Genomic DNA, 54907 nt, shown 5'->3' on the forward strand with positions numbered 1-54907 from the left:
TTGACTCGATCTGCGCGCGCCATCCTACGTGCTCCACGGTCGGGACGAAGAGCTGGCCTGCAATCGAACAAAGAGCTGAACAAACCGCCTTGACACACCAAATCCCCATGTGAGCAATCCAGAATCTCTCCGTGGCGGCAGTCTGGGTTGCTTCGCTGCGCTCGCAATGACGGAGGGCGTGGCTACGGCTTGCCCAAAGCCGCGAGCACTTCCTTCGCCGCTCGCTCCCCACTATCCCGCGCCCCATGCGCCGTCGTGAAAAAGGTCGGCGACGTTGCCTCGCCCGCGAAGAACAGGCGGCCAGCTACCGGCGCGGCCAGCACGGCACGGTCGCCGGCATGCCCGGGAAGCGCATGCGAGTAGGACCCCCGCGCAAAAGGATCGCGCGCCCAGCGCGACTCGCAGAGCGGCTTCAGCTTGTGCCTGACATCATTGCCGAGAAAACCCGCGATCTCATCGATGCTGTGCGCGGCAATGGCGCCGTCGCCGGCGGCTTCCAGCTCGCGGGCAAAGCTGCCGCCGAAGAAGCCTTCGATGCAGGGCTGGCCAAACGGGCGGATGTGATAGGTGCCCATCTCGGTGCGCATGGTGGCGCCGCGTAAGTTGCCCTCCTTCGGAAAGGCCTCGGCGTCCTCGAGCGCCAGCGTCACCTTGTCGTCGACGCCGAGCGGCAGGCCGGAGGCGGCGTCGACCTTGGCGGGGAGCGGCGGCGAGAAGCGGATCACCTCAAGGGCGATCAGATCCGTTGGCACGGTGACGATCACCTTGTCCGCCGTCAGCGTGCCCCGCGATGTCTCGATGCGGATGCGCTTGTCGGAATGGTCGATCAATGTGACGTTACAGTTCAGCTCCACTGGGCAGGAAGCGCCATAGGCTGCAACCAGCGCGCCATAGCCGCGGCGGACGCGCCAATTGACGTTCGTGTCCTCATAAGCGTCCCAGTCCAGCGTGGACATGTCCTTCAGCTCGCAGCCGTTGATATAGGTCGAGATCGCGTCGATCATCGGATTCCAGCGATTGCCTGGCTCAAGGCTCACGCTCGCAGGCTCGTCCTGGCCCTTCTGCGCCGCTTCCCACAGACGCTCATAAAACGCGTCCATCGCACGCATGAAATCGTCGCGCTCGCTTTGCGGAAAGGCATTGCCATAGGCGCGCTCGCGCCAGGGCGGCAGATCCTTGTTGACCTCGAAACCGAGTTGCCGTGCGATCGGCACGAAGGAGTTCTTGTCCGCCGAATGCAGCCAGCCGCAGCCGACGTCGAACGTCACCTCAGGCGAGGCCTGCACGGTCCAGGCCCGGCCGCCGAGCCTGTTACGCGCCTCCAGCACGATGACTGAGAGGCCGGAGCCCGCCAGCGCATGCGCCGCGCCGAGACCTGCGGCACCGGCGCCGATGATCGCGACGTCGACGGAGGAGGGGAGGGAGGTCATGGCCGGGCTCTAAAGCGCGATGAGATTTGGATGAATCGTCATCGCGCTTTAGCTTGTTGTTTACGCATGATCTTTCCGGAAAACCGCTTCGCACTTTTCCGGATCATGCTTTAGCACGTCTCTGATACGCGCTGAAGCCGCAACGCGCACAGCTGTCATCACCCGCGCAGGCGGGTGATCCAGTATTCCAGAGACGATCGTTATAGAGCCGAGATGCCGCGGCGTACTGGATTCCCCGCCTTCGCGGGGAATGACAGTGAACGAGAGTGGGAGCCTTACGCCACCGCTTCCTTGGCCTTTTCCGCGCGCTTGCGCTCGTTCGGGTCGAGGTGCTTCTTGCGCAGGCGGATCGACTTCGGGGTGACCTCGACGAGCTCGTCGTCCTCGATATAGGCGAGCGCCTTTTCCAGGGTCATGCGGATCGGCGGGGTCAGGCGCACGGCTTCGTCCTTCGAGGTCGTGCGGATGTTGGTGAGCTGCTTGCCCTTGAGCACGTTGATCTCGAGATCGTTGTCGCGGGTGTGCTCGCCGACGATCATGCCGCGATAGACCTTCCAGCCCGGCTCGATCATCATCGGGCCGCGGTCTTCCAGCTTGAACATGGCATAGGCCACGGCCTCGCCCTGGTCGTTGGAGATCAGCACGCCGTTGCGGCGACCCTGGATCTCGCCCTTGTACGGCGCATAGCCGTGGAACAGGCGGTTCATGATCGCGGTGCCACGGGTGTCGGTCAGCAACTCGCCCTGGTAGCCGATCAGGCCGCGGGTCGGGGCGTAGAACACCAGGCGCTGGCGGTTGCCGCCGGACGGCTTCATCTCGATCAGCTCGGCCTTGCGCTCGCTCATCTTCTGCACGACGACGCCGGAATGCTCCTCGTCAACGTCGATCACGACCTCCTCGATCGGCTCCATGGTGGCGCCGGTGGCCTCGTCCTTCTGGAACACGACGCGCGGGCGCGACACCGAGAGCTCGAAGCCTTCGCGGCGCATGGTCTCGATCAGGATCGCGAGCTGGAGTTCGCCGCGGCCCGACACTTCCATCGCGTCCTTGTCGGCGGATTCGACGACGCGCAGCGCGACATTGCCCTCGGCTTCACGCAACAGACGGTCGCGGATCATGCGGCTCGTCACCTTGTCGCCTTCGGTGCCGGCGAGCGGGGAGTTGTTGACGATGAACGACATCGACACGGTCGGCGGATCGATCGGCTGCGCCGGCAGCGGCACCTCGACAGTCGGATCACAGAAAGTGTCGGCAACGGTGCCCTTGGTGAGGCCCGCGATGGCGACGATGTCGCCGGCTTCTGCCTCATCGAGCGGTGTGCGTTCGAGGCCGCGGAACGCAAGGATCTTGGTGATGCGGCCGGACTCGACCAGCTTGCCCTCGGCGTTGAGCACCTTGACCTGCTGGTTCGGTTTCAGCGTGCCGGAGGAGATGCGGCCGGTGATGATGCGGCCGAGATAGGGGTTGGCTTCGAGGATGGTGCCGATCATCCGGAACGGACCCTCTTCGACCTTCGGCGGCGCGACGTGGCGCAGGATCAGGTCGAACAGCGGCTCCATGCCTTTGTCCTTCGGACCCTCGGGACTCTCGGCCATCCAGCCTTGCTTGGCCGACCCGTAGAGGATCGGGAAATCGAGCTGCTCCTCGCTGGCATCGAGCGCGGCGAACAGATCGAACACCTCGTTGATCACTTCGGTCGGCCGCGCGTCGGGGCGATCGACCTTGTTGATGACGACGATCGGCTTGAGGCCGACCTTCAGCGCCTTGGAGACCACGAATTTGGTCTGCGGCAGCGGGCCCTCGGCGGCGTCCACCAGCACCAGGGCGCCGTCCACCATGTTGAGGATGCGCTCGACCTCGCCGCCGAAATCGGCGTGGCCGGGGGTGTCGACGATGTTGACGCGGGTGTCCTTCCACTGCACCGAGGCTGCCTTGGCCAGGATGGTGATGCCGCGCTCACGCTCCAGGTCGTTGGAGTCCATGGCGCGCTCGGTCACTTTCTGGTTCTCACGGAACGTGCCGGATTGCTGCAGGAGGCGGTCGACCAGGGTGGTCTTGCCGTGGTCGACGTGGGCGATGATGGCGACGTTACGAAGGTTCATGAGTGAGCTTCTTTGCGGTCGAACAATGGGTTAAGCGCGATCTCGCCGGTCGGACCGGGACCTCTTCTCGAAACAACGCTGGAAGACTGGAAACAGGGCGCTTTGCGCCCAAAAAGGAAGCCCGGCCATATCAGACCGGGCGCCCTACGCGTTGCGGCGCAATATATGCAAAAACGGCCAAAAAACAATGTGTTCTTTGGCCGTTGGTTGACTGAATTTTGTCCGGGAATTTCCGGAGCTTAGGGCTGGGTTCCGGGATGGGCGGGGCGTGCCGCAGGTGAAGTCGTCGAGGCCCGCGATAGCAGCCGAGCCGCCTCTACACCGCCTTCCGCACCTCGGTCGGATACACCCCGCTCAGCACCTCCTCGAAATGCGCCTTCACGGCGTCATTGCACAGGCAGGCGCGCTGGCGCAGGCCGTCGCGGTTGCGAACCAGGATCGAACCGCGCCGCGTGTCGAGCACGCCTTCGGCTCTGAACGACTGGAGCACGCGGCTGGCATAGCTGCGGCCAACCCCGAGCAGGGTCGCGAGCTGTTCATGCGTGAGCGGCACGCTGGTGTCGTTGCCGGTCCGCTCCATCGCGGCCAGAATCCATTTGGCGGTGCGCTGCTCGATCGAGTGGATCGCGTTGCAGGCGGTGGACTGGAAGATCTGGGCCAGCATGCAGTCGGCGTAGCGAACAAAAATGTTGCGCAGGGACGACGAGCGCAGCTTGGCTGCTTCGAGCTTGGCCACGTGAATGCGCGCAAACGGCCCTCCGAATTTCACGCAGATCCGGGTATAGGCCGGTAGAAATCCCTCGCTGACGATGCCGCCCACCGCGCCTTCGCGGCCGACCAGAATGGTTTCGACGTCGCGGCCATCCTCGTTGGGGACAAGGAAAGTCGCGAGTGACGGTCCGCAGGGGAAGTGGACGACCTGTACGTCATCGCCGGGATTGTAAAGCAATTGGCCTGCTGCGGAGTCTTCGACGGTCACGTGCGGTGCAAGGAGTGCGTAGTCTGCCTGGTTCAAACGCCGCAGCAGATTGTTGGCCGGCCGGCTCTCGACCTCGGTAACCTTGCCGACACGCGTATCCATTTTGAACTCCCCTCCTTCCTCCCACTTACCGAGTCCCATCCACTCCTGTGTGTACAAGTGGACAGACTAAAGAACGATGATGTGGTGAGTTTCGTTCCGGGAACCCTCTGATGCGCTGGGCGCAGGCATCGTGTCGCGGCAGTCCTGATCGATAACTCCAACCAAGATGTGATCATGGCACCCGCACCGTCCAATGGCTCAGGCTGGCCGGCCGATGTTCTGATCGTCGAGGACGACCCGATCATCGCGCTCGACTTCGAGGACCGTCTGCTCGGATTCGGTGTGACCGGTGTGCGGACCGTCGGTTCGGTGACACAGGCACTGGACGCCATCGCGAAGCGTACGCCGGATTTCGCGCTGCTCGACGTCGAGCTGATCCGCGAGACGAGCTTTGTGATCGCCGAGCGGCTGATCGCGCTGAAGGTTCCGTTCGTTTTCGTCACCGGCTACGGGGCCGAGGCGCGCATTCCACCGGAATTGGCAGGCCGGCCGCGGCTGCAGAAGCCGTGTTCGAGCGACGCGCTGGAAGCGGCCCTCCAGGCGCGCGCCGCCAATTAGCGATCAGCTCTGCTTCGGATCCAGCGTGGTCGACCACAGTGCGACGTCGGCGCGGTCGCGCAAGGTCACCGTCATCTGGCCGGAGGCGCCGTCGATCTTGACGTGGCCGAAAAACTGCATGCCGGCTGACGGCGGCAGGTTCTGACTGTCCTTGCCCGGCGCCTTGACGAAGCGGACCTCGGGTCCAAAGGTGTTGTCGAGCGCGTTCGGACCGAAAGTGCCGGCATGTAGTGGGCCCGAGACGAATTCCCAGAACGGCTCGAACTCCTGGAATTGCGCCTTGTTCGGATCGTAATAATGCGCTGCAGCGTAATGCACGTCCGCCGTCAGCCACACCGTGTTGTTGACCGGCGCCATCTTGATGAAGCGCAGGATGTCGGCGATCTCGAACTCGCGGCCACGCACCGGGCCGTCGCCCTGCGCAACGGCTTCGGAGCCGCCCTTCGGCGTGTCCGAGACGACAAGGCTGATCGGCATGTCTGACGCGATCACCTTCCATGTCGCGCGCGAATTCAGAAGACCGCGCTTGAGCCAGGCGATCTGGTCGGGGCCGAGGAAATAGCTCGCCGGGCCATAGTCGGTTTCGAGATTGGCGCCGTTCGGGCCGCGATAGCTGCGCTCGTCGAGCACGAACACGTCGAGATGCGGGCCATAGGAGATCTGGCGATAGACGCGGCCGGGCTCGATGATGCTCTCGCGCATCGGGTACATCTCGTGGAAGGCGCGACCCGCGCGGGCCGCGAGCAGCGAGATGTCGCGCACCTTGTAGGCGGCCGGCAAGTCTTTCGACAGCGACCAGTTGTTGGTGACTTCGTGGTCGTCCCACTGCACGAAGATCGGCACCTCGGCATTGAAGGCACGGAGATTGTCGTCGGTGAGGTTGTATTTGTGCGCGGCGCGAAACTCGTCCAGCGTCTCGGCGACCTTGGCCTTCTCCGGAATCGTGACGTTCTTCCAGATCTTGCCATCGGCGAGCTTCACCTCGGATTGGATAGGACCATCGGCATAGATGGTGTCGCCGGAATGCAGGAAGAAATCCGGCCGGTGCTTGCGCATCGCCGAGAAGGTGAACATGCCGCCGTCCTCGGGGTTGATGCCCCAGCCCTGGCCTGCGACGTCGCCGCCCCAGACGAAGCTGACGTCGCGGCGGTCGGCCGGCGCGGTGCGGAAGCGGCCGACCACCGGCTCGCCCTCGACCGCGCTGTGCGAGAGATCGCGGAAGCGGATGCGGTAGAAAATGTCCTGGCCGGCCGGAAGACGTTCAACCAGCATCTTCGCGGTGAAGTCGCTCTCGGGCAGCGCCGCGATCGGCGGCAGCGCACGGGCATCCTTGAAGGATTCGGTCGTTGCCACCTCGACCAGCATCTGTGCGGGCCGGTCGGTACGCGCCCACACCACGCCGCTGTCGACGGTGACGTCGCCCGATTGCACGCCGTGCGTGACGGCCGGCCGGTCGGCTGCGCGCGAGAGATACGGCATCGCGATCGTGCCGAGTGCACCGGCGCTGGTGGCGAGGAAACGGCGGCGGGAGAATTTGATGTTCATGGGACGGCCCCGATATCGCGTGCGACGGCCGCCAGGCGGCAGCCGGTGAAGTCAGACGCTATATTGAGACAATGTGACGCAGCGATAACGCGCGCAAGCCTTTACGCGTTGCCGGCGGCGCGGAATTGCGCGCTCGCGCGTTGCAGGTTCTGCGGCAGGCTCATCAGCACTGCCTTGCGGTCGGCGACCGCGGCGTGGAACTGGTCGAGCGCGATGTTGAAGGCGGTGAGCGCCCCTTCCTCGATCGCGCCGTGATCGTAGCAGCGCAGCGTGTCGCGCAGGATGTCGTCAGCCTCGGTCTGCATCTGGTCGAGCTCTTCGGTCGTCTCGCACTTGCGCGCCGCCGAGATCATGTCGAGGAGTCGTTCGCGCTGATGATTGTTGCTGTTGCGCTCGTCCTTCTTCAGATAGCCGGCAAACCAGGCGCCGATCGAGCCCATGGCGGAAAGCGCCATCAGGCCCCACCAGATGTAATCGCTGTATTTGTCGAGGAAGGTCTTTTCCTCGCCGTCGACGAAGGCAGCCGCACCCGGATGCACCGGGATCACGGCATCCTTGTCGGTATCGGGCGTTTCGATCTTCGCCGCGAGCGGGAATTCCGTCACCAGTTGCTGACGCACGGCGAAGAGCTGGCGCGTGAACGCCGCAATGGTGGTTTCGGACACAGCCTTGCGCGCCACGATGTGGTGCGAAAAGCTGATGGTCTTGACCTCGTCCTCCGGGCGGGCGGGCGAGCCGCCATAGGTGCCGGCAGGAATCTCGGACGCTTCGTAGACCGGATGGTTTTGTGCGATCGCGTCCGCCGAATCGATCGCGAGGAAGGTGGGCGCACCGAAATCCTTGATGGAGGCGGAGATCGCATCCGCCGTGATCTTGCTGTTGACGGGGCCGGCCGCGAGATAGACGTCGGCCTTCTGCGCCTTGATCGCCTCGGCAACCTCGTTCGCAGGAAATTGCACGATCTCGACCTTGGCGGGATCGACACCGTATTGCTGGAGGATCACCTTGAGCAGGTTGACATTGGCCTGGGTGCGGCCGACCACGCCGACGCGATGGCCAGCGAGCTGCGCGATCTTGGTGATTTTCGGGCCTCGCTTCTTGCCTTTGCCCGGAACGGACCAAAGCACCACGACGTTCTTGCGCAGGGTCGCGACCGCCTGTGCGTTCTTCGGCACGTCGAGGTCGCCGCGCAGGATGGCGAGATCGACCTTTCCTTCCGCGAGCGCATTGGCGCTGGCCGTGGCGCCGTCGGTCTGGATCGGGCGTAGCCGCACCTGGCCCCTGCTCTGCGTGAAGGCCTGCGTCAGCGTCTGCACGACCTTGACGTCGTCGCTGTTCGCGGGCCCGACCGCGATCTTGAGCGTCACGGGGCGCATCGCGAAGTAATATCCGCCGACGAGTGCGCCGATGATCGCCAGCACGAATGCCAGAGACACGAGTGCCGTCTTCCGCGCCGCGGATCGCGGCGAAGGCGGAGGGGGCGTTTCGGCCAGGTCCAATCCCCCGGTCATCGATCTCCCAAACAGGCTCTTCAGGCTCAGTTTCATCTTGGCCGGCGGTTTACGCCCGCAAGTGTAGCAAATTTCTTGTCCGGCGGGGTTACATCTCCGTCATGGTTAGCGGATGCAGGAAATCCGCTATGAACCCGTGCGCCGGCGCGGTGTTAGAGTAAAGTTCCCCTAAAGGACGGAGACGACCATGGCAGAACGGCTCTCGGCGGAGACGCGCAAGCAGGCGCTGGGCGGATTACCGGGCTGGACTGAAGTCCAAGGCCGCGACGCCATCGGGAAAACCTTTGTCTTCAAGGATTTCAACGAGGCGTTCGGCTTCATGACCCGGGCCGCGCTGGCAGCCGAGAAGCTGGATCACCACCCCGAATGGCGCAACGTCTACAAGACGGTGGAGGTGGTGCTGTCGACCCACGACGCCGGCGGCGTCACCGCGCTCGACATCGCCCTGGCCAAGGCGATGAACGCCATCGCCGGCTGACACCAAGCTGACGCCTTGCAGGGACCGGCCGCATCCCCATCTTGTGATCGCCGGGATCGGGCGATCCGCCACCTCCGGCAGAACGGGGAGCATTTGAGCATGGCTGCCGAGCACAGCGTCGGCTTCGAGCCGGCCGATCGGCTCGCGGAAGATCGCGAGAGCGTGCGCCGCCGCTTCTGGCGCAAGCTGAAGCGCGTCGCCGCGCAGCTGCCGTTCGCGGAAGATTTGCTTGCCGCCTATTACTGCGCGTTCGACCGGCAGACGCCGCGCCACGTTCAAGCCTCGCTGCTGGGTGCGATCGCCTATTTCATCCTGCCGTTCGACTTCGTCGCGGACGTGATGCCGGTCCTCGGCTTCGCCGATGACGCCGCCGTGCTCGCCACCGCCATCCGCATGGTTGCCGGCCACATCACGACCGAGCACCGCGAGGCCGCCCGCGCCGCGCTGAAGCGCGGGGTGGAGGAGGAGGCGACGGACTAGCCGTTGTTGACGGCAAGTCGTGGCGACACCTGCTGCTGTCATTCCCCGCTAAGGCGGGGAATGCAGTACGCCGCGGCCTCTCGATTCAGTCGTTGCCGTCACGGAATACTGGATCGCCCGGTTCAAGACCGGGCGATGACAGCGAGTGTGTGGATGTCGCTCGCGACATCGTTGGTCGCAACGGCAACAGCTACTTCTTCTCCACCCGCGCCTTCTCCGCGTCCCACGCCTGGAATTGCCTGAACAGCGTCTCCTTGTCCGCGTCGGACACGTTTGCAGCGGTCGGGCTCTGCTTCAGGAACGCCTCGAAGCGCTGCCGCGTCACCGGCTCGACGCCGTGCTTGTCGAGCCAGTGCTGCGCCACCGGCAATCTGTTCCAGCCGGATAGCGGCGCCGCGAGCGAGACCTCCTTCCACTTGGGATGGAAGGGCGGGTTCTGCAGCGCGGGGAATTTCGTGAAGAACGCGTCCACGAACAGCGCGAGCTTGCGATAGCGCTCGGTGTTGGGTGCCCAATTATAAGCCGCGAGCACTGCAGGCACGGCGATCGTGTCGACGCTCTCGCCCTCCTTGATCAGGTTCGGATAGTCCTTCGCGGTCAGGGTTGCCGGCAGATAGTCGCTCTGCAGCGGGGTCGCATAGTCCACCTTCGCGAGATGGAAGCGGCCATCATTGCCGAAGGTCGAGACCGATTTGTACGGCTTGCCGCCGACCACGATGACGGCGTCGATCTCGCCGGCCTTCAGCTTCTCCATCGCGATGCGCTGCTCGACATAGACGAATTTCGCCTTGATCCCGAGCCGCTCGAAAACGGTGAGCGCGCTGACGAAGGTGCCGCCGTTCGGCAGGTCGACGCTGACGGTCTTGCCTTCGAGGTCTTTGAGCGTTGCCACGGATTTCGGCGCGATCACCTGCATCTCTTCGTTGTAGAGCTTCGTCACATAGGTGAACTGCCGCTTGATGTCCTTGGCAAAGCCCTTGCGCTCGAGATAGTCGAGGGTGTCGGCGCGCACGATTCCGAGATCGACGCCCTGCAGGAACAGGATGTCGGCAACGCTCTGCACCGAGCCGCGGCCGACGATCGGCAGCACGCGGATCTTGTTGCCGTCGTCGAGCACCGAGGCGAGGTCGGCGCCGAACTGCACATAGGTGCCGCCGATCGTGCCGGTGATCAGCGTGACCGTGTTGGCGTTCAGCGCCTGCTTGGTCGAGGTCGAGCCGAACTGGAAGATGGCCTTCAGGCCGTCGGAGACCTTGGCCGGATCGTACTCGGTCTGCTCGGCGTGCGCCGCAAAGGCACAGATGGTCGTGATGGCGGCAAGCGCCATTTTCAAAGCATTACGCATGATGTCCCCTGAAGTGATCTAGTTCGAGAGCTGGGCGAGGCGCTGGCGCGCCTCCGCCGATCCGAGGCTGGCGGCGCGCTGATACCAGTCACGGGCGGCTGCCGCGTCGGCAATGACGCTTCGTGCGTCGTTGGTGCCGAGCACTGCCGGATCGTAGGTCTGTGCCAGCAGCAGCGCGGCCGTCGCGTCTTGCGCATTGGCCGCCCGTTCGAGCAGCAGGCGCGCCGCGGCGATGTCGCCGACGCCGATCAGACGTTTGGCGCGCGTCGTCAGTGCCGCAAGCGTGTCGGCCTCGAGGGTCCTGGCGGGCTCGGGCGGCGCAGGCTGCGCCGCGACAGGTGCCGGCGCATCGGTCTGCATTTGGACTTGGTTCTGGACTTGGCTTTGGGATTGGGCCTGCAGCGCAGTCTGATAGGCGGTCGCAATCGCTTCGCGGCTCGGCACTGGCGGTGCCGGGAGGTCCTGCTTGTCGGCGCTCGCCAGCATCGTGTCGGTCACGCGGCCGGGATCCTTGCTCGAGACTTGGTTTACGACTGGCGGGCTGGCGGTAGCCATTGCCTGCCCGGGAACTGCGCCGGCATAGTCGGCGAGAAGGCCACGCAGGTCGGACTGAAACACCACCGCCGCGATCGCGGCGGCGGATATCGCAAGTCCGGCAGCGACAAGAAGAGGCGCGATCCTAGCTCTGGGGCGCAGCGGCGCATATTCCTGCGGGTCCGGTGCGCCGAGCGGGTCGGACAGAAACAGTGGGATGGGATCGTCCTGCGCAAGCTCGGCGCGCCTGGCACGTGCGCGGATATAGGATGCGATGGGCGGATGTGATGCAGATCGATCGGAGTCGAGCGCGAGCGACTCCTTCGACGGTCGATAGGCCGTCGTCTCCATGGTGTGATGCTCCCTACTGACGCAACGCAGGGGCAGTCCCGGCTTCAGTCTTCTTGTTCTTGTCCAGGAGCGCCCCGCAAACTGGAACCGGTAAATCGCCGTTTGAATCAGTCCAAAAGACGACGACGATTGGGGCGAATCGGGAAATATTTGGGTTAGATTGGGGCGAGGTTGCGGAATGCACCTCTATTTTACTAACTGTGGTTGAGGGGGACTTATGATGCAGCGGCAGGCACACTGCCAGCTCCGCGCTCGCTGTCATTCCCCGCGTAGACGGGGAATCCAGTACGCCGCGGCCATCGATTCAACCACAACTGTCTCGGAGTACTGGATCGCCCGGTCATCAAGCCGGGCGATGACAGCTGTGTATGAAGCGGCGTCGCGATGACATCGCGATCACGGATGCAGGATCACCTTGCCCATCGCTTGGCGCCCCGCCAGCACCTTCAGCGCATCCGCCGTCTGCGCGAGCGGGAAGGTGCGGTCGACATGCGATGAGATCTTTCCTTCCGCGGTCCACTTCACGAGCTTCTCGAGATTGGCCCGGTTCTTCTCCGGATTCTGCCGGGTCCAGGCGCCCCAGAACACGCCGCGGATATCGCAGCCCTTCAACAGCGCGAGGTTCAGCGGCATCTTCGGAATGTCGCCGGCGGCAAAGCCGATGACGAGGAAGCGGCCTTCCCAGGCAATCGAGCGCAGCGCCTGCTCGGCATACGCACCACCCACGGGATCGAAGATGATGTCGACGCCCTTGCCGCCGGTGAGCTTGCGCAGACCTTCCTTCAAATCTTCCTTGGCGTAGTTCAGCGTCAGCTCGGCGCCGTGCGCCTTGGCGAATTCAAGCTTCTCGTCGGACGAGGCGCAGGCGATCACCTTCAGGCCCATCAGCTTGCCGAGCTCGCAGGCGGCAAGGCCGGTGCCGCCGGCGGCCCCGAGCACCGCGAGCGTCTCGCCGGGCTTCGGACTGGCGCGATCTTCCAGCGCATGCAGTGCGGTGCCGTAGATGATGATGATGCCGGCCGCGCGGTCGTAGTCGAGATTGTCGGGGATCTTCACGATCGAGGCCGCCGGCAGCGCGATCTTCTCGCGTGCGCCGTTGTGGCCGCAGGATGCCACCACGCGGTCACCGACCTTGAGGTCGGTGACACCGGCGCCGATGCTCTCGATCACGCCCGCGACTTCCGCAGCCGGCGAGAACGGGAATGGCGGCTTGATCTGGTACTTGCCCTGGATCATCAGGATGTCGAAGAAATTCAGCGCCGCCGCCTTGATCGCGATCACGGCTTCGCCGGGGCCAGCCACCGGATCCGGCACATCGGCGAGCACGAGATCGTCGGGCTGGCAATATTGCGAGCAGAGGATGGCTTTCATCGCGGCACCTTGAGGCGTTTCGAGTGGAATTATGGTTGGCCCGGTTTTGCCGGATTTGATGCGGGTCGACAATCCGGATTCTTTGTCTCGGGTGATACGACGGCCTATCCTCCCGTCATTGCGAGCGCAGCGAAGCAATCCAGAATCCGTCCTGCGGAAATAGCCTGGATTTGCTTCGCTGCGTTCGCAATGATGAAATCCGCGGAGAAAGGATTCAAACGATGTTTGAAACAGGTCTGCTCAAGGGCAAGCGCATCCTCGTCACCGGCGGCGGGTCGGGCCTTGGCGCCGCGATGGGACGCCGCTTCCTCGCGCTCGGCGCTGAGCTCGTGATCTGCGGCCGCAAGCTCGATCGGTTGGAAGCGACGGCAGCGGCGATGCGCGAAGAGACCGGCGGCAAAGTCACGACCATCGCCTGCGATATCCGCGACGGCGCGGCCGTCGACAGCATGATGGATGCGATCTGGCGCGAGGCGCCGCTCGACATCCTCGTCAACAATGCCGCTGCCACCTTCATCGCGCAGAGCGAGCATCTCTCCTTCCGCGCCGCGGATGCGATCCTGGCGCCGACGCTGCATGGCGCGATGTATTGCACGCTCGCCGCCGGCAGGCGTTGGATCGAGGGCAAGCACGGCGGCGTCGTGCTGTCGATCCTCTCGACCTCCACCATCACCGGCCGCGCCTTCACGGTTCCGTCGGCGATGGCGAAGTCGGCGCTGCTCGCGATGACCAAGAGTCTCGCCGTGGAATGGGGCCCGAAGGCCATCCGCAACGTTGCGATCGCGCCGGGCCCGTTCCCGACCGCAGGGGCCGCCGGGCAACTCCGTCCCGAGGGCCGCGACGAAGGCTGGACCTCGCGCAACCCGCTTGGGCGCACCGGCGAGCACGACGAGCTTGCCGATCTCGCCAGCTTCCTGGTCTCGGACCGTGCCGCCTACATCAATGGCGAGATGGTGGTGATCGACGGCGGCGCGCATTTGCGCAGTTCCGGCGCCGAGGATTTGCTCGCCTGGACCGAGGCACAATGGGCCGAGCAACGCGCCGCGCGATCCAAGGCCTAACCGCCACCGATACCGCTAACTGCCTTCCCAAATTGGACTTTCCCGGCTATCCCTGCCCGGGGACAAAGCGCGCTCGGGCCATCTTCCAGTCACAATATTGAGGGAACCACTCCAGCATGTGGCGGGTGCTGATTTTAGCTTTGATGACTGGCGTGATGGCCGGGCGGATTGTCGATTCCGCGTGGGCGCAGACGGCGCAACCGGCGCCCAAGTCTGTTCCAAAAGAGTCTGCTCCAAAAGAGGCGACACCGAAGCCGGCCCCGCCGGCCAGCACGACTGCAAAGGCGGCCTCGAAGCCCGAGAGCAAATCGGCGGCCTCGCCCGCCGCAGTTGCGGGCGGCGCCGAGCCGACCCTGATCGGGCAGTTCGGCACCTGGGGAGCATACTCGGCGGCGCCGAACGGCAAGAAGGTCTGCTTCGCGCTGGCAAAGCCGTCGTCGTCGAAGACCAACCCGCCGAACCGGCCGCGTGATCCCGCCTATGCCTTCGTGTCGACCCGGCCGGCGGAGAAGGTGAGCAACGAGGTCTCGGTGATGATCGGCTACGCGCTGAAGCCGGGCTCGGAATCGACCGTCGAGGTCGGCGGCGCCTCCTTCGCCATGTACACGCAGGGCGACGGGCTCTGGATCAAGAACGCGGCCGAGGAGGAGCGGATGGTCGAAGCCATGCGCAAATCTGTCGATCTCGTGGTCAAGGGCGTCTCGGCCAAGGGGACCGAGACGACCGATACCTTCTCGCTGAAGGGTCTCGCCCAGGCGCTCGACAAGATCGCACAGGACTGCAGGCGGTAACGCCTCGTCGTTAAGGCTGAGGGCGATAAGGTCGCAATCGGCGGTTCCGATTGCTATATAGGGGTTATCCCAAAGGTGCTGCCGTCATGGCCGGGCTTGTCCCGGCCATCCACGCGCTGGCTCCGGGCGGGAAGAACGTGGATGCCCGGGACAAGCCCGGCCATGACGAGACAGCAGCAATCTCAGGCAAGCGATGACCGAGCCGCACAACGCAACATTGGTGGAGAAGACTCCGCTCGAAACCTATGTGCCGCCGGCAAGGCCGTCGCTGATCGGCCTGTCGCGCGCCGAGCTTGCAGATCGCCTCGGCGAGATCGGCGTTGCACCGGCCCAGCGCAAGATGCGCGTGCAGCAGTTGTGGCACTGGATCTATTTCCGCGGCGCCCAGAGCTTTGACGAGATGACCTCGATCTCGAAGGGCATTCGCGCCGATCTCGCCCAGCATTTCACCGTCGACCGGCCGGAAGTCGTGGCCGAGCAGATTTCCAATGACGGCACCCGCAAATGGCTGCTGCGGCTGCCGAGCGGCGACGCCGTCCAGAAGGCGCATGAAGTCGAGTGCGTCTACATCCCCGAAACCGATCGCGGCACGCTCTGCGTCTCCTCGCAGGTCGGCTGCACGCTCAACTGCGCGTTCTGCCACACCGGCACGCAGCGCCTGGTGCGCAACCTCACCGCCGGCGAGATCGTCGGACAGGTGATGGTCGCGCGCGATCGCCTGAACGACTGGGCCGATCGCGAGGACGGCACGCGCCGCGTCACCAACATCGTGATGATGGGTATGGGCGAGCCGCTCTACAATTTCGACGCGGTGCGCGATGCGCTGCTCATCGTCGGCGACAACGAAGGCATCGGCATCTCGCGCCGCCGCATCACGCTCTCGACCTCGGGCGTGGTGCCCAACATCGTGCGCGCCGGCGAGGAGATCGGCGTCATGCTCGCGATCTCGCTGCATGCTGTGCGCGATGAATTGCGCAACGAGCTGGTGCCGCTCAACCGCAAATATCCGATCAAGGAGCTCTTGCAGGCCTGCCGCGACTATCCCGGCGCCTCGAACGCGCGCCGCATCACCTTTGAATATGTGATGCTCAAGGGCGTCAACGATTCGCTCGACGATGCAAAGCTGCTGGTGAAGCTGCTCAAGGGCATTCCGGCCAAGATCAATCTGATCCCGTTCAATCCCTGGCCGGGCACGGCCTATGAGTGCTCGGACTGGGATCAGATCGAAAAATTCTCCGAATACATCTTCAACGCCGGCTATTCCTCACCGGTCCGCACCCCGCGCGGCCGCGACATCCTCGCCGCCTGCGGCCAGCTCAAGTCGGAGACCGAGAAGCTCAGCGCCAGGGAGCGCCAGGCGCTGCGCGCCATGGCGATGACGGACTAGCTTTCTATGTCCGCGCTCTCGCATCCCCGTCATTGCGAGCACAGCGAAGCATCCAGAATATCTCCGCGGCGGCAGTCTGGATTGTTCGTCGCTGCGCTCCTCGCAATGGCGACTGAGTTGACATTTTTGCCATGTCCCTGATCGGCCGCCTCATCATCATCTTCATCGGCTTCCTCGCCGCCTGCTTCGTCGGCGGCATGATCGTCGTCGTCGCGCTGCTGTTCCCGGAATTCGCAGATCTCGGCGCCGGTCCCGTCGATCAAGGTGCGATCGATATCCTGCTCGGCTTTGGCTTCATCTTCGTCTCGGGCTTCGCGCTGGTGCCAGCGGCGGTGATCGTCGCCGTCACCGAAGCGCTCTACATCCGCAGCGCGCTGGCTTACGCCGTCGGCGGCGGCCTCGTCGGGCTCGCCTGCTATCTCGGCCTTGTTCCGTTTCACGCCGACACCTTGCAGTTCGAAGGCATCGTGCGGCGTCACCTGGAGATCATGACCGGCGCCGGCATCGTCGCCGGTGTGGTCTATTGGCTGATCGCCGGCCGCAACGCCGGCGCCTGGCGCGAGCCGCCGCCTCCGCACAAGCCGCCTCCGCCGCTGCCGTCACAGTCGCGGCCGGACGGGCGGTAATTTATGTGCGTCATTCCGGGGTGATGTGAAGCATCGAACTATGGTGCGCAATTGCGCACCTGAGAATCTCGAGATTCCCCGGTGCGCAATTGTGCACCTGAGGTCTGGTCCTTCGGACCATCCCGGAATGACGGTGGCAAAGGGTTTCCATCCTCCTTCCACTCCGCTAAACCGCGCGCCATGAACCGGACTGGACTCTTCATCGCCCTGGCGCTCTGGCTCGTGATCGGCCTTGTTTTCGGCCTCTATCCCGAGCTCGATCTCAAGCTCGCTGCGCTGTTCTTCGACCCCGCGACCAGGACGTTTCCGCTCAAGCTGAACGAATGGGCCGGCTTTGCGCGCGATGCGGCGATGTGGATCGCCTGGGCCTTCGCCCTGCCCTCGATCGTCGCGCTTGTGGTCAAGATGATCCGGCCGGACCGGCCGCTGATGGTGCCGGGGCGCACGATCATTTTCCTGCTGGTGACGTTGACCATGTCGGCCGGCATTTTGACCAACCTGACGTTCAAGAATTACTGGGGCCGTCCCCGTCCGGTGGTGGTGACCGAGTTTGCCGGCGATCAGCAATTCGTGCCTTGGTGGGATCCGCGCGGCGGCTGCGGACGCAACTGCTCGTTCTTCTCCGGCGAAGGGGCAACGGCATTCTGGACGCTCGCGCCGGCCGCACTGGCGCCGCCGGCGTGGCGGCCACTTGCCTATACCGCCGCCGTGGTGTTCGGCGCGGTAACCAGCGGGCTGCGCATGGCCTTCGGTGGCCACTTCTTCACCGACGTTTCCATCGCGGGCCTCGTGACCTTCGTCGTGATCTGGTTCGCCTACGCGCTGATTTACCGCTGGCCGCGGACGCGGTTTTCGGACGATGCGGTCGATGCCGTCTTGACCCGGCTGAACATGCCCGCCTACCGGCTCCGCCAGCGCCTGTTCGGCCGCAAGACCGGTCCCGAGCCCTCGGTTTGAGCCATTAAATGCGTGCCGAGCCTCGCGAAATTTGATATTCGCCGCCCTCGAGCCACAACATCAGCTATTTGAGACCGATTGGACGCGCCATGACCACGATCCTGAAAAGCCTGCCCAAGGGTGAGAAAGTCGGCATCGCTTTTTCGGGCGGCCTCGACACCTCTGCGGCGCTGCTCTGGATGAAGCAGAAGGGGGCGCGCTGCTACGCCTACACCGCCAATCTCGGCCAGCCCGACGAGGCCGACTACAACGAGATCCCGCGCAAGGCGATGGAGTTCGGTGCCGAGAAGGCGCGCCTCGTCGATTGCCGCACGCAGCTGGTCCACGAAGGCATCGCCGCGATCCAGTCGGGCGCCTTCCACATCTCGACCGGGGGCATCATCTATTTCAACACCACGCCGCTCGGGCGCGCCGTCACCGGCACGATGCTGGTCGCGGCGATGAAAGAGGACGGCGTCAACATCTGGGGCGACGGCTCGACCTTCAAGGGCAACGACATCGAGCGCTTCTACCGCTACGGCCTGCTCACCAATCCCGGCCTGAAGATCTACAAGCCCTGGCTCGACCAGCAGTTCATCGACGAGCTCGGCGGCCGCGCCGAGATGTCGGCGTTCATGACCGCTCAGGGCTTCGCCTACAAGATGAGTGCGGAGAAGGCGTACTCGACCGACAGCAATTTGCTTGGCGCCACCCATGAGGCGAAGGATCTCGAAAGCCTCGACAGCGGCATCAAGATCGTCAATCCGATCATGGGCGTGCCGTTCTGGCGCGATGACTGCGCGGTGAAGGCCGAGACGGTCGTGGTGCGCTTTGAGGAAGGCCAGCCGACCGCGCTGAACGGCCAGACCTTCTCCGATCCCGTCGCGCTGTTCCTCGAAGCCAATGCGATCGGCGGCCGCCACGGCCTCGGCATGAGCGACCAGATCGAGAACCGCATCATCGAGGCCAAGAGCCGCGGCATCTACGAGGCCCCCGGCATGGCGCTGCTGCACATCGCCTATGAGCGCCTTGTCACCGGCATCCACAACGAGGACACCATCGAGCAGTACCGCATCAGCGGCATGCGCCTGGGACGTCTGCTCTATCAGGGCCGCTGGTTCGACTCGCAGGCCTTGATGTTGCGCGAAACCGCGCAGCGCTGGGTCGCGCGCGCCGTCACCGGCGAGGTCACACTGGAGCTGCGCCGCGGCAACGACTATTCGATCCTCAACACCGAAAGCCCCAACCTCACCTATGCGCCGGAGCGGCTCAGCATGGAGAAGGTCGAGGACGCCGCCTTCACGCCGGCCGACCGCATCGGCCAGCTCACCATGCGCAACCTCGACATCGCCGACACCCGCACCAAGCTGAAGCTCTACAGCGACACCGGCCTGCTCTCGGGCAGCGAGGGCTCGCAGATCTTCCGGCTCGAGAGCGACAAGGGGTGAAGCTGGTGTAGCTTCATTCGTCATTGCTGAGCGAAGCGAAGCAATCCAGAATCTCTCGGCGGTGACAGTCTGGATCTCCTCGCAATGACGAGAGCCCAAAACAAAAATGGCCGGGATCGCTCCCGGCCATTTGCGTTTGTGCTTCGCCTTACCGCGGCGGCGCGGCCCCGGGCGGGGGCGGCGGCAGCGAGGCCGTGCCGCCGTTGAGCAGCGGCGTGATGCGGCGGACGGTGACGCGCCGGTTGATCCGGCTCGGTCCGTCGGTCTGCTCCTTCAGGTACTGCTTGCCGTAGCCCTGCGAGGTCAGGTTCTCGGCGGGCACGCCGAACTGCTGCGTCAACAACTCGGCCGCGGCCTGCGCACGGCGATCCGACAGCGACAGATTGTCGACGTCGTTGCCGACCGCGTCGGTGTGTCCCTCGATCAGGAACACCTCGCGCGGGTTGCGCTGGATCGCCCGGTTGAGGCCGTCGGCGATCACCTGGAGCCGGGCCACCTGGTCCGGCGGGATGGTCCACGATCCCGTCTCGAAGTTGATCGTGTTGACGTCAATGCTCGGCATCTGCATGCGAACATTGGGGCTGTAGCGGATTTCGTCGAGCGTATAGCGCCGCTCGATCCGCTGTACCGGCGGTGCCTCCATGGTCGCGTAGATCACGTCCGGCGACGCCTCCTCAGCGTCGACGATGTAGCGATCATAGGGAATGTTCACGACCGGCGGCGGCACGTCGACATAGAAGCCGCCGACCGAGCGCGGATCGCGGTAGCTGTTGTCGATGATGACGATCTCACGTCCGCCGGGGTCCCTGCGGATTCGCCGCAGCAGCGAACCGTCCGGACCGACCACCGTGATGACCTCGCTGCCATCAGGGCGAATCACGACGGTGCGCGTTTCGCCGCCCTCGTTGAAGGTGCGGATGTCGCGGGCGCCGTAACGGAAGCGGTAGAGATCGTTGCCGCGGACATACTCCTGGCCGCCGGGGTCGCGGATGATGATGCGATCCGGCTCGGTGTAGATGGTGCGTCCGCCTTCGACGACCTCCTGCCGCTGATTGCGGTAGTCGGCGATCGTCGCGCCGATCACGGCGCCAGCCACCACGCCCGCACCGATCGCGAGCGGCGTCAGGTCACGCTGCGGCGGGCGGGGCGGAGGCGGCAACGGTGCAGCGACCGTCGGCGCGGCGCGGAAGGCCGGTGCGACCGTCGGCGGCGCGTATTGCGCCCGGTTCGGCGGCGGTGCTGCGGCCGGCGTGCCGGGGACGACAGTTGGTGCTGGGGCGCCGGCGGGAGCTGCGGGGCGGGGCGGGAGATTGCCGGCCTGCGGCGGCGCAGCCGGAGTTCCGGCAGCGGGCGCGCCGGCAGGAGGCGTTCCACCCTGTTGGCCAGGGGTTGGCGTCGCGGTCGGAGCCGGGGTTGGGCCTGGGGCCGGCGTCGCCGATCCCGGACGTCCGGCCGGCGGCGTCGCGGTGCCGCTCGGGGCCGGCGTTGCCGTTGGAGCAGGCATGGCTCCGGGGGCTGGCGATCCCGCCGCCGGAGGCGCGCCGGGACGTGCGCCGGGTGGAGGCGCGCCGGGGCGGCCGGCTGGCGGTGCACCAGGCGTGCTGCCCGGAGCCGGCGTTGCGGTCGGCGCAGGGGTCGGCGTCGGCGTTGGTGTCGCCGTCGGAGCGGGCGTGGCTGCCGGCGCAGCTGCGCCGGGGCGGGCCGTGGGCGCAGCTGTCGGAGCAGGCGGGGTTGCCGTGGGCGCAGGCGTCGGCCGGGCCGACGGAGCCGCGGCGGGCGGAGGCGGAGGAGGAGGGGGTGGCGTCGGGCGAGCCGCAGGCGGCGGCGTGGTGGGTGCGTGCTGCTGCGGAGCCGCGGCCGGAGGCGGTGCCGGAGGCGTGGGCGCAGGACGTGCCGCGGGCGGCGCCGGAGGAGGCGGTGTCGGGGCGTGCTGCTGCGGGGCCGCGGCCGGAGGCGGCGCAGGTTGCTTCGGGGCGGCCGGCGGCGGTGGAGGCGGCGCAGGTTGCTTCGGGGCGGCCGGCGGCGGTGGAGGCGGCGCAGGTTGCTTCGGAGTGGCCGGCGGCGGCGGGGGCGCCGGACGGGCCGCAGGCGGAGGCGAAGGCGGTGGCGGCGCTGCCGGGCGCGGCGGTGCGGCTGTCGGCGGGGGCGCTGCGGGCGGGTGGGGCGGTGCAGCCGCGGGCGGCGGTGCCGCTGGGCGCGCGGGTGCTGCAGGTGGGGCGGCCCCGGGCGGTCCCTTCGGCGGCTGCTTCGGTTTTCCGTCAGGGCCCGTCTCTTGCGGCTGGGCCTGTGCGACCACGAGCGGCGAAGCGCTTTGCGCGTGCGATGCGGTGTTTGCCAATTGCATCGCGGTCAGAGCCGTCGTCGCAAGCAGCACGATACGAAGGTTGGTCATGGTGGTGAACTTCCCCGGAAGGTTCTTTGACGAAAGTGTTGGGATGAACAGCTACGCGTTAGGCCGCATTGTGGCGGGCGATGCGACCGCAGTCCGATTTATTTCTGCACGCAAATCACCTCACTATGGTGACGTTCATTGCGCATTCAGACGCTTCTTGCAATCGCCTCACCTGTGATGCTTCGCCTCATACGTGATCCTGCGGTGGAGCTGCGTCCGTCGCAGGATTGGGCGTCAGCGGACCGTTAGGTCCGCGTCGTGGAATCTCTTCCGGCATATGGCCGGGCAATTCATCCGGCCGCGGTGTTTCGCCGGGCTCGCGCGTCGGCGGCGTGATGTCGGGCTGTGGATTGCCCGGCGGAATTCCGGGCGGCGGCTCGGTCGGAGTGCCGGGCGTCGATGGCGGAATCTCGGGCGGTTCGATCGGCATCGGCATCATCGAGATCGTTGTCCAGAGAACGACAACGACCATGTCGCGCTGATGTTCCGCACCACATCGATTCGAAGTCTGCGTTATTCGGGCGCGTGACAGACGGCCTCGATATTGTGGCCATCAGGATCGAGCACGAAGGCGCCGTAATAATTGGCATGATAATGCGGGCGGATGCCGGGCGGGCCGTTATCGCGGCCGCCGGCCGCGATCGCCGCCTTGTAGAAGGCATCCACCGTGGCGCGGTCCTTCGCTGCGATCGCAATGTGCACCGGCTTGTTCATGGCGCCTTCCGCGCCGAACCAGAAGTCCGGCTTACCGTCGGCGCCGAAACCTGCGGCCGCAGCGTGACCGGTCTGCTCGGCCGTCACTTCCATGATCAGGCCATAGCCGAGCGGCGCCAGCGCCTTCGCATAGAACGTTTTTGCGCGCTCATAGTCGGAGACCGAGAAACCCAGATGGTCGATCATCGCAACCTCTCCTGTTCGTCCTTGTCAGCGTGACAGGAACGTATTGCTCCGTGTCTTGCGTGCGATCGTAAAGCCGCGCGCGACCATGTCGGCAATACAATCCTGCTGCCATTCGTTTCGTGACAGGTGTTCGATCACGACCGCGCGCGGCCAGAGCGATTGCGGCGCGTCGCGGAAGAAGCCGATCAGCACGCGGTCCTCGAAGCCCTCGACGTCGATCTTGAGCGAATCGACCTTTGTGACGCCGGCCTCCTCGAGAATGCGCATCAAGCGTAGCGACGGCACCTTGATGGCCTCGGCACCGGCCGAGCCGGTGACGACGTGAGTGGCGCCGAGATTGCCGCCGCCGCTCTCGATCATCAGCTCGCCGTCGCTGTCCCCCGCGGCCGCCTGCACCAGGCGCACCTGCGGCGTCTTCGACGCGGCGTGATTGAAGGAGAGCCGTCCGAAGGTCAGCGGATGCGGCTCGATCGCGACCACCTTGCCTGATGGCCCGACCTGCCGCGCCATCACCAGCGCAAAGGTGCCGACATTGGCGCCGACATCGACGAACACGCCGCCCGCAGGGGTGTGCTGGCGCAGGAAGTCGAGCTCGTCGAGATTGTAGTCGGGATTGAACAGCGCGCCGCGCTCGGTCGCGCTGCCCTGGTGATAGAAGCGGAACGAGGCGCCCTGATACTGCACGTCGAGCGGGCCGCTGCGCAGCAGATTGACCAGCCGCGACAGCCAGGGTCGGAACGCGCCGCGCATCAGCCCCGAGCGCGTCGCGAGGCGGATGATCGCAGCCTGTGCCGCATTGGGGGCAAACGCGCCGAACGGCGCGGACGAAGGGGCGTTGTCGGACGTCAAGCAGCAGGTCCTCGTTGCAGGCGGCGCATGCATAGCCGGTTTTGGCGACAACTCCAACGGGCGGGTTGTAGCCTGGATGGAGCGTTACAGCGTGTTCTCGCGCGTGGACGGACCGGTCCCGGATTGCGCTTCGCTCATCCGGGCTTCGGATCACGCTGCCTTCTTCCGCTGGTGCAGCAATCGCCCGAGCAGCTTGCGCTTGCCCTTGCGCGGAATCAGCTCGACGTCGCTGACGAGTTTTGCGCCGCCCTTGCGCCGCTCCAGCACGATCTTGCGGCTGTGGAAAGCCTCCAGCTCGGCGCGATGCGCGACGCTGACGATGGTCGCCTTCGGCAGCTCGCCGGTGATCATCTTCATCATCTTGTCCTGGCTCCGCTCGTCGAGCGCCGAGGTTGCCTCATCGAGCACGACGATATCAGGATTGTGCAGCAGCAGCCGTGCGAAGGCGAGGCGCTGTTTCTCACCGCCGGACAGCGTCTGGTCCCACGGTCCTTCCTCTTCGATCTTCCCCTTGAGATGATCGAGGCCGACCTTGTGCAGGGCTTCGCCGATCTCCTCGACGGTCCAGTGGTCGGCGGCGCCGGGATAGGCGACCGCGCGCCGCAAGGAGCCGGAGGGCACGTAAGGCCGCTGCGGCAGCATGAACAGACGCCGGTCGGCATGCAAATTCACGCTTCCGCCGCCCCATGGCCACAGGCCTGCGATGGCGCGCACCAGCGTGCTCTTGCCGGTGCCGGACTCGCCGGCGACGAGCAGCCGTTCGCCCGGGTCTATCACGACTTCGGTCTCGCCGACCACGGCGGTGCCGTCATCGAGCGTGACCGAGAGATCCTTCATCTCAAGCATGGCGTCGTTGCGCGTCTCCCCGCGCTTGATGCGGCCAAGGCCGTCGCCCTGCTCGGCGCGTTCGAGGCCGTCGAGCGACATCATCAGCGAGGCGATGCGGCGCGCGCAGGCATTCCAGTCGGCCAGCCGCGGATAATTGTCGACCAGCCAGCCGAACGCACTCTGCACGATGGTGAAGGCGGAGGCCGCCTGCATCACCTGTCCCAGCGTCATGCTGCCGTCGAGGAATTTTGGCGCGCAGAGGAGAAGCGGGACAACGGGAGCAACGAGGCTGGATCCCTGCGACACCAGCGTAGTGCGCATGTGCTGGCCGGCGAGGCGCGCCCACTGCCGCAGCACGCGGTTGAAATTGCGGTCGATGCCGTCGCGCTCCTCCTCCTCGCCGCCGAGCAGCGCGATACTTTCGCCGTTCTCGCGCACGCGCGTCAGCGTGTAGCGGAAATCAGCTTCGGCCTGGTTCTTCTCCTCGGAGACCTGCACGAAGCGCCGGCCGATCGCCACGATCGAGCCGGATGCGATCGCGGCGTACAGGATCGCGGCGATCACCAGAAAGCCGGGAATCGTGATGGACGAGCCGCCGAGCACGACGGTGAGCGCACCGCCGATGGTCCAGAGCACGACGATGAAGGTCGCAGCCGACAGCAGCGCGGACGTGACGCCGGCGAGGAAATCGACCGGAGAGTCGGTGGCAATCCGCAGATCCTCCGCGATTCGGTATTCGGGATTTTGGTGGTCGCCGCCGACGAGATTGAGCTGGTAGTAGCGCCCGTTCTTGAGCCACCTGGTCAGCACGCTCGCAGTCAGCCAGGCCCGCCAGCGCCGCTGGATGCCCATGCGCGCGAACACCTGCGCGACGGCGAGCACGATGCTGCCGATCGCGAGCGGGAAGAACACCGCCGTGAGATGGAAGACGCTCGTCGCATCGCGCTTCTCGATGGCGTCGAAGATCGCGCGATTCCAGACATTGATGCCGTATTGGAAGCCGACGGTCAGGACGATCAGCGCGCCGAGACCGATCGAGAACGGCCAGGCCAAGCGGTTGCCGTTGCGGCCCCAGAAGCCGCGCGCGCTGATCCAGAACCGCGTCAGCAGATAATCCTTGCGCGCCTGCTCGGCTTCCTCGGTTGAGAGCTCGGGGTCAGGTTCGACCAGGTCGGGCGGCGGCGGTGTCACTTCATCGCCGTTCTCGCCTTTGATCTCGACAATGGGCGGCTGTTTGCCCTGTTCGCGCGTTGCGGCCGGCTTGTGCATGAGCGGACAACGCAAAGGAAATCAAACGGTTCCCTTGGGTTCCGGCTGATCACTCGGCGGCGCCGTCGCGCACGCGTCGCGGCCGTGCCGCATGGTGCAGAACGCGCGACAATTCCTCGATCGAATAGGGCTTTTGCACGAGATCGAATCCGGCAGCGCCGTCCTGTGACAGGGCCTGGCTGTAGCCGGTGGTCAGCACGACCGGCACGCCGATGCCGCGGTCGCGGATCGCCTGCGCCAGATCGAGCCCGGTCATCCCGGGCATCACCACGTCCGAGAACACGACATCGAAACGATCCGCGTCCACGGCGAGCTCGGCGAGTGCATCGGTCGCATTGTCGACCAGCGTGATGGTGTAGCCGAGTTCGGTGAGCCCATCGGCGGCGAAATTGGCGAGCTCGATATTGTCCTCGACCACCAGCACCGACATGCCGCTGCCGGCCACCGCCGGCGCAGTGTTGGGCGCCTGGCGCTGCGGCAACAGGTCCGGCGGGACGCGCGGCAGATAGAGCGAGAAGGTGCTGCCCTGCCCCACCTCGCTCGTGACAGTCACCTCGCCGCCCGATTGCCGGGTGAAGCCGAACACCTGGGACAGGCCGAGACCGGTGCCGTGGCCGACCTGCTTCGTAGTGAAGAACGGCTCGAAGATGCGCCCTATTCGCGCGGCGGGAATGCCGATGCCGGTGTCGCTGACTGTCACGCGGACGAAGCCATGCTCTGTCATGGCCGGGCTGGCCGAAAGCTGCACCGTTGCGTCCGCAACGGTCGTTGTTGCCTCGACGCTGAAAACGATCCTGCCTTTGCCCTGCATGGCATCGCGCGCGTTGGTCGCCATGTTGATCAGCGCGGTCTCGAACTGGCTGGCATCGGCATTGACAAGGCACGGCTCCGCCGGCAGCTGCATGACGATCTCGATCGCGGGACCCAGCAGCGTGGCGAGCATGTCGTGCAGCGACTGCACCCGCGCACCGACGTCGAACACCTCCGGCTTGAGGGGCTGGCGCCGTGCAAAGGCGAGCAGCTGCGAGGTCAGCTTGGCTGCGCGCGCCACTGAATCGGCGATGGCCGTGATGTAGCGCTGCCGCCGCTCCTCGGTCAGCTGCGGCCGGTTCAAAAGGTCGACCGAAGCGCGGATCACCGTCAGGAGATTGTTGAAGTCGTGGGCGACGCCTCCGGTGAGCTGTCCGAGCGCTTCCAGGCGCTGGCTGTGCTTGAGCGCCTCCTCGGCCTCGCGCCGCTTTGCAGCTTCGGCCTGAAGGTGCTGGGTGCGCCGCAAGGCGAGCGCCAGCAGCAGAAACAGCAGTGCGGTGGCGGGAATGCCGAACACCAGATGCTGGCCCATGGTGGCGAACCAGCGCGCGCGGATCGCCGAGGTCTCGAGCCCGGCGCTGACATAGATCGGATATTCGGCGACGCGCCGGTAGGCGATGCGCCGCTCGATGCCGTCCGAGGGCCATGCCACGGTGATGAGGCCGTGCTCGGGTTGAGCCACGATCTTCCGGCCTACAGGGCCGGCCGGATCGAGCCGGAGGTCGTGGTCAAGCCGGGGAAAATGCGTGAGCACCGCACCGTCGGTGCGTGCCATCGCGAAGAAGCTGCCGGGATCCGATCCAATTCTGGCGTAAAAACTCTCGAAATATTCCGGCAGGACCGAGGCCTGGATCACGCCGATGAAGCGGCCGTCGTCGGAGTCACGGCGGCGGCTCACGCCGAAGAAGCGGGCACCTTGATAGGGCGGACGCGGCGTCAGCGGCATGCCGATGAAGGTGCCGATGGTCTGGTCGACATGGGCATAGAAGTAATCGCGGTCGGCAAAGCCGAGGTCCGGCGGTGGCGAGACAAGGCTGTTGACCAGAGCTTTTCCGTGCGCATCGAAGATCCAGGCCGATTTGAGCTGCGGCAGCGAATCGGTCAGCCGCTTCAGCCGGCGATGCAGCGTCGGCTCTCGGGCGCGGATGGTATCGTCTGAAAGGCCGCGCACGACCTCGTTGAGCTCGGCAAGGCTGCGGTCGATGGTCTCGAACACCTTGAGCGCGTGCTCATGCGCGACATCGACCGTGCGCTCGATCTCCCGGTCGGCGATATCCTTGGTCGATGTGTAGGAGATCGTGGCGGCAACGGCGAACAGCGCAATCGGCAGCGCCAGGGATGCCGCCATCATCCACTGCAACAGCCTCAGCGAGTTGCGTTGCGCCCTCTGCACAGTCGCTCCGTCCCGAGTGGGAGCTTAACCGAATCTTGTGCAGGTGAGGAAGTAGCTTATGCTGGAGCGGCTGGTTGCAATCTAAAAATTTGCACGTGCAGCGGGATTGAGAAAATTCTGCTCGAATTTAAGCCAATTGCAGAACACCCCGGCCGGTCTGGGCCGGGGTGGAAGGATGACCTTCGTCTCAGATTTGCCGCTCGACCATCTTGAGCTTGAGCTCGGCGATGGCTTCGGCCGGGTTGAGGCCCTTCGGGCAGGCCTTGGCGCAGTTCATGATGGTATGGCAGCGGTAGAGCCGGAACGGATCCTCGAGATTGTCGAGCCGCTCGCCGGTGGCTTCGTCGCGCGAATCGGAGACCCAGCGGTTGGCCTGGAGCAGCGCGGCGGGCCCGAGATAGCGCTCGCTGTTCCACCAATAGCTCGGGCAGGAGGTCGAGCAGCAGGCGCAGAGGATGCACTCATAGAGGCCGTCGAGCTTTTCGCGATCCTCGTGGCTCTGGCGCCATTCCTTCTGCGGCGTCGGCGAGGTCGTCTTCAGCCAGGGCTCGACCGAGGCGTACTGCGCGTAGAAATTGGTGAGGTCGGGGACGAGGTCCTTCACCACGGGCTGGTGCGGCAGCGGGTTGATCTTGACCGCGCCGTCCTTGACGTCGTGCATCGAGCGGGTGCAGGCCAGCGTGTTCTGGCCGTCGATGTTCATGGCGCAGGAGCCGCAGACGCCTTCACGGCAGGAGCGGCGGAAGGTGAGCGACGGGTCGATGTGGTTCTTGATCCAGATCAGGCCATCGAGCACCATCGGACCGCAATCATTGGTGTCGACGTAATAGGTGTCGACGCTCGGATTTTTGCCGTCATCAGGATTCCAGCGATAGACCTTGAACTCGCGGAGCTCGGTCGCGCCCGCGGGCTTCGGCCAGGTCTTGCCGCCAGTGATCTTGGAGTTCTTCGGAAGTGCGAATTCAACCATTGCTCTAACCTTTCGTCATTCCGGGATGGTCCGAAGGACCAGACCCGGAATCTCGAGATTCCGGATTCGATGCTGCGCATCGCTCCGGAATGACGGCTACTGTTCGCTCAATACACGCGCGCCTTCGGCGGGATGTACTGTACGTCGTTGGTCATGGTGTAGTCGTGAACCGGGCGGTACTCGATCTTGACCTTGCCGGCATCGTCCAGCCAGGCCAGCGTGTGCTTCATCCAGTTCTTGTCGTCGCGTTCGGAGAAGTCCTCGCGGGCATGGGCGCCGCGGCTCTCGGTGCGGTTGGCGGCCGAGTTCATCGTCACCACGGCCTGCGAGATCAGATTATCGAACTCCAGCGTCTCGACGAGGTCCGAATTCCACACCAGCGAGCGATCGGACACGGCGATGTCGGTGATGCCGCTGTGGACCTTCGCGATGAGGTTCTGGCCTTCGTTCAGCACTTCGCCGGTGCGGAACACCGCGCAATTGTTCTGCATCACGTGCTGCATGCCCTCGCGCAGCTTCGCGGTCGGGGTGCCGCCGGAGGCGTAGCGGTAATGGTCGAGACGGCTGACCGCCATCTCGGCCGAGTTCGCCGGCAATTCGGGCTGCTTGGCATTGGGCGTGAGCTTCTCGGCCAGGCGGAGCGCTGCGGCACGGCCGAACACGACGAGGTCGATCAGCGAGTTGGAGCCGAGGCGGTTGGCGCCGTGCACGGAGACGCAGGCGGCCTCGCCGATCGCCATCAGGCCGGGGATCACCGCGTTGTCGTCGCCGTCCTTCTTGGTCAGCACTTCGCCGTGATAGTTGGTGGGGATGCCGCCCATATTGTAGTGCACGGTCGGCACGATCGGGATCGGCTCGCGCGTCACGTCGACATTGGCGAAGATTTTTGCGGATTCGGAGATGCCCGGCAGGCGCTCGGAGAGCACCGCGGGATCGAGATGGTCGAGGTGAAGGAAGATGTGGTCCTTCTTCTTGCCGACGCCGCGGCCTTCGCGGATCTCGATGGTCATCGCGCGCGAAACGACGTCGCGCGAGGCGAGGTCCTTGGCCGACGGCGCGTAACGCTCCATGAAGCGCTCGCCCTCGGAATTGACGAGATAACCGCCTTCGCCGCGGGCGCCCTCGGTGACGAGACAGCCCGAGCCGTAGATGCCGGTCGGGTGGAACTGGACGAACTCCATGTCCTGGAGCGGCAGGCCGGCGCGCAGCACCATGCCGCCGCCGTCGCCGGTGCAGGTGTGCGCCGAGGTGCAGGAGGCGTAGGCGCGGCCGTAGCCGCCGGTGGCGAGAATCACGGTCTGGGCACGGAAGCGATGCAGCGTTCCGTCATCGAGCTTGAGCGCGATGACGCCGCGGCAGGTGCCCTGGTCGTCCATGATCAGGTCGATGGCGAAGAACTCGATGAAGAACTCGGCCGCGTGACGCAGCGACTGGCCATACATCGTGTGCAGCATGGCGTGGCCGGTGCGGTCGGCGGCGGCGCAGGTGCGCTGCGCCTGACCCTTGCCGTAGTCCATGGTCATGCCGCCGAACGGACGCTGATAGATCTTGCCGTCCTCGGTGCGCGAGAACGGCACGCCCCAATGCTCGAGTTCGTAGACCGCGTCGGGCGCGTTGCGCACCATGTATTCGATCGCGTCCTGGTCGCCCAGCCAGTCCGACCCTTTCACGGTATCGTACATATGCCAGCGCCAGTCGTCCTTGTGCATGTTGCCGAGCGAAGCAGAGATGCCGCCCTGCGCCGCGACCGTGTGCGAGCGGGTCGGAAACACCTTGGTGATGCAGGCGGTGCGGAGGCCCGCCTCGCTGCAGCCGACCACCGCGCGCAGGCCCGCGCCGCCGGCGCCGACTACGACGACGTCATAGGTGTGATCTTCGATCGGGTAGGCTTTGCCGTTGGTGGCGGGAGCGCCGTTGCCCTTGCCATTCGTCTCGTTGGCCATGGGTTACACTCCGGATGACAGTTGGAGAATCGCGTAGATCGAGGCGAGCGCGACCGCGATCGAGAAGAAGTTGTTGAGTATGATCGCGGTGAGCTTCAGCTTCTCGTTGTGGACGTAGTCCTCGATCACGACCTGCATGCCGATCTTCATGTGCCAGGCGCTGGCGATGATGAAGAGCACCATGATGATGGCGACCGGCAGCGAGCCGAGGATCTGCTTGGCGCCGGCCTGGTTGCGGCCGAGCAGCATCATGATGATCACCAGCACCGGGATCATCAGCAGCGTCATCGCCACCCCCGTGAGGCGCTGCCGCCAGAAATCGGATGTGCCGGAATGCGCCGCGCCGAGATTGCGGACGCGGCCGAGCGGGGTGCGCATGCTGCGCTTGGGCGTATCGGTCGCGCTCATCGTCCGCCTCCGATTGCATAGGCGATGATCCAGATCAGCACCGTCAGGGCGATGCCGCCGATCGCTGCGCCCCAGGTCAGGGCCTCGCGCTCATTGGCCTTGAAGCCGTAGCCGAGGTCCCAGACGAAGTGCCGAATGCCGCTCAACATATGGTGCATCAGCGCCCAGGTGTAGCCGAACACGATCAGTCGGCCGATGATGCTGCCGGTGAAGGCCTGGACATGGGCATAGGCGGCGGGGCCGGAGGCCGCCGCGATCAGCCACCAGGCGAGCAGCAGGGTTCCGACGTAAAGGGCGATACCGGTGGCGCGGTGGACGATGGATAGGGCCATCGTCAGCGTCCAGCGGTAGACTTGCATGTGTGGTGAAAGCGGTCGTTCGATCCGTGCGGTCATGGGCTTTGATGTTGTATGGCGGCCCTTGAGGGCGCGCGCGGGGATCGCGAGAGGTCGGCTCTATTTACGGAGTCGATTCCGCCTGCGCAATCACCAAATCGCCATAAATCGAACGAGGGTTCAGCTCTACAGCCTTGATGAAACAAGACCAATCAGGGGCTTGGTATACCAGAGCCTCTGTCCGCCAACAAAGAACCGAACATTCATTCATGTCTTTCCAAAGCGCCGAGGCGCGTTGAAATTGCTATTGGAACACCTCCAAACGGACCATGCCGTCTAACCCAGCCGGAGCTCAGCCAAAACGCCGGCAGCGCGCCTCGGCCGGGCGCCAATCTGCTGAGCTTTGATCGCATTCGGGTCTGGTCCGGATATGCGCACCCTGCATTCCACCCCAGCCGGCCGACGTTGCGTGTCGACCGTGGGAATCAGATCGCCTAAACCACCGCAGATGGCTCTCCGAACGTGCGTGGCGGAGAAGTTGCGACCAAGTCGCCGGGGGCAAGTCAGGGGTGGTTGCAGGTCTTGATATCAAGGAGATCGTCGAGCTCGCGCTGCTGCTGATCGCAACCGGCGCGCTCTCGGGATTTCTGGCCGGCGTGTTCGGCATCGGCGGCGGCGCGATCCTCGTGCCGGTGTTCTACGAATGCTTCCGCATCGCCGGTGTGCCGCTGGAGGTGCGGATGCCGCTGTGCGTCGGCACCTCGCTCGCGGTGATCATCCCGACCTCGATCCGATCGTTCCAGGCGCACTACAAGCGCGGTGCGGTCGACATGGCGATCCTGCGCGTCTGGTGGGTGCCGATCCTGATCGGCGTCATCGCCGGCAGCGTGGTCGCGCGCGTCGCGCCGGAGCGGCTGTTCAAGATCGTGTTCGTCGGCGTCGCCTGGTCGGCGGCGGCCCGTCTCGTCTTCGCGCGCGAAGGCTGGAAGTTCGGCGACGACCTGCCGAAGGGGCCATTGATGCGCGTCTACGGCTTCTGCGTCGGCATTCTCTCGACGCTGATGGGCATCGGCGGCGGTCTGTTCTCGAACCTCCTGATGACCTTCTACAGCCGTCCCATTCATCAGGCGGTGGCGACCTCGTCGGCGCTCGCGGTGCTGATTTCGATTCCCGGCGCGCTCGGCTATGTCTACGCTGGCTGGCCCGCCGCGGCGAGCTATCCGACCGTCGCCGCGCTGCAGGTGCCGTTCGCGCTCGGCTACGTCTCGCTGATCGGCGCCGTGCTGGTGATGCCAATGAGCCTCGTCACCGCGCCGCTGGGTGTGAAGGCCGCGCACGCGATGTCGAAGCGCATGCTGGAAGTCGCGTTCGGCTGCTATCTGTTCATTGTGGGTAGCAGGTTCGTGCTGAGCTTGCTGGGCGGGCAGTAGCCGCCGCACCCACCGTCATTGCGAGCGCAGCGAAGCAATCCAGAATCTTTCCGCAGAGGCAGCCTGGATTGCTTCGTCGCAAGAGCTCCTCGCAATGACGAGACGAGAGGGCGCTCCTTATTTCTTCGCGTAAATATCCTTGTACGTCTCGCGCAAAATGTTCTTTTGCACCTTGCCCATGGTGTTGCGCGGCAGCTCGTCGACCACGAAGACGCGCTTGGGCATCTTGAACTTGGCGAGGCGGCCGTCGAGCGCCTTGAGCACCGAGGCTTCGCTGACATCGGCGCCCTTGTTGCAGACCAGCACCGCCGTGACGCCCTCGCCGAAATCGGCATGCGGCACGCCGATCACGGCCGACTCGACCACGCCGGGCATGGCGTCGATCTCGCTCTCGATCTCCTTGGGGTACACGTTGAAGCCGCCGGAGATCACGAGATCCTTGCCGCGGCCCAGGATGTGCACGTAACCCTTCGCATCGACCTTGCCGAGGTCGCCGGTGATGAAGAACCCGTCGGGCCGGAATTCGGCCTTGGTCTTCTCCGGCATCCGCCAGTAGCCCTTGAATACGTTCGGGCCCTTCACCTCGATCATGCCGATCTCTTCGCGCGGCAGCTCTTTGCCCGTCTCGGGATCGGTCACACGCAGGGAGACACCGGGCAGCGGGAACCCGACCGCGCCGGGCACGCGCTCACCGTCATAGGGGTTCGACGTGTTCATGTTGGTCTCGGTCATGCCGTAGCGCTCGAGCACGGCATGGCCCGTGCGCGCCGACCATTCGCGATGGGTCTCGGCCAGCAGCGGCGCCGAGCCCGAGATGAACAGCCGCATGTGTTTCGTGGTCTCGCGCGACAGCGCGGGATTTTGCAGCAGGCGCGTATAGAAGGTCGGCACGCCCATCAGCACCGTCGCGCGCGCCATCAGCTTGATGATCAAATCAGGGTCGAGCTTCGGCAGGAAGATCATCGAGGCGCGGGCGAACAGGGTCACATTGGTCGCCACGAACAGGCCGTGCGTATGGTAGATCGGCAGCGCGTGGATCAAGACGTCCTTGTCGGTGAAGCGCCAGTAGTCGACGAGCGAGAGCGAGTTCGACGCCAGATTATCGTGGGTCAGCATCGCGCCCTTGGATCGGCCGGTTGTGCCTGACGTGTAGAGAATCGCGGCGAGATCGTCGCTCGCGCGCGGCACCGTCGTGAATTCGCTGCCTGCCTTGTCGGCAGCCTCCGTCAGCGAGCCCTTGCCGTCAGGCCCGAGCGTCTCGACCTTGGCCTTCACCTTGGCGGCGATCGGGCCGAGCCCTTCCGCCTTGGAGGGATCGCAGACCACCAGCGACGGTTCGGCATCGCCGATGAAGTAGTCGAGCTCGTTCAGCGTGTAGGCCGTGTTGAGCGGCAGATAGACTGCACCGGCGCGCACCGTGCCGAGATACAGCACGATGTTGGCCACGGATTTCTCCACCTGCACCGCGACGCGATCGCCGGGCTTCACGCCGCGGGCGACCAGCACGTTCGCCATTTGCCCGGCGCGCGCGATCAGGTCGCCATAGCTGATATGGGCGCCGTCATGCGTCTCGATCGCAAGGCGTTTCGGATCGTCCAGGCCGTCGAACAGGCGGGAAAACAGGTTGGCGTTGGCAGCTTGGTTCATGCAACATTCCTCGCCGGCGGAGGCCGGTCAAAAATCGAGGGCTGGATTAGCAAAAACCGCCCCGATGAAGCAACGGAGACAGTTTGCATGTCAAAAAACGGGAAACGCGTGGCCTGGGTCACCGGAGGCGGCAGCGGGATCGGGGAGGCCGGCGCAGAGGCGCTCGCGGCTGACGGCTGGACGGTGGTGGTGTCCGGGCGACGCAAGGACGCCCTGGATACCGTAGTTGTCAAGATCAGTAACGCGGGCGGAGCGGCTGAGGCCATTGCACTCGACGTGTCCGACGCCGTGGAGGCCCAGAAGGCAGCCGATCAGATCGTCGCCAGGCACGGCCGCATCGACCTGCTCGTCAACAATGCCGGCATCAATGTTCCCAAGCGCAGCTGGAAGGACATGGAACTGGAGGGCTGGGACAAGCTGGTCCAGGTCAATCTCAACGGCGTGCTCTATTGCATGCGCGCGGTGCTGCCGACGATGCGCAAGCAGCAGGACGGCTCGATCATCAACGTCTCGTCCTGGGCCGGCCGCCACGTCTCCAAGATGCCGGGCCCGGCCTACACCACGACCAAGCATGCGGTGCTGGCGCTGACCCATTCCTTCAACATGGACGAATGCGTCAATGGGCTTCGCGCCTGCTGCCTGATGCCGGGCGAGGTGGCGACGCCGATCCTGAAGCTGCGCCCGGTGGTGCCAAGCGAGGAAGAGCAGGCCACGATGCTGCAACCGGAAGACCTCGGCCGCACCATCGCCTTCATCGCCTCGATGCCGCCGCGCGTCTGCATCAACGAGCTCCTGATCAGCCCCACGCATAATCGCGGCTTCATCCAGACGCCGAACAACAGGGATTAGCCAAGGTCGCGCGACCTCGTCATTGCGAGCGAAGCGAAGCAATCCAGGCATAGATCCGCGGAGACAGTCTGGATTGCTTCGCCGCTTCGCTCCTCGCAATGACGCCTGAGCCACCACACGAACATCTCCCCACATAGTTTCACGCATCACAAAGAATTTTTCCTCGAAACCGTATCGCAGACCCTCCCGTAGTTCGGTCCAACGACGGCACTGCTGCATCACTTCACACGGCCGCAGCCGCCGTTGTTGCCCAACTCAAACACCGGCCATCGCCGGCCTCTATTCAATCGGGAGACTTTCCATGTCGAAGCGCATTGCCTATCTCGCTGCCGCCGCCTTCAGCGCCATCGCCGTCACCGCGACCGTCGTCGCGCCGGTGCGCGCCGAGGAGAAGACCGTCATGGTCGGTGGCGCCGCGATGTTCCCGTCCAAGAACATCGTGCAGAACGCAGTCAATTCCAAGGACCACACCACGCTGGTGGCGGCGGTGAAGGCGGCGGGCCTGGTGCCGGCGCTGGAAAGCAAGGGACCATTCACGGTGTTCGCGCCGACCAACGCCGCCTTCGGCAAGCTGCCGGCCGGCACCGTCGACAATCTGGTCAAGCCCGAGAACAAGGCGACGCTGACCAAGATCCTCACCTACCACGTCGTGCCCGGCAAGCTCGAGGCCTCCGACCTCACCGACGGCAAGAAGCTGAAGACCGCGGAGGGCGAGGAACTGACGGTCAAGAAGATGGACGGCAAGACCTGGATCGTCGATGCCAAGGGCGGCACCTCCATGGTGACGATCTCCAACGTCAACCAGTCGAACGGCGTCATCCATGTGATCGACACCGTGCTGATGCCGGCGACGTAACACCGCGCGCCCCTGTTTCATCCCCCGAACAGGACGCTTTGAGACGGCGAGCCGGGGGTGCCCGGCTCGCTTTTTTGTGACCGCCATAGCCTCGCGGCATCGATTCCATGACGCGAGAGGCGTAACGAAAGCGGACGCAGCGGCGTATAATTATCGTTAGACGATCGCCAGGACGGAACCATCATGTCGAGCCTCACAGTCACTGACGAGCAGGTCAGCGCCACCCCGGCCAAAGTGATCCAGCCGGCCTGGGTCCGGGTCATGCACTGGATCAATGCCCTCGCCATGATCCTGATGATTCTGTCGGGCTGGCAGATCTACAATGCCTCGCCGCTGTTCGGCTTCAGCTTCCCGCGCGAGTACACGCTCGGTGGCTGGCTCGGCGGCGGCCTGCTCTGGCATTTTGCGGCGATGTGGCTGTTGATGATCAACGGCCTTGCTTATCTCATCACCGGTTTTGCCACCGGACGCTTCCGGAAAAAACTGCTGCCGATCACGCCATCCGGCGTGCTTCACGACGTCAGGGCGGCTCTGACCTTCAAGCTCGGTCATGACGATCTCACCGTCTACAATTACGTGCAGCGCCTGCTCTATGCCGGCATCATCGTGGTCGGCGTGCTGATCGTGCTCTCCGGCCTCGGCATGTGGAAGCCGGTGCAGCTGTATTACCTCGTGATGCTGTTCGGCGACTATCCGACCGCGCGCTATGTGCATTTCTTCTGCATGGCCGCGATCTGCGCGTTCCTCGTCATCCACGTCCTGCTCGCGCTGCTGGTGCCGAAGAGCCTGCGCGCGATGATCATCGGGCGCTGATTAGGAGAGTTGTGATGGCCAAACGTTCATTCCTGATCCCCGGCGTCGACAAGCGGCTCCTGATCAAGGACTCCCTCAAGACGATGCCGGATCTCACCCGCCGCCGCTTCATCGCGGGCGGCGCCAGCCTCGGCGCGCTGACGCTGCTCACCGGCTGCGACGTCGTCGACTCCTCCTCGGCCGAGGAGATGCTGAAGCAGGTGTCGAAGTTCAACGACGCCGTGCAGTCCTTCATTTTCAATCCCGATGCGTTGGCGCCGACCTTCCCGGAGAGCGCGATCACGAAGCCGTTCCCGTTCAACGCCTATTACGATCTCGACGATGCCCCGGATGTCGACGGCAAGGACTGGAAGCTCGAAGTGCGCGGTCTCGTCGACAACAAGAAGTCCTGGACGCTGGACGAGCTCTATCAATTGCCGCAGGTCACCCAGATCACCCGCCACATCTGCGTCGAGGGCTGGAGCGCGATCGGCAGCTGGACCGGCACGCCCTTGCGCGATTTCCTCAAGCTGATCGGCGCGGACACGCGCGCGAAATATGTCTGGTTCCAGTGTGCCGACAAGGACGGCTACAACTCGCCGCTCGACATGCGCAGCGCGCTGCATCCGCAGACGCAGATGACGTTCAAATACGCGAACGAGATTTTGCCCCGCGCCTACGGCTTCCCGATGAAGATCCGCGTGCCGACAAAGCTCGGCTTCAAGAACCCGAAATACGTGGTCTCGATGGAAGTCACCAACGACTACAAAGGCGGTTACTGGGAAGACCAGGGGTACAATTCGTTCAGCGGGAGCTAGCTCCGCTGCAGGGTGGGCAAAGCGCAAGCGTGCCCACCATTCCATCCATGATGAAGGAGATGGTGGGCACGGCGCTTCGCGCCTTTGCTCGCCCTACGGCACCGATTGCCTGGCCGGCCCCACCTTCCGCTGGCACAGCGCCGCCACCGCCCCGAGCGCCAGCAGTGCGGCCGAGACGTTCAGCGCGTAGCTCAAGCTCCCCAGCGCATCCGTGACCGCACCCACCACGATCGGGCCGAGCGTCTGGCCGACGCCGAACGAGATCGTCATCGCTGCGATCGCGGTCGGCCACACCTCGGGCGGATAGTTGAAGCGGACGAAGGCGGTGGTTGAGCCGACCACGGCGAAGAAGGCGACGCCGAACACGACCGCCGAGATCGCGAGCCAGGCCGGCGAATGCCCGAGCATCGGCAGGGCGGCCCCCAACGCGTTGGTGCCGAGGATGATCGCGGTGGCGAGCCCGCCGCGGTCGAGCGCCAGCACACCGCGCCAGGCCCAGGGGGTGACGAAGGCGGACAGACCGATCAGGCTCCAGAACGCCGCCTGCGCCGCAGCGCCGCCGCCGCCGTCGCGCACATAGGCGATCATGAAGGTCATGTAGGCGATATAACCCGCGCCGAACAGGAAGTAGCCGGCGAGATAGATCAGCACCGGCAGGATCGCGAACGATGCGTGACTGCCTTCCGAGAAACGCGCGCCGCTTTCGATGCGGATCAGGAACAGCGGGATCGTCATCGCGACGGACAGCAGCGTCAGCGCCCACCAGACGATCCACCACGAGCCGGGTCCGAAATATTGCAGCGTGAACGGGGCGATCAACCCGGATGATAGAATGCCGATGCCCGGCCCGGCGTAGAACAGGCTGAGCAGGAAATTGGCGCGCGCGGGCTGCGACTGCACAATGGTCGCGGCCAGCGCGCCGCCGGCGACGAAGCCCGCCGCTGCGCCCAGGCCCAGCACGAGGCGCGCCAGGCTCAACGCGACGAAATTGCCTGATAGCGCGCAGGTCGCGAGCGCGGCGACACAGGCCAGGGTTCCGCCGCGGATTGCGGCTGACCAGCCGACGCGCTGGATCAGCCGCGACGCGACAAGCGCGCCCACGAGGTAGCCGACGGCGTTGATGGTGTTCATGAAACCGGCCGCCGAGTAGGACCAGCCAAGGTCCTCCCGCATGTCGGGCAGCACCAGCGCATAGGCGAAGCGGCCGATGCCGAGCCCGACCGTTGCCGCCAGCGACAGGGTCAGGATCAGCCGCGCAGGATGCGGGTTCGGGGGACGGTCAGGGGCGTGCAAGGGGTACTCCGGCAACCCGCACTGTGGCAGGCCCTGCCGGTCTTGCACAGCCGCGGCGCGGCAATGGTGTCTTGCCAAGCGCGCAACGCCGCTCTAGCACTCCGGCCGAAATTCACGAGATGCCGTCATGCCCGGCCTTGTGCCGGGCATCCACGTTCTTCGGCCCGCAAGCCAAGGACGTGGATGGCCGGAACATAGGCGAGCGGAAGCGACGCCGTCCTTTGGCCGGCTATGCCCGGCCACGACGCAACGGAGGTAGAACGACCATGGCGACCCACAAATTGCTGCTGCTCCCCGGCGACGGTATCGGCCCCGAGGTGATGGGCGAGGTGAAGCGGCTGATCGATTGGCTCAATTCGGCCGGGATCGTCAAGTTCGAGACCGACACCGGCCTCGTCGGCGGCTCGGCCTATGATGCCCACAAGGTCTCGATCTCCGAGGGCGACATGGCCAAGGCCAAGGACGCCGACGCCGTGATCTTCGGCGCAGTCGGCGGCCCGAAATGGGATGCGGTGCCTTACGAGGTGCGCCCCGAAGCTGGTCTCTTGCGCCTGCGCAAGGATCTTGCCCTGTTCGCGAACCTCCGCCCGGCCGTGTGCTACCCGGCGCTGGCCGATGCCTCCAGCCTGAAGCGCGAGGCGGTCGAGGGCCTCGACATCGTCATCGTGCGCGAGCTCACCGGAGGCGTCTATTTCGGCGAGCCCAAGACCATCACCGATCTCGGCAACGGCCAGAAGCGCGCGATCGATACCCAGGTCTACGACACCTATGAGATCGAGCGCATCGGCCGCGTCGCCTTCGAGCTTGCCAGGAAGCGCAAGAACAAGGTGACGTCCATGGAGAAGCGCAACGTCATGAAATCGGGCGTGCTCTGGAACGAGGTCATGACTCAGGTCCACAAGCGCGAATATCCCGATGTCACGCTCGAGCACCAGCTTGCTGACTCCGGCGGCATGATGCTGGTGAAATGGCCGAAGCAGTTCGACGTCATCGTCACCGACAACCTGTTCGGCGACATGCTGTCCGACATCGCAGCGATGCTGACGGGATCGCTCGGCATGCTGCCCTCGGCCTCGCTCGGCGAGGTCGACGTCAAGAGCAAGAAGCGCAAGGCGCTGTACGAGCCCGTGCACGGCTCGGCGCCCGATATCGCCGGCAAGGGCCTCGCCAATCCGATTGCGATGATCTCGTCCTTCGGCATGGCGCTGCGCTATTCCTTCGACATGGGCGATCTCGCTGACAAGGTCGACGCCGCGATCGCCGCCGTGCTCGCCAGTGGCCTGCGTACCGCCGACATCAAGTCGGAAGGCACCACGGCGGCCTCGACCACGCAGATGGGCGAAGCGATTTTGAAGGAATTGCAGAAGCTGCACGCGTAGCCAAAAGCACGGCACCCCACCTCTTCTGTCTCCGCGGAAATCAAAGTGGTGGGTTACGCCGTGCGAAATGCGCTTCGCGCAGTCGCAGGGTTAACCCACCCTACGCACCTGCTATCGGAGCTCCCTCATGGATGCCTCACCCCGCCCCAAGATCGCGGAAACCATCATCCATGAAACGGTGCGCCAGCGCGAGGCGCAGATCGGGCGGCGCTGCGAGATCCTCAGCCATACGCGCATCGAATATGCCTCGCTTGGCGACTACTCCTATCTCGGCGAGAATTGCGACGTCGCCGATGCGACAATCGGCAAGTTCACGGCCATCGCCAATGCGGTGCGGATCGGCGCGCCGAACCATCCGATGGGCCGGCCGTCCCAGCATCGCTTCACCTATTGCCCTGAATATTACGAGGCGTCGGCGACGCGCGATCGCGACTTCTTCGCAGGCCGCCGCGGCGATCGCGTCATCGTCGGCAATGACGTCTGGATCGGCCACGCCGCCATCTTGCTGCCGGGTGTGAGCGTCGGTGACGGCGCGGTGATTGCCGCAGGCGCGGTCGTCAGCCGTGATGTCGAGCCCTACACCATCGTCGGCGGCGTTCCCGCACGCCCCATCCGCAAACGCTTTCCGGATGCCGTTGCGGCAAGCCTGCGCCGCATCGCCTGGTGGGATTGGCCGGATGCGCTCATCTTCGAGCGTCTCGCCGATTTTCGCTCCGAGGCGATCGAAGAATTTTGCCGGCGCTATGATCCGGCAGCGAACGCATAGTCTCAGCCGTCATTGCGCGGAGCGAAGCGACGAAGCAATCCAGAATCGTTCCGCGGAAAGATTCTGGATTTGCTTCGCTGCGCTCGCAATGACGATGGAGAGGCAGGAGTGCCCTACGGCATCTCGCAAAAACAAAATGGCCGGGCGCGAGCCCGGCCATTTTGATTCGGAAAGATCAGCCCGCTCAGTACAGCGGGAAATTCTGCGGATAGCCGCCGACATCCTGCGGCGGCGAGAGCGGCTGGCGGTCGATCGGGCGGTTGAGGTTCTCGCGCGCGAAGGACGGATAGCCCACTGCCGGCGGGAAGGCGTAGTCGGTGAACTTGCGGTCGCCCGGATTGACCTCGGTGCCGCCGTCGAGCCAGGAGCGCTTGCTCACATAGATGCGAGTGCGGCCTTGCTGATAGACCGCGTTGGGGCCGCTCGGGCCATAGTAGGGGCGGCCGCGCTCGTCATAGCGCTTGGTCCTGGTGTCGGCGGAGGCCGGCGTCGCGACGGACATGGCAATCACGGCGCCTGCCGCAAGCCAGGTCGCCAATTTGTTCGCCGCAGAAAATTTCGAGCTCATCACGTCCCCTTCAGGCGGCAAGCCGCCAGTCGATTTCACCCCATACTAGCGCGCCCGGGGTGACCGCAACTAGGTCTATTGGGTCACACCAGCGCGGAATAATCGTGCGCGCCGGCAAAAGTTGCATGCAAACCAGCCACTTGAGTTTGATGCCGGTCAAAGCGTCCCGCGCAATTGCGCATTGGCGGCGCCGAGCAGCCAGTCCGGTGAGCCCCGCGAATCGCACGAGCGGCGCTTGAGCTCGGCATGGGCGAACATTTCCGCCAGCTTTGGCTCGTTGCCCGAGGTCAACAGCGTCAGCCGGTTCAGCGTGCAGGCGATCGCCGCGCGCGTCGCGGGAAGGCTGTCGCCCTGGCAGGAGAAGCCGGAGATCTGCAAGCCCGGCTCCTCGCTGCGCTTGAGGTAGCCGAGGCAGCCCTGCGCACCCTCGATCGTGCCGGTTGGCCGGAACAGCGCGACGGGGCCGAATTTGGTGTCGATCAGGCCGGCCTGCTCGAGCGGGGTGACCGTCCCCAACCCCATCTGGGCGGCCAGACCCGCGGCCGCCGGCCTTGTCACGTCGAATTCGGCGCCTTGGCGGTAGATTTCGAGCTCGGCCACGGGCTTGTCCGCCGCGTCGGTCCAGCGCAGCACGTCCCTGCGGCCGCCTTCGGGATGCCTGAGGATGGTGTAAGATGCTGTTTTATCTGATGAATCGAGTCGGCTGACGGCGAAGGCCGGATGCGAGCGGTCGGCCACGCTCCAGCCTGGCTTGTCCGCCGGCTCATCGTCGCGCAAGTCAGGCAGCTGGCCGAGCGCTGCGACGGCGAGGATGGCAAGCAGGGCGAGCGCCCCCACATAGGCAATCAGGCGCACCAGCGTGCCGACGACCTCGTCGGCAACGGCCAGGAGCGCCAGCTGGATCTGGGTAGGGCTAACGGCCGTGCTGGCCTCAGGCGACTGCATCCACGGCCTTCAGGCATCGTCCCACGTTGTCTTGAGGCCGGTTCTCGCATAGAAGCGCTGCTCTTCCTGTTTAAGCGTCAGCTTCAGGAACGGGCTTTTTTCATCGGAGAGTGAACGATGGGTTACAAAGTCGCAGTCGTCGGCGCGACCGGCAATGTCGGTCGGGAAATGCTCAACATCCTCGACGAGCGCAAATTCCCCGCGGACGAGGTCGTGGCCCTGGCGTCGCGCCGCAGCGTCGGCGTCGAGGTCTCCTATGGCGACCGCACCCTCAAGGTCAAAGCGCTCGAGCATTACGACTTCTCCGACGTCGACATCTGCCTGATGTCGGCGGGCGGCACGGTGTCGAAGGAATGGTCGCCGCAGATCGGCGCCGCCGGCGCCGTCGTGATCGACAATTCCTCGGCCTGGCGCATGGACCCGGACGTGCCGCTGATCGTGCCGGAAGTGAACGCAGGCGCGACCGAAGGCTTCAAGAAGAAGAACATCATCGCCAACCCGAACTGCTCGACCGCGCAGCTCGTGGTCGCGCTGAAGCCGCTGCACGACAAGGCGACGATCAAGCGCGTCGTGGTCTCGACCTATCAATCGGTGTCGGGCGCCGGCAAGGACGCGATGGACGAACTGTTCTCGCAGACCAAGGCCGTCTACACCAATGACGAGCTGGTCGCGAAGAAATTCCCCAAGCGCATCGCCTTCAACGTCATCCCCCACATCGACGTCTTCATGGAAGACGGCTACACCAAGGAAGAGTGGAAGATGATGGCGGAGACCAAGAAGATCCTTGATCCCAAGATCAAGCTCTCGGCGACCTGCGTGCGCGTGCCTGTCTTCGTCGGCCACTCCGAGGCCGTCAACATCGAGTTCGAGAATCCGATCAGCCCGGACGAAGCCCGCGAGATCCTGCGCAAGGCGCCCGGCTGCCTCGTCATCGACAAGCAGGAGCCCGGCGGCTACGCGACCCCATACGAAGCCGCCGGCGAGGACGCCACCTATATCAGCCGCATCCGCGAGGATGCGACGGTGGAGAACGGTCTCGCGTTCTGGTGCGTGTCCGACAATCTGCGCAAGGGCGCCGCGCTCAATGCGATCCAGATCGCGGAAGTCCTGATCAACCGCAAGCTGATCAGCGCGAAGAAGAAGGCGGCGTAAGGGAGACGTGGTTACGGGGACCCGGAGTTACGCCTTCGCGCCTCGATTGGTCCCGGGAGTATTGGTCCCCGGATTTGCGCTCCGCTTCGCTGCGCTTGTCCGGGACGACGATCTCGTTTGATGCGGCAGTATACGAAGCCGCTCAAGCCTCGCCGCGCGCGCTCTTGAATTCCTTGCTTGCCTTGTCCAGCACGAACAAAGTCCCCTCCGCGACGCCGAAATAGGCGCCGTGGGTCTGCATCTGGCCGCTCTCGACGGCCTTGCGCACGAACGGGAAGGTCATCAGGTTCTCCAGGCTGCGGAACACCGCGGCCTTCTCGATGCGCTCGACGAACTGCGCCATGGTCTCGTGCTCGCGCTGCTCGACCACTTCGCCGGGCTTGATGAACATCTGCATCCATTTGCCGATGAAGTCACCGGGCGTCAGCGGCTCGATCTTGTCGACGAAGGCGCGGATGCCGCCGCATTGCGCGTGGCCGAGCACCACGATGTGCTTCACCTTCAGCACCGTCACCGCATATTCCAGCGCCGCCGAGACACCATGCGCGCTCTCGTCGGGCTGATAGGTCGGCACCAGATTGGCGATGTTGCGGACGACGAACAATTCGCCGGGGCCGACGTCGAAGATCACCTCGGGCGAGACGCGGCTGTCGCAGCAGCCGATCACCATCACTTCCGGCGACTGTCCTTTCACCGACAGCTCGCGGTAGCGGCTCTGCTCGGCAGGCAGCCGCTGGGTGGCGAAGGCCTTGTAGCCTTCCAGCAAATGCTTCGGGAATGTCGTCATGGCCTATGCCTAACCATAGAGCCCGGGACCGAACAAGCCTTTCGAATAGGCATGCCAAGTGCTACGGCTCAGGTCAGAAGACAGACGAGGAAACCGGAAGGAACGATCGCATGACCCGCCCGCGCCGCAGCCATTTGTTCATGCCCGGATCCAACCCCCGCGCGCTGGAAAAGGCACGGAATCTGGCCGCCGACGGCCTGATCCTCGATCTGGAAGACTCGGTCGCCCCCGAAGCCAAGGCGTTGGCCCGCGACGGGATCGCCGCTGCGATTGCGGCCAAGGGGTTCGGCAAGCGCGAGATCCAGATCCGGACCAACGGTCTGGACACGGCCTGGTGGGCCGATGACGTCGCGATGGCCGCCAAGGCATCGCCCGACGGCATCCTGGTTCCAAAAGTTTCAAGCATCGAAGATCTCAATGCGATCGGCCGTAAGCTGGCCGAGCTTGGCGCCGCGCCGACCGTGAAAGTCTGGGCCATGATCGAGACCGCGCGCGCGGTGCTCCATGCCGAGGAGCTGTCCGCCGCCGGCCGCGATCCATCGACCCGCCTCTCCGGTTTCGTGTTCGGACCGAACGACATCTCGCGCGAGACGCGGATCCGGATGCTGCCGGGCCGCGCCGCGATGATCCCGATGATCACCCACTGCATTCTGGCGGCGCGCGCCCATGGCCTCGAAATCCTCGACGGCCCCTACAGCGACATCGCCAATTCCGACGGTTTCGCCACCGAATGCGCGCAAGGCCGCGACCTCGGCTTCGACGGCAAGACGCTGATCCATCCCTCACAGATCGACGCCTGCAACGCGATCTTCACCCCGCCTGAAGAAGAAGTCGCGCGCGCCCGAAAGATCATCGCGGCGTTCGAATTGCCGGAGAATGCTTCGCGCGGCGCGATCCGGCTCGACGGCGCCATGGTGGAGCGCCTGCACGCCGACATGGCCCGCCGCACGATCGAGATCGCGGATGCGATCGCGGCGATGGGGAAGTCCTGAGCACGCACGATCTCGGCGCGGCACGAGATCGGCACGGCCGAGCGACTCCAGCGTCGCGGCATTCGCGCAATAACCGTCAGGATGAGGACGGAGTGTGCGGCAACGGTTTCTACAGGCACCTATGCCCGTTAGCCTCATCCTGAGGAGACCGCTGGAAGCGGTCGTCTCGAAGGACGAGGCGTTTGCTCGGAAGGCTCCATAAGCCTGCGAGCTGCAGCGCATCTCTTGCGCGACAGTTAGCTAAACCGCTCCGCCGCCCACGCATACAGGCTGCCGGGAATCGGCTTCTCGCCGCCGCGGCCCTTGGGGGAGATGTGCAGGCCGATGATCTCGGGATTGGTGACGAGGCCGAGATAGCTCGAGGGGTCGAAGAACAATTTTGGCTCGGCATGCACGGCGTAGAACGACTGTTTTGGCAACGCGTTCTGCAATTCACCGGTGCGGCGCGCGAGCGCGGTGAGCGCCGCAGGCCCGTAGATCGCGACGCGAATGTCCGAGAGCCGGTTCGAGCCGCCGCGCAGGCGGCGCATCATGAAGGTGATGCGGTGGCGCACCGAGAGCCAGTTCGGCGTCAGCTCCTCCTGCTCCATCAGCTCTTCGAAGGCGGCGACGATGCCGTGCTCGGGCGGAAGATAGAGCACGGAATTGCCGAGCTGGCGCGGCCGCTCCCAGGCGAAATAGGGTTTTGCCGGATCGATCTCGACGGGCTTCAAGAGCAGCACGTCGGCGTCGAGCCAGAGGCCGAGGCCCTTCGCCATCAGCTTCATGCGGAAGAAGTCGCTGAACTGCAGCGTGGTCCAGTCGCGCCAGCTTCCATCAGGCTGCGGCGGCCGCAACCGCTCGGAGAATGCGTGCGGCAGGATCGCCTCGGCCTCGGCGTTGGCAACGCCGGCGGGCAGGCCGGGAATGGTGTCGAAGCTGTAGACCGTGACCTTGTGGCCGGCAGCGAGCTGCGAGCGCAGACATGTCTGGCGCAGCGCATCCATCGGGCCATGCCAGAAGGTGACGATCTCGGGGAGCATGCGCGAGCCATACGGATAAGCAGGGCAAAGAAAAAGCCCCGGCGCCGACAGCACCGGGGCTCGAACGAAAATCCGAGATCAGGCCCAGGCGCGCTCGCGCTTGAGTTTCTCTTCATAGGAATCGATCGAGGCCTTCTTCTCCATGGTGAGGCCGATGTCGTCGAGACCGTTGATGAGACAGTGCTTGCGGAACGGATCGATCTCGAACTTGACCTTGCCGCCGTCGGGGCCGCGGATCTCCTGGTTCGGCAGGTCGATCGTCAGCGTCGCGTTGGCGCCGCGCTCGGCGTCGTCGAACAGCTTGTCGAGATCTTCCTGCGAGACGCGGATCGGCAGAATGCCGTTCTTGAAGCAGTTGTTGTAGAAGATGTCGCCGAACGAGGTCGAGATCACGCAGCGGATGCCGAAGTCGAGCAGCGCCCAGGGCGCGTGCTCGCGGCTCGAGCCGCAGCCGAAATTGTCGCCGGCGACCAGCACCTTCGCGTTGCGATAGGCGGGCTGGTTGAGAACGAAATCCGGGTTCTCGCTGCCGTCGTCCTTGTAGCGCTGCTCGGAGAAGAGCCCCTTGCCAAGGCCGGTGCGCTTGATGGTCTTGAGGTACTGCTTCGGAATGATCATGTCGGTATCGACATTGACGATCTTCAGCGGCGCCGCGACGCCTTCCAGCGTGGTGAACTTGTCCATGGTTGCGCTTTCCCGCACGTGGTTCAGGGAGCCGGTATTTATCGCGATCGGGGGCCGAATCCTAGGCCGAATTGGGCAGGTCTGCCTTACCTCTCCTGCTTGCGGGGTATGAGGCTGGACTGGTGCGGCGTCGGGATTTCACCTCTCCCTTGGGATTTCACCTCTCCCCGCCGGGGAGAGGTGAAGAAGCTCCGCTCTACTCCGCCTTGGCCTCAATCGCGGCCATATCGTCGTCCGAAAGGCCGAAATGGTGGCCGATCTCATGGATCAGGACGTGGCGGACGATATGGCCGAGGCTTTCGTCGTGCTCGGCCCAATAATCCAGGATCGGCCGGCGGTAGAGCCACACCATGTTGGGCAGCCGCGCCACGTCGCCAAAGCTCTGATGCGGCAGGCCGACGCCCTGGAACAGGCCGAGCAGGTCGAACTCGCTCTCGCAGTCCATTTCGTCCAGGACCTCCTCGGTCGGGAAGTCGTCGACGCGGACAATCACGCCCTCGCAGAGCTTGCGAAATTCCACCGGCAGGCGCTCGAACACATCGTGAGCCATCGCTTCCATCTCGGCCAGCGACGGCGCTTTCAATTCCGTCCACATGGACCCCTTCTTACCGCGGGTTCCGCGGCGATGCATCTGGCTTTATAAGCGTTGACGGGCGCGACCAAAACGGGGAGCGTGGGCCTTGAATGGGACGTTTCAGGTGGGCGGAAAAATGCGAGCGAAAACAGCGCTGACTCTACTGTGCATGGGGTTGTTTTCGCAGTTTTGCGTTGGCGCGGAAGCGCAGACCGCCGACCCCGAGATTCGCTTCGCCCAGGCGGTTCCGCCTGACGACATACCCCCGCTGCGCAAGCGGCCCCCGGCGCGCTTGCGCGTCACGCCCTATTACAGCCCGGATGGCGTCTATCCGCGCTACAATCCCGGCCCCGACGCGGTCCGCGTCTGCAACGCGACCTATGTGCAGGAGTACCGGCCGAGCGGCACGGTGATCGTGCCGCGCGTGAGCTGCTACTGGCGCCGGGGCTGACCAGTTCAATGCCCGCGCCAGCCAACAGCGCCGTGGCCTCGTGAGGGTCGTGATGGCGCGATGGATTGGATTGGCTATTGCCGTGGCGCTCGCTGCCGGCGTGCCTCGCGCTTCCGCGGCGCAAAGGGCGACGATACCGGAGGCGTCGGCGGGGATCGCGGTTTTCGATGTCCGGCGACACGCGCGAGCCCGTGACATTGCGCGGCCTGCTGCGCGCCACGATCCACGCTACTACGCGCGGCCCGTCTACTATCGTCCTTATCCTTACCGCGTGCCGGTACCTTTCGTGTTCGGCTACGGGCCGTTCTGGACGCGCTAAAGCATGATCCGGAAAAGTGAGAAGCGGTTTTCCGGAAAGATCATGCGTAAACAACAAGCTGAAGCGCGATGACGATTCATCCAAATCTCATCGCGCTTTAGCCCGCGGGGTCAAATCCCCTGACCAGCAGCACAGTCGCCTGCGCGCCGGCTTTGCGATCACGCGAGATCTCTTCGTACTCGGGCGAGTTCGAGAAGGCGAGGAATGCGGCCTCGTCGGCAAACGACATCATGACAAGCTTGTCATGCGGCCACGCGCCCTCGAGCACGCGCGGATGTTCGTCGGCGGCGAGCAGGCGCCCGTTGTACTTTCTGAACACGTCGAAGAACCGCGCCTGATAGCGGTCATAAGCTGCGCGGTCCGTCATCTTCAATTGCGCAATGGCGTAGACAGTCATCTGCAAAATTCCTTCCGTCGCGGCACTGCGTCGCATCGCCGAGGCCCAGTGTCGTTCATTCATGGCGCGTTCACATCGCCGTCCGCAATTTAATCTTGGGAGCGACCGTAATTGAACAGCGATGGCACGGCCGAGACGTCGCGTCGCAGCTCTGCTGTCCAGATTCAGGGAGGGTTCCATGCTGAGGATGTTGGGTCGTCGGGCTCGCCCGATGCGCGTGCTCGGGATCGCGGCCGCCGCGACGCTGATGCTGTCGGCCGGCACCGCGCGTCGCGCTGAAGCACTCACCTTGATCAATCCGGCGACGTCACCCGCGACGAAGGCCGCGACCGACGATCTCGTCACGCAGATACGTCACGGCGGCGGCGGACATGGCGGTGGCGGTCATTTCCACGGCGGTGGTGGCTTCCGCGGCGGTGGCGGACATTTCGGCGGCTTCCGCGGTGGCGGCTTCCATGGCGGCGGCTTCCGCGCTGCGCCGGCCTTTCACGGCGGCGGCATTCGTTACGGCGGATTTCGCCACTATGGCGGCTATCATCGTTACGGGATCTATCGTCCCCATTACGGCTATCGTCACTTCCACCGGCGCTTTTATGTCGGGGGCTACTATCCCTACTATCACTATCCGCGTCGCTGCCGGATCATCTGGACCTATTACGGCCCGCGCCGCGTCTGCCGCTGGCCCCGCTGGCACTATCCGTACCGGTATTATTGGTGAGGTGATTTAGCACCGTCATTCCGGGATGGCGCGCAAGCGCCAGACCTGGAATCTCGAGATTCTCGGGTGCGCAATAGCGCACCCTGGTTCGATGCTTCGCATCGCCCGGAATGACAGCGGATAGTGGTGGCGCTCTTTAAGTCAGAGCCAATCCTTCAGCTTCCAAGACGAAGCCTTCCACCGCATCAGATTCTCGAGCTTCCACTGCCGAAACATCGCCGGCGGCCAGCGGCTGAGCTTTGACGTCTCCTCCACCTCCGGCTTGGCGACGACGCGCAGCGGCGCCGCACGCCGGCGGTGCTGGCGCGTCGCTTCGCTGATCAGGTCGACATATTCAGGCTTGTTGGCCATGGCTTGCGTCCTCGCGAGATCGTCGCGAGGACGCAGTGTCGTTGTGGGCGCTTAACGGCGCTTTGCCGCGATCGCTACAATTGCAGGAACCGGCTTACCGCCACTCCCGGACGTCGACGAAGTGCCCCGCGATCGCCGCGGCCGCCGCCATCGCCGGCGACACCAGATGCGTGCGGCCCTTGAAGCCTTGGCGGCCCTCGAAGTTGCGGTTCGAGGTCGAGGCGCAGCGCTCTTCCGGCTTCAGCTTGTCCGGGTTCATCGCAAGGCACATCGAGCAGCCCGGCTCGCGCCATTCGAAGCCGGCCTTGATGAAGATCTTGTCCAGACCTTCAGCCTCGGCCTGCTCCTTCACGATGCCGGAGCCCGGCACGACCATGGCGTTGACGTTCGCCGAAACGGTCTTGCCTTCAGCAATCTTCGCCGCTGCGCGTAAGTCTTCGATGCGGCCGTTGGTGCAGGAGCCGATGAAGACGCGGTCGAGCTTGATGTCGGTGATCTTCGTCCCCGCGGTCAGCCCCATGTACTTCAGCGCGCGATGCTTGGAGATGCGCTTGGCCTCGTCCTCGATCTTGTCGGGATCGGGCACGATGCCGGTCACCGAGATCACGTCTTCGGGCGAGGTGCCCCAGGTCACGATCGGCGGCAGTTTTGCAGCATCGAGGCGCAGCTCGTGATCGAAATGCGCGCCTTCGTCGGAGCGCAGCGTCTCCCAATAGCGCATTGCCGCATCCCAGGCCGCACCCTTCGGCGACTTCGGCCGGTCGCGCAGGAAGTCGAAGGCCTTCTGGTCGGGCGCAACGAGGCCGGCGCGGGCGCCGCCCTCTATCGACATGTTGCAGACCGTCATGCGGCCTTCCATCGAGAGCGCGCGGATCGCATCGCCCGCATATTCCAGCACGTAGCCGGTGCCGCCCGCGGTGCCGATCTCGCCGATGATGGCGAGGATGATGTCCTTGCCGGTCACGCCGTCGGGCAATTTGCCGTCGACGGTGACGCGCATGTTCTTGGCCTTCTTCTGGATCAGCGTCTGCGTCGCCAGCACGTGCTCGACCTCGCTCGTGCCGATGCCGTGGGCGAGCGCGCCGAACGCACCATGCGTCGAGGTGTGGCTGTCACCGCAGACGATGGTGGTGCCGGGCAGGGTAAAGCCCTGCTCGGGGCCGATGACGTGGACGATGCCCTGGCGCTTGTCGAACTCGTTGTAATATTCGATGCCGAATTCCCTGGCGTTCTCGGCCAGCGCCTTGATCTGCTCGATGCTCTCAGGATCCGGATTCGGCTTGGTGCGATCGGTGGTCGGCACGTTGTGGTCGACGACGGCGAGCGTCTTCTCGGGCGCGTGGACCTTGCGCCCCGTCGCGCGCAGGCCTTCGAACGCCTGCGGCGAGGTCACCTCGTGCACCAGGTGACGATCGATATAGAGCAGGCAGGTGCCGTCCTCGGCTTCGTGCACCAGGTGGTCGTTCCAGATCTTGTCGTACAGGGTGGTCGGCTTGGACATGAGCTTGAGCTCCGGGAATGTTGGTAAGCGGATAGCGCGCCTGGCGCGCGGGCAGCAAAATCGTCAGCGCAGCTTTTAGGCTGCGCGCGTAAGCTCTGACGTTGCCGAGGTCGCGAAGCGTCCGAAGAACCGGCCAGGCAGCCGCGAGCGATCGTCGATGACGATGCGCTGGACGGGGGCGAAGCTGGTCAGATCTGGAAACATTCCAAGAATATATAGCAGGCCGAACTGGAATCGCGAGTGGTTTCAAATGACCGCCACGCACACCATGCATGAGGAGCGCGCTCTTGGCGCGCGTCTCGAAGGATGAAGGCCCGGCCGGTGGCCTCGCCCTTCGAGACGCGCGTTCCGCGCTCCTCAGGGTGAGGGACGGGCACCTTGCGCGCGCACTGACGCAACAAAAAAGCGCGGAGCCGAGCCCCGCGCTTTCGAAAAACTTGCCAGGTGGCGAGGTTTACTCGCCGACGGCAGCAGCGCGGTCCTGCTTCTCGACGATGCGGGCCGACTTGCCGCGGAGATTGCGGAGGTAATAGAGCTTGGCGCGACGCACCTTGCCGCGACGCACCACCTTGATCGAGTCGATCATCGGCGACATCACGGGGAACACGCGCTCCACGCCCTCGCCATAGGAGATCTTGCGGACGGTGAAGCTCTCGTTGAGACCGCCGCCGGAACGGCCGATGCAGACGCCCTCATAGGCCTGCACGCGGGTGCGGTCGCCTTCGACGACCTTCACGTTGACGATCACGGTGTCGCCGGGGCCGAATTCCGGAATGTCCTTGCCAGCGGACAGCTTGTCGAATTGCTCTTGTTCGAGCTGCTTGATCAGGTTCATGGGTAAATCTCCATCGGCGCGCCCAGCCTTGAAGAAACGGGGGCTGCGTGAAATTCGTCTATCCAGCCATTGCGGATTTGGCCGCTCCTATAAGGCAAGCCGGAGCGTTTGTCACCCGTCTGTCTTGTTTTTTGGCGTTTTTTGGCGGCCGGCCCGATTCGGGGCCTTGACCGGGATTCGAGCCCATAGATCCGGCCGTCGGGCCGCCGTCAGGGCCTCGGATTCGGCGCGCCGCCAGGCCGCCACCTTGGCGTGGTCGCCCGAGGTGAGGACCCCCGGGATCGGAACCCCCTCGAACAGCTGCGGGCGGGTGTATTGGGGGTATTCCAGAAGGCCGTCCGAAAAACTTTCCTCGGTTCCCGAGGCCTCCTTGCCCATCACGCCCGGCAGGAGTCGAACACAGGCGTCGATCAGGGCGAAGGCCGCGATTTCACCCCCCGACAGGACGTAATCGCCGATCGAGACCTCCTCCAGGCCGCGCCGGTCGATCACCCGCTGGTCTACCCCCTCGAACCGTCCGCAGACGATCAGGGGCCCGGGGCCTTGGGCGAGCTCGACCACCCGGACCTGGGTCAATGGCCGACCGCGGGGGCTCATCAGCAGGCGCGGCCGCTCAGCACCAATCCCAGCGGCATCGATGGCAGCCGCCAGCACATCCGCCCGCAGCACCATGCCCGGCCCGCCGCCGGCCGGGGTGTCATCGACGCTGCGGTGGCGATCGGTGGCCGAGGCCCGGATATCGCGCGCCTCGAGCTGCCACAGCCCGGCGGCCAGCGCCCGGCCGGCCAGACTCACGCCGAGCGGTCCCGGAAACATCTCCGGAAACAGCGTCAGCACGGTTGCGCGCCAGGGTGAGGGGTTGGTCATTCGATCTCAGTTCTCGCCGTCCCCGACAAGCGCGCCTCAAGCGCGCGCAGATCAGGGACCCATAACCAGCGCAGCCAGTTTTGCGATGGTTGGAGGCTCCAGCTTAGCCAAAAACCACGGCTTGTGGTTATGGGTCCCCGCTTTCGCGGCGACGACTCGGAGCGAGAGTTTCGCCCCGCTCCTCGCCCTCGATCTCATGCGGCGGCGCGATCACGACGCGGCCGCCCTCGATGTCGACCTCCGGCACCACGGCGTTGGAGAACGGCAGCAGCATCGTCGCGCCCTTGGGCGGGGCAATCTCGATGATGTCGCCGGCGCCGAAATTATGGATCGCGAGCACGCGGCCGAGCGTCTCGCCGTCCGTGGTGACGGCGGCGAGCCCGATCAGATCGGTGTGGTAATATTCGTCCTCGTCGGTCGCGGGCAGCTTTTCGCGCGGAACGTAGAGCTCGACGCCGTTGAGGCGCTCGGCCTCATCGCGGGTCGTGACGCCCTTGAACGTCGCCACCAGATGATCTTTCGCCTCGCGCGCCGTCGCGACCTCGAACTGGCGCTTGCCGTCCTTGGCGAGAAGCGGCCCGTAGCGCCTGACGGCAAACGGATCTTCGGTGAAGGTCCACAGCTTGACCGCACCGCGCACACCATGCGCGGCGCCGATCCGCGCGACGCAGACCAGCGCCGACATGTCCTAGCCTCAGCCCTTGGCGGCGGCTTCGGCCTGCGCCTTGCGCTCCTTGCGCGGCACGGCCTTCTCAGGGTTGTTGCGCGCTTCGCGCTTCTTGACGCCGGCGGCGTCGAGGAAACGCGCCACGCGATCCGACGGCTGCGCGCCCTTGGCGAGCCAGGCCTTCACCTTCTCCATGTCGAGCTTGAGGCGGGTCTCGTTGTCCTTCGGCAGCAGCGGGTTGAAATGGCCGAGACGCTCGATGAAGCGGCCATCACGCGGAAAGCGCGAGTCGGCGACGACGACGTGATAGACGGGACGCTTCTTGGTGCCTGCGCGAGCGAGGCGGATAACGACGGACATTCAGTTCTCCTTCAAAGTACGTTTTGTTCGGTGGATTGGTATTCCGCGTTGCGTGAGACCTGTTGCGGTCCCCCGCGACGAATTCCTCATTTCTTCTTGCCCGGGAAACCGCCGAGGCCCGGCAGCGTTGGCTTGCCGCTCAGCCCGGTGAGACCAGGAAGGTTCGGCAGGCCAGTGCGAAGACCAGGCGGCAGATCCTTCGGCAGGTTGGGCAGGCCTTGTCCGCCGCCACCCTGCATCTTCTCCTGCAGCGCTTTCATCTCTTCCGGCGAGGGCATCTTCATGCCGCCACCAAAACCCATCGCCTGCGCGATGCCGGCGAGCGGGCCGCGCTTGCCCGAGCCCATGGCCTTCATCATGTCGGCCATGTTCCGGTGCATCTTGAGCAGCTTGTTGACGTGCTCGACGCTCTGGCCGCTGCCGGCCGCGATGCGCTTCTTGCGGCTGGCCTTGAGCAGGTCCGGATGACGGCGCTCCTCGCGCGTCATGGAATCGATGATCGCGACCTGGCGCTTCAGGATCTTGTCGTCGATGCCGGCCGCCGCGATCTGGTTCTTCATCTTGGAGATGCCGGGCATCATGCTCATCAGGCCGCTGATGCCGCCCATGTTGGACATCTGCAACAGCTGCTCGCGCATGTCGTTGAGGTCGAACTGACCCTTGCGCATGCGCTCGGCGGTGCGCGCGGCCTTTTCGGCGTCGATATTGGCGGCGGCACGCTCGACCAGCGAGACCACGTCGCCCATGCCGAGGAT

Annotated in this window: 55 protein-coding genes (1 of these 55 cut by a window edge); 21 read left to right on the plus strand and 34 right to left on the minus strand. The window is 64.8% G+C overall.

Annotation, left to right across the window (positions count from 1 at the left end; genetic code table 11):
* Positions 1 to 182: 182 nt before the first annotated feature.
* From EAV90_RS26015 to EAV90_RS26025, 3 genes are all read right to left on the minus strand, one after another.
* Positions 183 to 1430 (minus strand): flavin monoamine oxidase family protein, encoded by a 1248-nt coding sequence (locus EAV90_RS26015; protein ID WP_129145043.1) that lies wholly within the window; start codon positions 1428 to 1430, stop codon positions 183 to 185.
* A gap of 275 nt (positions 1431 to 1705) precedes the next feature.
* Complete coding sequence (typA, locus tag EAV90_RS26020) at positions 1706 to 3532, minus strand: translational GTPase TypA (RefSeq protein ID WP_129145044.1); 1827 nt, start codon at positions 3530 to 3532, stop codon at positions 1706 to 1708.
* 316 nt (positions 3533 to 3848) lie between these two features.
* Positions 3849 to 4613: a Crp/Fnr family transcriptional regulator gene (locus EAV90_RS26025; RefSeq protein ID WP_122400335.1), complete on the minus strand. Its 765-nt coding sequence runs from the start codon at positions 4611 to 4613 to the stop codon at positions 3849 to 3851.
* Positions 4614 to 4787: 174 nt separating this feature from the next.
* Here EAV90_RS26025 and EAV90_RS26030 point away from each other — a divergent pair, with 174 nt between their 5' ends.
* Entirely contained in the window at positions 4788 to 5171 is a 384-nt protein-coding gene (locus EAV90_RS26030; protein ID WP_122400336.1) for a response regulator, read from the plus strand.
* A 3-nt stretch (positions 5172 to 5174) separates the two neighbouring features.
* Here the strand turns inward: EAV90_RS26030 and EAV90_RS26035 are convergent, their stop codons facing one another.
* Together EAV90_RS26035 and EAV90_RS26040 are read right to left on the minus strand one after the other, a co-directional pair.
* Positions 5175 to 6716 carry an alkaline phosphatase D family protein gene (locus tag EAV90_RS26035; protein WP_129145045.1) on the minus strand — a complete coding sequence of 514 codons (1542 nt, stop codon included), beginning with the start codon at positions 6714 to 6716 and terminating at the stop codon, positions 5175 to 5177.
* Between the two features lie 101 nt (positions 6717 to 6817).
* Positions 6818 to 8263 (minus strand): TAXI family TRAP transporter solute-binding subunit, encoded by a 1446-nt coding sequence (locus EAV90_RS26040; RefSeq protein ID WP_129145046.1) that lies wholly within the window; start codon positions 8261 to 8263, stop codon positions 6818 to 6820.
* A 151-nt stretch (positions 8264 to 8414) separates the two neighbouring features.
* Between EAV90_RS26040 and EAV90_RS26045 the strand changes: the two genes are divergently transcribed.
* Positions 8415 to 8705 carry a 4a-hydroxytetrahydrobiopterin dehydratase gene (locus EAV90_RS26045; protein WP_122400339.1) on the plus strand — a complete coding sequence of 97 codons (291 nt, stop codon included), beginning with the start codon at positions 8415 to 8417 and terminating at the stop codon, positions 8703 to 8705.
* 99 nt (positions 8706 to 8804) lie between these two features.
* Positions 8805 to 9185, plus strand: coding sequence for a YkvA family protein (locus EAV90_RS26050; protein ID WP_129145047.1), 381 nt, complete (start codon positions 8805 to 8807; stop codon positions 9183 to 9185).
* Between the two features lie 190 nt (positions 9186 to 9375).
* On the opposite strand, the gene EAV90_RS26060 is transcribed toward EAV90_RS26050, so the two are convergent.
* The 3 genes from EAV90_RS26060 to EAV90_RS26070 form a co-directional block, all read right to left on the minus strand.
* Entirely contained in the window at positions 9376 to 10530 is a 1155-nt protein-coding gene (locus EAV90_RS26060; protein ID WP_122400341.1) for a TAXI family TRAP transporter solute-binding subunit, read from the minus strand.
* A gap of 18 nt (positions 10531 to 10548) precedes the next feature.
* A complete protein-coding gene (locus EAV90_RS26065) occupies positions 10549 to 11415 on the minus strand; it encodes a hypothetical protein (protein WP_129145048.1) in 867 nt (288 codons plus the stop codon).
* 396 nt (positions 11416 to 11811) lie between these two features.
* Positions 11812 to 12786, minus strand: a complete 975-nt coding sequence (locus EAV90_RS26070; protein WP_122400343.1) for an NADPH:quinone oxidoreductase family protein — start codon at positions 12784 to 12786, stop codon at positions 11812 to 11814.
* A gap of 221 nt (positions 12787 to 13007) precedes the next feature.
* Here EAV90_RS26070 and EAV90_RS26075 point away from each other — a divergent pair, with 221 nt between their 5' ends.
* The 6 genes from EAV90_RS26075 (at position 13008) to argG (ending at position 19035) form a co-directional block, all read left to right on the plus strand.
* On the plus strand, positions 13008 to 13847 hold the full coding sequence (locus tag EAV90_RS26075; RefSeq protein ID WP_129145049.1) for an SDR family oxidoreductase: 840 nt from the start codon (positions 13008 to 13010) through the stop codon (positions 13845 to 13847).
* 116 nt (positions 13848 to 13963) lie between these two features.
* The gene (locus EAV90_RS26080; protein WP_129145050.1) at positions 13964 to 14638 is read left to right on the plus strand and encodes an invasion associated locus B family protein; all 675 of its coding nucleotides are present in this window, start codon (positions 13964 to 13966) and stop codon (positions 14636 to 14638) included.
* A 193-nt stretch (positions 14639 to 14831) separates the two neighbouring features.
* Positions 14832 to 16025: a dual-specificity RNA methyltransferase RlmN gene (gene rlmN / locus EAV90_RS26085; protein WP_129145051.1), complete on the plus strand. Its 1194-nt coding sequence runs from the start codon at positions 14832 to 14834 to the stop codon at positions 16023 to 16025.
* Between the two features lie 131 nt (positions 16026 to 16156).
* Positions 16157 to 16651: a hypothetical protein gene (locus tag EAV90_RS26090; protein ID WP_122406318.1), complete on the plus strand. Its 495-nt coding sequence runs from the start codon at positions 16157 to 16159 to the stop codon at positions 16649 to 16651.
* A 180-nt stretch (positions 16652 to 16831) separates the two neighbouring features.
* A complete protein-coding gene (locus EAV90_RS26100; protein WP_129145052.1) occupies positions 16832 to 17608 on the plus strand; it encodes a phosphatase PAP2 family protein in 777 nt (258 codons plus the stop codon).
* An 89-nt stretch (positions 17609 to 17697) separates the two neighbouring features.
* On the plus strand, positions 17698 to 19035 hold the full coding sequence (gene argG / locus EAV90_RS26105; RefSeq protein WP_129145053.1) for an argininosuccinate synthase: 1338 nt from the start codon (positions 17698 to 17700) through the stop codon (positions 19033 to 19035).
* A 148-nt stretch (positions 19036 to 19183) separates the two neighbouring features.
* On the opposite strand, the gene EAV90_RS26110 is transcribed toward argG, so the two are convergent.
* The 10 genes from EAV90_RS26110 to sdhC all read right to left on the minus strand — a co-directional run bounded on the left by EAV90_RS26110 (position 19184) and on the right by sdhC (position 31192).
* A complete protein-coding gene (locus EAV90_RS26110; protein WP_129145054.1) occupies positions 19184 to 21427 on the minus strand; it encodes an OmpA family protein in 2244 nt (747 codons plus the stop codon).
* Positions 21428 to 21614: 187 nt separating this feature from the next.
* Positions 21615 to 21857 carry a hypothetical protein gene (locus EAV90_RS26115; RefSeq protein WP_162500532.1) on the minus strand — a complete coding sequence of 81 codons (243 nt, stop codon included), beginning with the start codon at positions 21855 to 21857 and terminating at the stop codon, positions 21615 to 21617.
* Between the two features lie 83 nt (positions 21858 to 21940).
* The gene (locus EAV90_RS26120; protein WP_122400350.1) at positions 21941 to 22327 is read right to left on the minus strand and encodes a VOC family protein; all 387 of its coding nucleotides are present in this window, start codon (positions 22325 to 22327) and stop codon (positions 21941 to 21943) included.
* Positions 22328 to 22351: 24 nt separating this feature from the next.
* The gene (locus tag EAV90_RS26125; RefSeq protein ID WP_162500060.1) at positions 22352 to 23176 is read right to left on the minus strand and encodes an FkbM family methyltransferase; all 825 of its coding nucleotides are present in this window, start codon (positions 23174 to 23176) and stop codon (positions 22352 to 22354) included.
* A gap of 150 nt (positions 23177 to 23326) precedes the next feature.
* Complete coding sequence (locus EAV90_RS26130; RefSeq protein ID WP_122400352.1) at positions 23327 to 25273, minus strand: ABC transporter ATP-binding protein/permease; 1947 nt, start codon at positions 25271 to 25273, stop codon at positions 23327 to 23329.
* A 49-nt stretch (positions 25274 to 25322) separates the two neighbouring features.
* Entirely contained in the window at positions 25323 to 27476 is a 2154-nt protein-coding gene (locus EAV90_RS26135; RefSeq protein ID WP_129145055.1) for a hybrid sensor histidine kinase/response regulator, read from the minus strand.
* 187 nt (positions 27477 to 27663) lie between these two features.
* Positions 27664 to 28446 carry a succinate dehydrogenase iron-sulfur subunit gene (locus tag EAV90_RS26140; RefSeq protein WP_100236830.1) on the minus strand — a complete coding sequence of 261 codons (783 nt, stop codon included), beginning with the start codon at positions 28444 to 28446 and terminating at the stop codon, positions 27664 to 27666.
* Positions 28447 to 28553: 107 nt separating this feature from the next.
* Positions 28554 to 30389, minus strand: coding sequence for a succinate dehydrogenase flavoprotein subunit (gene sdhA / locus EAV90_RS26145; RefSeq protein ID WP_122400355.1), 1836 nt, complete (start codon positions 30387 to 30389; stop codon positions 28554 to 28556).
* Between the two features lie 3 nt (positions 30390 to 30392).
* A complete protein-coding gene (gene sdhD, locus EAV90_RS26150) occupies positions 30393 to 30797 on the minus strand; it encodes a succinate dehydrogenase, hydrophobic membrane anchor protein (protein ID WP_122400356.1) in 405 nt (134 codons plus the stop codon).
* The gene (gene sdhC / locus EAV90_RS26155; protein ID WP_027561807.1) at positions 30794 to 31192 is read right to left on the minus strand and encodes a succinate dehydrogenase, cytochrome b556 subunit; all 399 of its coding nucleotides are present in this window, start codon (positions 31190 to 31192) and stop codon (positions 30794 to 30796) included. The genes sdhD and sdhC overlap by 4 nt, the downstream gene beginning before the upstream one ends.
* Before the next feature lie 509 nt (positions 31193 to 31701).
* Between sdhC and EAV90_RS26160 the strand changes: the two genes are divergently transcribed.
* Positions 31702 to 32562: a sulfite exporter TauE/SafE family protein gene (locus tag EAV90_RS26160; RefSeq protein ID WP_129145056.1), complete on the plus strand. Its 861-nt coding sequence runs from the start codon at positions 31702 to 31704 to the stop codon at positions 32560 to 32562.
* 117 nt (positions 32563 to 32679) lie between these two features.
* Here the strand turns inward: EAV90_RS26160 and EAV90_RS26165 are convergent, their stop codons facing one another.
* Positions 32680 to 34209 carry a malonate--CoA ligase gene (locus tag EAV90_RS26165; protein ID WP_129145057.1) on the minus strand — a complete coding sequence of 510 codons (1530 nt, stop codon included), beginning with the start codon at positions 34207 to 34209 and terminating at the stop codon, positions 32680 to 32682.
* An 87-nt stretch (positions 34210 to 34296) separates the two neighbouring features.
* Between EAV90_RS26165 and EAV90_RS26170 the strand changes: the two genes are divergently transcribed.
* The 4 genes from EAV90_RS26170 (at position 34297) to EAV90_RS26185 (ending at position 37524) form a co-directional block, all read left to right on the plus strand.
* On the plus strand, positions 34297 to 35058 hold the full coding sequence (locus tag EAV90_RS26170) for an SDR family oxidoreductase (protein WP_129145058.1): 762 nt from the start codon (positions 34297 to 34299) through the stop codon (positions 35056 to 35058).
* Between the two features lie 301 nt (positions 35059 to 35359).
* Positions 35360 to 35914: a fasciclin domain-containing protein gene (locus EAV90_RS26175; RefSeq protein WP_129145059.1), complete on the plus strand. Its 555-nt coding sequence runs from the start codon at positions 35360 to 35362 to the stop codon at positions 35912 to 35914.
* Positions 35915 to 36097: 183 nt separating this feature from the next.
* Positions 36098 to 36727 (plus strand): cytochrome b/b6 domain-containing protein, encoded by a 630-nt coding sequence (locus EAV90_RS26180; protein ID WP_129145060.1) that lies wholly within the window; start codon positions 36098 to 36100, stop codon positions 36725 to 36727.
* A 14-nt stretch (positions 36728 to 36741) separates the two neighbouring features.
* Positions 36742 to 37524, plus strand: a complete 783-nt coding sequence (locus tag EAV90_RS26185; RefSeq protein WP_122400362.1) for a molybdopterin-binding protein — start codon at positions 36742 to 36744, stop codon at positions 37522 to 37524.
* A 93-nt stretch (positions 37525 to 37617) separates the two neighbouring features.
* Here the strand turns inward: EAV90_RS26185 and EAV90_RS26190 are convergent, their stop codons facing one another.
* Positions 37618 to 38817 (minus strand): YbfB/YjiJ family MFS transporter, encoded by a 1200-nt coding sequence (locus tag EAV90_RS26190; protein ID WP_129145061.1) that lies wholly within the window; start codon positions 38815 to 38817, stop codon positions 37618 to 37620.
* A gap of 266 nt (positions 38818 to 39083) precedes the next feature.
* Between EAV90_RS26190 and leuB the strand changes: the two genes are divergently transcribed.
* Together leuB and EAV90_RS26200 are read left to right on the plus strand one after the other, a co-directional pair.
* Positions 39084 to 40196 carry a 3-isopropylmalate dehydrogenase gene (gene leuB, locus EAV90_RS26195; protein ID WP_129145062.1) on the plus strand — a complete coding sequence of 371 codons (1113 nt, stop codon included), beginning with the start codon at positions 39084 to 39086 and terminating at the stop codon, positions 40194 to 40196.
* A 127-nt stretch (positions 40197 to 40323) separates the two neighbouring features.
* The gene (locus EAV90_RS26200) at positions 40324 to 40962 is read left to right on the plus strand and encodes a DapH/DapD/GlmU-related protein (RefSeq protein ID WP_129145063.1); all 639 of its coding nucleotides are present in this window, start codon (positions 40324 to 40326) and stop codon (positions 40960 to 40962) included.
* 184 nt (positions 40963 to 41146) lie between these two features.
* Here the strand turns inward: EAV90_RS26200 and EAV90_RS26205 are convergent, their stop codons facing one another.
* Together EAV90_RS26205 and EAV90_RS26210 are read right to left on the minus strand one after the other, a co-directional pair.
* Positions 41147 to 41530 (minus strand): hypothetical protein, encoded by a 384-nt coding sequence (locus EAV90_RS26205; RefSeq protein WP_122400366.1) that lies wholly within the window; start codon positions 41528 to 41530, stop codon positions 41147 to 41149.
* Between the two features lie 156 nt (positions 41531 to 41686).
* Entirely contained in the window at positions 41687 to 42475 is a 789-nt protein-coding gene (locus tag EAV90_RS26210; RefSeq protein ID WP_129145064.1) for a hypothetical protein, read from the minus strand.
* A gap of 117 nt (positions 42476 to 42592) precedes the next feature.
* Here EAV90_RS26210 and EAV90_RS26215 point away from each other — a divergent pair, with 117 nt between their 5' ends.
* The gene (locus tag EAV90_RS26215) at positions 42593 to 43627 is read left to right on the plus strand and encodes an aspartate-semialdehyde dehydrogenase (protein WP_129145065.1); all 1035 of its coding nucleotides are present in this window, start codon (positions 42593 to 42595) and stop codon (positions 43625 to 43627) included.
* Between the two features lie 142 nt (positions 43628 to 43769).
* Here EAV90_RS26215 and EAV90_RS26220 read toward each other — a convergent pair whose 3' ends face one another.
* Positions 43770 to 44414, minus strand: coding sequence for a carbonic anhydrase (locus EAV90_RS26220; protein ID WP_122400369.1), 645 nt, complete (start codon positions 44412 to 44414; stop codon positions 43770 to 43772).
* A gap of 110 nt (positions 44415 to 44524) precedes the next feature.
* Between EAV90_RS26220 and EAV90_RS26225 the strand changes: the two genes are divergently transcribed.
* Positions 44525 to 45406: an HpcH/HpaI aldolase/citrate lyase family protein gene (locus tag EAV90_RS26225; RefSeq protein WP_129145066.1), complete on the plus strand. Its 882-nt coding sequence runs from the start codon at positions 44525 to 44527 to the stop codon at positions 45404 to 45406.
* A gap of 236 nt (positions 45407 to 45642) precedes the next feature.
* Here the strand turns inward: EAV90_RS26225 and EAV90_RS26230 are convergent, their stop codons facing one another.
* The 3 genes from EAV90_RS26230 to EAV90_RS26240 all read right to left on the minus strand — a co-directional run bounded on the left by EAV90_RS26230 (position 45643) and on the right by EAV90_RS26240 (position 47707).
* The gene (locus EAV90_RS26230) at positions 45643 to 46428 is read right to left on the minus strand and encodes a glycosyltransferase family 32 protein (protein WP_129145067.1); all 786 of its coding nucleotides are present in this window, start codon (positions 46426 to 46428) and stop codon (positions 45643 to 45645) included.
* Between the two features lie 78 nt (positions 46429 to 46506).
* On the minus strand, positions 46507 to 47112 hold the full coding sequence (gene leuD, locus EAV90_RS26235) for a 3-isopropylmalate dehydratase small subunit (protein WP_122400372.1): 606 nt from the start codon (positions 47110 to 47112) through the stop codon (positions 46507 to 46509).
* A gap of 196 nt (positions 47113 to 47308) precedes the next feature.
* Entirely contained in the window at positions 47309 to 47707 is a 399-nt protein-coding gene (locus EAV90_RS26240; protein WP_122400373.1) for a metallopeptidase family protein, read from the minus strand.
* Between the two features lie 148 nt (positions 47708 to 47855).
* On the opposite strand from EAV90_RS26240, the gene EAV90_RS26245 reads away from it, so the two are divergent.
* Both EAV90_RS26245 and EAV90_RS26250 read left to right on the plus strand, forming a co-directional pair.
* Complete coding sequence (locus EAV90_RS26245) at positions 47856 to 48137, plus strand: hypothetical protein (RefSeq protein ID WP_164937106.1); 282 nt, start codon at positions 47856 to 47858, stop codon at positions 48135 to 48137.
* A gap of 52 nt (positions 48138 to 48189) precedes the next feature.
* A complete protein-coding gene (locus EAV90_RS26250; protein ID WP_122400374.1) occupies positions 48190 to 48456 on the plus strand; it encodes a hypothetical protein in 267 nt (88 codons plus the stop codon).
* Between the two features lie 97 nt (positions 48457 to 48553).
* Here the strand turns inward: EAV90_RS26250 and EAV90_RS26255 are convergent, their stop codons facing one another.
* On the minus strand, positions 48554 to 48853 hold the full coding sequence (locus EAV90_RS26255) for a DUF1330 domain-containing protein (protein WP_162500061.1): 300 nt from the start codon (positions 48851 to 48853) through the stop codon (positions 48554 to 48556).
* 178 nt (positions 48854 to 49031) lie between these two features.
* Between EAV90_RS26255 and EAV90_RS26260 the strand changes: the two genes are divergently transcribed.
* Positions 49032 to 49571: a hypothetical protein gene (locus EAV90_RS26260; RefSeq protein WP_129145069.1), complete on the plus strand. Its 540-nt coding sequence runs from the start codon at positions 49032 to 49034 to the stop codon at positions 49569 to 49571.
* Between the two features lie 141 nt (positions 49572 to 49712).
* On the opposite strand, the gene EAV90_RS26265 is transcribed toward EAV90_RS26260, so the two are convergent.
* From EAV90_RS26265 to ffh, 7 genes are all read right to left on the minus strand, one after another.
* Positions 49713 to 49922, minus strand: a complete 210-nt coding sequence (locus tag EAV90_RS26265; RefSeq protein WP_122400377.1) for a hypothetical protein — start codon at positions 49920 to 49922, stop codon at positions 49713 to 49715.
* 94 nt (positions 49923 to 50016) lie between these two features.
* A complete protein-coding gene (gene leuC / locus EAV90_RS26270; RefSeq protein WP_122400378.1) occupies positions 50017 to 51423 on the minus strand; it encodes a 3-isopropylmalate dehydratase large subunit in 1407 nt (468 codons plus the stop codon).
* A gap of 454 nt (positions 51424 to 51877) precedes the next feature.
* Positions 51878 to 52258 (minus strand): 50S ribosomal protein L19, encoded by a 381-nt coding sequence (rplS, locus tag EAV90_RS26275; protein ID WP_027573014.1) that lies wholly within the window; start codon positions 52256 to 52258, stop codon positions 51878 to 51880.
* A 111-nt stretch (positions 52259 to 52369) separates the two neighbouring features.
* The gene (gene trmD, locus EAV90_RS26280) at positions 52370 to 53125 is read right to left on the minus strand and encodes a tRNA (guanosine(37)-N1)-methyltransferase TrmD (RefSeq protein WP_129145070.1); all 756 of its coding nucleotides are present in this window, start codon (positions 53123 to 53125) and stop codon (positions 52370 to 52372) included.
* Positions 53126 to 53252: 127 nt separating this feature from the next.
* The gene (gene rimM / locus EAV90_RS26285; protein WP_129145071.1) at positions 53253 to 53810 is read right to left on the minus strand and encodes a ribosome maturation factor RimM; all 558 of its coding nucleotides are present in this window, start codon (positions 53808 to 53810) and stop codon (positions 53253 to 53255) included.
* Between the two features lie 9 nt (positions 53811 to 53819).
* Positions 53820 to 54152 carry a 30S ribosomal protein S16 gene (rpsP, locus tag EAV90_RS26290; RefSeq protein WP_122400381.1) on the minus strand — a complete coding sequence of 111 codons (333 nt, stop codon included), beginning with the start codon at positions 54150 to 54152 and terminating at the stop codon, positions 53820 to 53822.
* 86 nt (positions 54153 to 54238) lie between these two features.
* Positions 54239 to 54907, minus strand: the end of a protein-coding gene (gene ffh, locus EAV90_RS26295) for a signal recognition particle protein (protein ID WP_129145072.1). The gene runs 879 nt beyond the window's last position; the window shows 669 of its 1548 coding nt (coding positions 880-1548); the start codon falls outside the window, past its right edge; it ends in the stop codon at positions 54239 to 54241.

Source organism: Bradyrhizobium vignae (assembly GCF_004114425.1).
Lineage (GTDB): Bacteria > Pseudomonadota > Alphaproteobacteria > Rhizobiales > Xanthobacteraceae > Bradyrhizobium > Bradyrhizobium vignae.

Excerpts from the sequence above, each read along its gene's own strand:
- EAV90_RS26090 (WP_122406318.1), top strand. The coding sequence starts at position 16,157 with ATGTCCCTGATCGGCCGCCTCATCATCATCTTCATCGGCTTCCTCGCC.
- EAV90_RS26225 (WP_129145066.1), top strand. The coding sequence starts at position 44,525 with ATGACCCGCCCGCGCCGCAGCCATTTGTTCATGCCCGGATCCAACCCC.
- EAV90_RS26180 (WP_129145060.1), top strand. The coding sequence starts at position 36,098 with ATGTCGAGCCTCACAGTCACTGACGAGCAGGTCAGCGCCACCCCGGCC.
- EAV90_RS26110 (WP_129145054.1), bottom strand. The coding sequence starts at position 21,427 with ATGACCAACCTTCGTATCGTGCTGCTTGCGACGACGGCTCTGACCGCG.
- EAV90_RS26030 (WP_122400336.1), top strand. The coding sequence starts at position 4,788 with ATGGCACCCGCACCGTCCAATGGCTCAGGCTGGCCGGCCGATGTTCTG.
- EAV90_RS26200 (WP_129145063.1), top strand. The coding sequence starts at position 40,324 with ATGGATGCCTCACCCCGCCCCAAGATCGCGGAAACCATCATCCATGAA.
- EAV90_RS26260 (WP_129145069.1), top strand. The coding sequence starts at position 49,032 with ATGCTGAGGATGTTGGGTCGTCGGGCTCGCCCGATGCGCGTGCTCGGG.
- EAV90_RS26035 (WP_129145045.1), bottom strand. The coding sequence starts at position 6,716 with ATGAACATCAAATTCTCCCGCCGCCGTTTCCTCGCCACCAGCGCCGGT.
- EAV90_RS26205 (WP_122400366.1), bottom strand. The coding sequence starts at position 41,530 with ATGAGCTCGAAATTTTCTGCGGCGAACAAATTGGCGACCTGGCTTGCG.
- EAV90_RS26015 (WP_129145043.1), bottom strand. The coding sequence starts at position 1,430 with ATGACCTCCCTCCCCTCCTCCGTCGACGTCGCGATCATCGGCGCCGGT.
- EAV90_RS26130 (WP_122400352.1), bottom strand. The coding sequence starts at position 25,273 with ATGCACAAGCCGGCCGCAACGCGCGAACAGGGCAAACAGCCGCCCATT.
- leuC (WP_122400378.1), bottom strand. The coding sequence starts at position 51,423 with ATGTCCAAGCCGACCACCCTGTACGACAAGATCTGGAACGACCACCTG.
- EAV90_RS26065 (WP_129145048.1), bottom strand. The coding sequence starts at position 11,415 with ATGGAGACGACGGCCTATCGACCGTCGAAGGAGTCGCTCGCGCTCGAC.
- EAV90_RS26170 (WP_129145058.1), top strand. The coding sequence starts at position 34,297 with ATGTCAAAAAACGGGAAACGCGTGGCCTGGGTCACCGGAGGCGGCAGC.
- EAV90_RS26075 (WP_129145049.1), top strand. The coding sequence starts at position 13,008 with ATGTTTGAAACAGGTCTGCTCAAGGGCAAGCGCATCCTCGTCACCGGC.
- rpsP (WP_122400381.1), bottom strand. The coding sequence starts at position 54,152 with ATGTCCGTCGTTATCCGCCTCGCTCGCGCAGGCACCAAGAAGCGTCCC.
- leuB (WP_129145062.1), top strand. The coding sequence starts at position 39,084 with ATGGCGACCCACAAATTGCTGCTGCTCCCCGGCGACGGTATCGGCCCC.
- EAV90_RS26120 (WP_122400350.1), bottom strand. The coding sequence starts at position 22,327 with ATGATCGACCATCTGGGTTTCTCGGTCTCCGACTATGAGCGCGCAAAA.
- EAV90_RS26080 (WP_129145050.1), top strand. The coding sequence starts at position 13,964 with ATGTGGCGGGTGCTGATTTTAGCTTTGATGACTGGCGTGATGGCCGGG.
- EAV90_RS26040 (WP_129145046.1), bottom strand. The coding sequence starts at position 8,263 with ATGAAACTGAGCCTGAAGAGCCTGTTTGGGAGATCGATGACCGGGGGA.
- EAV90_RS26215 (WP_129145065.1), top strand. The coding sequence starts at position 42,593 with ATGGGTTACAAAGTCGCAGTCGTCGGCGCGACCGGCAATGTCGGTCGG.
- trmD (WP_129145070.1), bottom strand. The coding sequence starts at position 53,125 with ATGACCAACCCCTCACCCTGGCGCGCAACCGTGCTGACGCTGTTTCCG.
- rlmN (WP_129145051.1), top strand. The coding sequence starts at position 14,832 with ATGACCGAGCCGCACAACGCAACATTGGTGGAGAAGACTCCGCTCGAA.
- EAV90_RS26050 (WP_129145047.1), top strand. The coding sequence starts at position 8,805 with ATGGCTGCCGAGCACAGCGTCGGCTTCGAGCCGGCCGATCGGCTCGCG.
- rplS (WP_027573014.1), bottom strand. The coding sequence starts at position 52,258 with ATGAACCTGATCAAGCAGCTCGAACAAGAGCAATTCGACAAGCTGTCC.
- sdhC (WP_027561807.1), bottom strand. The coding sequence starts at position 31,192 with ATGACCGCACGGATCGAACGACCGCTTTCACCACACATGCAAGTCTAC.
- EAV90_RS26100 (WP_129145052.1), top strand. The coding sequence starts at position 16,832 with ATGAACCGGACTGGACTCTTCATCGCCCTGGCGCTCTGGCTCGTGATC.
- leuD (WP_122400372.1), bottom strand. The coding sequence starts at position 47,112 with ATGGACAAGTTCACCACGCTGGAAGGCGTCGCGGCGCCGCTGAAGATC.
- EAV90_RS26230 (WP_129145067.1), bottom strand. The coding sequence starts at position 46,428 with ATGCTCCCCGAGATCGTCACCTTCTGGCATGGCCCGATGGATGCGCTG.
- EAV90_RS26115 (WP_162500532.1), bottom strand. The coding sequence starts at position 21,857 with ATGCCGATCGAACCGCCCGAGATTCCGCCATCGACGCCCGGCACTCCG.
- EAV90_RS26025 (WP_122400335.1), bottom strand. The coding sequence starts at position 4,613 with ATGGATACGCGTGTCGGCAAGGTTACCGAGGTCGAGAGCCGGCCGGCC.
- EAV90_RS26185 (WP_122400362.1), top strand. The coding sequence starts at position 36,742 with ATGGCCAAACGTTCATTCCTGATCCCCGGCGTCGACAAGCGGCTCCTG.
- argG (WP_129145053.1), top strand. The coding sequence starts at position 17,698 with ATGACCACGATCCTGAAAAGCCTGCCCAAGGGTGAGAAAGTCGGCATC.
- EAV90_RS26070 (WP_122400343.1), bottom strand. The coding sequence starts at position 12,786 with ATGAAAGCCATCCTCTGCTCGCAATATTGCCAGCCCGACGATCTCGTG.
- EAV90_RS26140 (WP_100236830.1), bottom strand. The coding sequence starts at position 28,446 with ATGGTTGAATTCGCACTTCCGAAGAACTCCAAGATCACTGGCGGCAAG.
- EAV90_RS26245 (WP_164937106.1), top strand. The coding sequence starts at position 47,856 with ATGGGGTTGTTTTCGCAGTTTTGCGTTGGCGCGGAAGCGCAGACCGCC.
- sdhA (WP_122400355.1), bottom strand. The coding sequence starts at position 30,389 with ATGGCCAACGAGACGAATGGCAAGGGCAACGGCGCTCCCGCCACCAAC.
- EAV90_RS26045 (WP_122400339.1), top strand. The coding sequence starts at position 8,415 with ATGGCAGAACGGCTCTCGGCGGAGACGCGCAAGCAGGCGCTGGGCGGA.
- EAV90_RS26255 (WP_162500061.1), bottom strand. The coding sequence starts at position 48,853 with ATGACTGTCTACGCCATTGCGCAATTGAAGATGACGGACCGCGCAGCT.
- sdhD (WP_122400356.1), bottom strand. The coding sequence starts at position 30,797 with ATGAGCGCGACCGATACGCCCAAGCGCAGCATGCGCACCCCGCTCGGC.
- EAV90_RS26220 (WP_122400369.1), bottom strand. The coding sequence starts at position 44,414 with ATGACGACATTCCCGAAGCATTTGCTGGAAGGCTACAAGGCCTTCGCC.
- EAV90_RS26165 (WP_129145057.1), bottom strand. The coding sequence starts at position 34,209 with ATGAACCAAGCTGCCAACGCCAACCTGTTTTCCCGCCTGTTCGACGGC.
- EAV90_RS26210 (WP_129145064.1), bottom strand. The coding sequence starts at position 42,475 with ATGCAGTCGCCTGAGGCCAGCACGGCCGTTAGCCCTACCCAGATCCAG.
- EAV90_RS26240 (WP_122400373.1), bottom strand. The coding sequence starts at position 47,707 with ATGTGGACGGAATTGAAAGCGCCGTCGCTGGCCGAGATGGAAGCGATG.
- EAV90_RS26250 (WP_122400374.1), top strand. The coding sequence starts at position 48,190 with ATGGCGCGATGGATTGGATTGGCTATTGCCGTGGCGCTCGCTGCCGGC.
- typA (WP_129145044.1), bottom strand. The coding sequence starts at position 3,532 with ATGAACCTTCGTAACGTCGCCATCATCGCCCACGTCGACCACGGCAAG.
- EAV90_RS26265 (WP_122400377.1), bottom strand. The coding sequence starts at position 49,922 with ATGGCCAACAAGCCTGAATATGTCGACCTGATCAGCGAAGCGACGCGC.
- rimM (WP_129145071.1), bottom strand. The coding sequence starts at position 53,810 with ATGTCGGCGCTGGTCTGCGTCGCGCGGATCGGCGCCGCGCATGGTGTG.
- EAV90_RS26175 (WP_129145059.1), top strand. The coding sequence starts at position 35,360 with ATGTCGAAGCGCATTGCCTATCTCGCTGCCGCCGCCTTCAGCGCCATC.
- EAV90_RS26060 (WP_122400341.1), bottom strand. The coding sequence starts at position 10,530 with ATGCGTAATGCTTTGAAAATGGCGCTTGCCGCCATCACGACCATCTGT.